Raw genomic sequence first — 57671 nt, 5'->3', positions numbered from 1 at the left:
TTAATCCTTATTTTTGACGGATTCGTCTTGTGCCTTGGTTCGTTTAATAAGATAAATCTGGAAGAGTATGCCGCATGCGCCAATCATTCCAGTTAGGATATAAACGGAGTTTTTTGAGCTTAGCCATAGAGCCAGATAAGTGACGCACCAAGCGACTAAAAATAACCAAGAGATATACATAATGACTGTGCGAATAGTTGTAGTTAATGACTTTTTCTTATGGCACATGCGAGGCACGTCCTTTTTGTGTAAGGGATTACAATTCGACTGCTTTTAGTATAACCTAAACTATAGGTGGCGTTCAAAGTTAAACGAACCACTAGAAAGTTGAGTTCCCGAATGAGATTGCGTACACTTTAACAAGATATAAGATTACGAATCTTTGAGTTTTGCTGCCGGGGGGAGCGATTTGATGAACCGTTTCATGCGACGAATACTACTCATTCTCATGGCACTGTTTCTTTTTGTTCCTGCGGGCACGACGTTCGCGGCTGGTGGTCCGTTTCTGATCAGCAACGAGTCCGCAAACGGCTACAAAACGGAAAACACGGGGAATTTCAGTATTAATAATAAAAGTTATGCGAAAACCCAAAAATTGAAAAGAGCTTCTTACCGGCTTGATTATGTACAGCCACTAAGACTGCGGGCAGAATACAGTCCGTTAAACCACTCAGTGAAAAAGCGAAAGAGCGTCAAGGTCGGTTCAGGCAAGAAGTTCTGGGTGTCCGATTTGTCGACGGATAAGCGGTATCAGATTACTGCTAAATTAATCTACGTAGGCAAGCACACCAAGGTGTGGGTGAACGGAAACCAGCTGTCAAAAAAGGATGCGGCGACGCTTGGCAAAACGTTTGATCAAACCATTTTTCCACTGGACAATCGTTATTTCGGTGCGCCGTCTGATGTGGATCATGATGGGAAAATCAATTTGCTTTGTTTTGATATTAAGGACGGCAGTGCAGAAAAAAATGGAGGTTTCGCATCGGGCTATTTTGACCCGAATGATTTGTATAAAGAGAAGAAATCAAATCATAGCGAAATTGTGTATGTTGATACGTATCCGTCGCTTGGTTCAAGCAAACATAAAAAAGTGTCACTCGCTTATTCGACACTGGTGCACGAATTTCAGCACCTTATTAATTATAATCAAAATGTGCTTGTTGAGAAAAGGGATGAGATGGACACTTGGCTTGATGAAGGACTGTCGCTTGCGGCAGAACAATTGCTGGCGGGAAAGCCGCTTGACGATCGAATTGATTACTATAATGAATCCCGCTCCATTGCGAACGGCAAGTCGCTGCTGTACTGGGATGATTTTGGCGACAATTTGGCGAACTATTCGCTTTCATATTTATTTATACAATATCTTTATATACAATGCGGGCAACCGGCGGATTTATTTAAGCGGATCATCCAAGACCCGCACAATGATTACCGGGCGGTTCAAGACGTGATTCATGATTATATCGGTCCGGACATGTCTTTTGGCCGTTTCATGAGTAATTTCCGCAAAGCCCTTTATCTGAATGAAAATACGGGTCCGTATGGGTTTCATGGAATTGCGGGATTTCAACAGTTGAAAAAGAAAGTCTACAGCAGCAAATCTAAGTCGCCGAAGCTTAGAGGCGGTGGAGCGGTTGTTGTCAACAATGCCTTGTCAATTCCGAATGACAAAGGTGTGCATATAACTTATTCGAGTCTGGCCGATCGTCAGGAAGATCGTGATGCGCCGAGGCAGCCGCATATCGCTTCATTTGGCGACAAAGATACGGAACTTCAAGGCGACACAGAACCCGGAGCAGTCATTGCAGTTGTCGGTCATGCCGGATTATTAACCAAGTGCACGGCGGACACTTCCGGGCATTTCCAAGTCGCGATTGGAAAGCAGCGAGCCGGAACCGTACTTGATGTATTTGCCGCTGATACCGGCGGGAATGCGGGTCAGACAAAGAAAGTAACGATTAAAGATCAGACACCGCCGGTGAAGCCGATTGTCCGGCGTTTTTATCATACACAGCTGAAGATTCAGGGAACAGCGGAACCCAGTGCGCGTGTCACGGTTCTGTATGGCAAAACATCGCTTGGCACTGCAACTGCGAATGCTCGTGGTATTTACAGCATTAAGCTGCACCAAAGGCAGAAAAAGGGAAAGAACTTGACGGTTTATGCACAAGATCGAGCGGGAAATCGAAGCTTGACCCGAACGTTTACTGTGTATTGATGAATCGAACGTGCTTAAAACTCTATCTTTAGCAGAGCCACCCGAAAATATGCGATTAAAAAATTCCGGCGTAGAATCCGGTACTTTTTCATATACTCGAAAAGTATGGACAAATTGCATCAGAAAATTTGATTGATTTGGTTGTGAGAATGAAAAAAGGGGTAAAGATAAAGGAATAGATTATGGCTGTTGTGGCGAGATAAGGATGGTGTAGCTATATTGAGTTGGTTTTCCAAAGACGTTGAACAGGTTTTAAATGAACTTCAGGTCAATCAAAGACAAGGTCTGACGGATGCGGAGGCACAGTCAAGGCTTGGAACGTATGGAGAAAATAAATTAAAAAGCAAACCGAAGAAAAGTATCGTTGCTCTGTTTTTCTCTCAGCTGAAGGATATGCTGATTTATGTCTTACTTGGCGCGGCAGTTATTACCCTCCTCATTGGTGAATACACCGATTCGGTCATTATTTTGCTCGTTGTCATTTTAAATGCGATCATCGGTGTATTTCAGGAATTCAAGGCGGAAAAAGCGATTGAGGCACTGCAGAAAATGACAACACCGCGCGCGCTTGTTCGCCGCGACGGTGATGTCGTTGAGATTGATTCAAAAGACCTTGTTCCGGGTGACATTGTCGTGTTGGATGCGGGGCGCTACATTCCTGCGGATCTTCGCTTGATCGAGAGTGTTAATCTGCAGATTGAAGAATCAGCGCTGACTGGTGAATCCGTACCTTCAGAGAAGGACGCTTCACATGTATTCGAAGATCCGAAAACGCCACTGGGCGATTTGGCCAACATGGCGTTCATGTCTACACTTGTGACTTATGGCCGCGCGGAAGGTGTCGTTGTCGGAACGGGTATGAATACGGAAATTGGCAAGATTGCGAAGGGACTCGATGAAACGCAGACGGAAATGACACCGCTACAAAAACGACTAGCTGAGCTCGGAAGAACATTGGGCTACATCGCGATTGGAATTTGCGCGCTTATTTTTGTCGTTGCCTTGATACAAAAACGCGACCTTTTTGAAATGTTCCTGACTGCAATCAGCCTTGCGGTTGCTGCAATTCCGGAAGGCTTGCCTGCCATTGTTGCCATTGTGCTTGCGCTTGGCGTGACAAGGATGTCGCGAATTAACGCGATTGTGAAACGGCTGCCGGCAGTTGAAACCTTGGGTTCGGTTAATATTATTTGTTCAGATAAAACCGGAACATTGACGCAAAACAAAATGACAGTTCTCCATTTATATACGCATCGTGAATTTTTTGATGTGCCCGATGAGGGAACAGCTACAGCAAGTAAACGGACACAGGAGAAATTGATTCAGACTTTTGTTCTGTGTACTGACGCCACTTTGGTCGATGGCGAAAGCACTGGTGATCCAACGGAGATTGCTCTGCTTGTGCTGGGGGAAAAATATCATATGCCAAAGCGAGAGCTTGAGGCAGGTCATGAACGTGTAGCAGAAAGACCATTCGATTCGGATCGCAAACTAATGTCCACGTTAAACAAAGAAGGCAGCCGTTACCGGGTACATACGAAAGGCGCCTTTGACAATATTTTAAAAATCGCGACGTATGCATTAGTTGACGGAGAAAAAGTTCCACTTTCAGAGCAGTTAAAAGCGGACTATCATCGAGCGGCGGAAGAAATGTCTGATCAAGCCTTGCGCGTTCTTGGCGCTGCGTACAAGGATACCGACGAAATCATTGAGCCTGAGGACATGGAAAAGGATCTTATCTTGCTCGGTTTAGTTGGTATGATTGATCCGCCCCGTCTGGAAGTCAAAGAAGCGATCCGTCAGGCGAAGCTGGCCGGAATTACTCCGGTTATGATTACCGGTGATCACCAGCACACTGCGGCAGCGATTGCGATGCAGCTCGGAATGGCGACATCGCTCGGACAAACAATTTCAGGAAGCGACATCGATGCGATGCCTGAAGAAGAATTCAAGCAGAAAATCGGAAATTACCGCGTGTTTTCCCGTGTTTCTCCGGAACATAAGGTTAAGATCGTCAAAGCTTTTCAGTCGCATGGCAACATCGTTTCAATGACAGGTGACGGAGTGAATGACGCACCTTCGCTAAAAAATGCGGATATCGGTGTTGCTATGGGAATAACGGGTACCGACGTTTCTAAAGGTGCCAGCGATATGATCTTGACTGACGACAATTTTACAACGATTGTCTCGGCGATCAAGGAAGGGCGCAACATCTATAACAACATTAAGAAGTCCGTCGTTTTCCTGCTCTCCTGTAACCTTGGGGAAATTGTCGCGATTCTCGCTTCGGTGCTCTTCTTTTGGCCGATGCCGCTTCTGCCAACGCAAATTTTATGGATCAATCTCATTACCGACACATTTCCGGCGATCGCACTTGGCGTCGATCCGGGAGATAAAGATGTGATGAAGAAAAAGCCTCGTGATCCTAAGGAAAGCTTCTTTGCCGGAGGAGCTGCATTGCGCGCTGTAATCGGAGGCTCATTAATCGGTATCCTGACTTTAGTAGCATTCTACTTCGGCTTAAATGAGCATGGCTACCAGCTATGGTCCGGATCAATTCCGGAAAAGGTGCTCACTTATGCTGAAACGATGGCATTTGTTGTGCTGGCGGTCTCGCAGCTGTTCTACTCACTGTCGATGCGAAGCGCGTCGCACTCCATCTTCCGGGTTGGCTTGTTCTCGAATAAATATTTGATCGGCGCAATCCTGCTGGGAATTGTCCTTCAATTTGCCGTGATCTCCGTTCCGTTCCTAGCGGCAGCGTTCCATGTCCAGATGCTTTCTCTGCAGGACTGGGTAATCGTGATCCTGTTTGCCTTGATCCCGCTCTTGGTGAACGAATTGATTAAGCTCGGAATGCGTGTGAGAAACAAACAATAAAAAGGAACAGTTAAAGGCAGGAAGTCCTTCTTGGAGCTTTCTGCCTTTTTTTCAAGTTAAGAAAGTAGAGTGTTTTGCCTTGCCGGTACGACGATAAGGTCATAAGATTCGGTTGGGCTGGGCGATCAGGTAAGCCGCCCAATCTGAGAAATAAACGGAAAAATTCCGCTTAATTCGAAAATAAACGAGAAAATAGCTTAAATAGACGGAAAAATTCCGCTTATCGAATCGAAAAACGTGAAAATGGAAGGTTTTTCTGTGCATAAGCGGAAAAATTACCCTTATGTACCTGTGAAACAAGCGCCAGGATGCATATAACCGGAAAATCTCCGCTTATTTTACTCGTTACTTGATTATGAAAAGGAGGATCAACGCACGAAAATTCAACTATAAAACGGATGATGCTCGATGACGACCGGATTCCCAGGTCAATAAAACAGCACCCTCTGCTTTTTTCATCAAACAAGCGGCTGCTGCGTCTATTTCGAACCATTTTATTCGATCTTCACTAGAAGTTTAACGTGCCCATTCGGCAATTTCGCGAATATTTTCCGGAGATGTGCGGCAGCAGCCGCCAATGAGCGATGCACCGGCTTTGAACCACGCTTTGGATGCTGATCCGTAGCTTTCTTGCATTTTAGACGCTTCCCATCGCTTAGTCATTGGATTGTACCGCTCTCCTGAATTTGGATAAACAACGACCGGCTTGTCCGTGACTTGACGGATCGTCTTGACCGCCGGCCCAACACGGTTCATTGCAACGCAGTTCACGCCAATTGCTGCAATCTGGTCAAAGGAGTTAAAATACGCCGCTGCATTGGCAAGCGGTGTCCCGTCACACAGATGCGCTTCGTCAGCGAGACTGAACGAGAGCCATGCTTCGTCGCCCGGAAACTCATTTTTCAAAAGGTCGGCCAACACTTTTGTTTCATTGAAATTAGGCATTGTCTCAAATGCAAATAGATCTGCACCGGCTTCCTTTAATAGGCTCATTCTTGAATGGTGGAACATTCGATAGCCGGCTTCATTTAAAGAGTAGTCCCCTGTATATTCCGAACCGTCGGCAAGATACGCGCCATAAGGACCAACACTGCCTGCAACGAGCGGGTAGGGACGTGCTTGTTTTTGCTTGGCGCTAAGCCCCTCCCAAAATTCAGAGCGAGCCTGAATCGCGATGCTTACGGCTTCCTTAATAAAACGCTTTGCTTCGAGTTCTGTATAGCCGCTTTGCTGGAATCCGGGAAGTGTCGCCTGATAGGTATTGGTTGTTGCAACATCGGCACCTGCCTTAAAATAATCCAGGTGTACTTTTTTAATACATTCAGGATGGTCATGAATGACGGTAGCCGACCACAGTTCACTGTCGATCGTAATCCCTTGCTTTTCAATTTCAGTCGCCATCGCGCCATCTAGAATGATTGGCTTGTATTGGTTAATCAGGTTGCGGATGCTGTCTTTTTGCATGAGACGCCTTCTTTCTGCTTGGCTTCTTGAGCCGGTCAGTATCCATTATACAGAAGTTAATCCTCATTCGAAAATAGCATGGTAGAGGCGTTCTACCCCTTCCTCAATTTTATCAACAGATAGATTTGCAAACCCTAAAATGAACGCTGGTTTTGAATAGAGGTAGTGATCCTCCAGACAATAGGGCTTGAGATTATAGAGCTCTATTTTGGCTGCGTGGGCACGTTCGGCAATCTCATCGATTGTGCGCGGTGTATCGAATTCAGCCGTAAAATGGAGACCGGCGTTTGCCCCATGCATCGTAATAGCCGAGTCAAAGCGTTTTTTCAATGTCTCAATCAGCTTTTTTTGCCGCTCAATATACACTTGTTTCATGTGTTTGATGTGCTTGCGGTATTCCCCCGAATCGATAAATTGCTGCAAGGTCAGTTGCCCCAAAGCATTACTCGTTGACATAATGAAACTGCATTTTTCTCTGTATCTTTTTAACAACTGTTGCGGGAGAATCATATAGCTGATCCGTAATCCGGGCAATAAAGATTTTGAAAAGGTGCCTAAGTAAATGACACGTTCATAGCTGTCAAGGCCTTGAAGCGACGGTATTGTATCACTCTCATATTTAAACTCGCTATCGTAATCGTCTTCAATGATGTACCGGTCGTCCTTTTCCGCGGCCCAATTCAACAGTTGAATGCGTCTTGAAATCGGCATCACAACACCTGAAGGAAATTGGTGCGACGGAGTCACATACACGACATTTGGATTCATTTGTTTTAGCAGATCAATGGAAATCCCTTTATTATCGAGTGGAATTGTCTTTAAGCGCAGACTTTCCATCTTAAGAGACTCGTACATACGCCGATAACCCGGATTTTCCATCGCGTACAAGCTGTTTTCTTGAAAAAGGTGGCGAAGCAAATAGAACAGGAATTGGGTGCCGCCGCCTAAAACAATTTGCTCCGGAAAACATTTTACGCCGCGAGCCACAGAAAGGAAGCGGGCAATTGTCTTTCGCACCGAGTAGATCCCTTGTGGAAAGCGTGACGAATCATCGTTAAGTTCCAATCTGCTTAATCTCAGTGCGCGATGCTCACAAGAAAACCAACTGTCAAATGGAAAGATTGATCGGTCAACAGACATATGTGAAAAGGAGATCCAATCTTTTTTTGATTCTTTTTCCTCAACAAGATCGGGATCTAGTGATTGCGGGATGCTCTGAGAAAGTGGGATCGTATCCAATTTTTCAACGTAAAAACCGCTTCGTTCAACTGCGTAGATATAGCCTTCCTCAAGAAGCTGTTGATAAGCCCCGTTAACTGAGTTGACACTGACATGTAATGTTTGTGCAAGCTCTCGCTTCGAAGGCAATTTTTCATTTGGAAGAAAATGGTGAAGAAGGATCTCTTTTTTCAGTTGTTTATAGATTTGGCGGTAAATATACTCATTTTTAGTATCAGATTGAATGGTTAGTGAGATCATAGGCACTCCTGACACCATAATTATTTGAATTTTGATACTATACATAATACCAAAAAATTAGCAAAATATCTATTAAGGGAGTGAGTCAATTGGGAAAAGAATTATTGGAAGGAAATCTCACAAAGGTTTGGCAGGATAAACGTGATCACTATGTCGCGTCTGCGGTAGGAAATGGAAATCGCCATATCGCGGCAAATGCGAAAGGTGCGTTGGTTACTGATATCGAAGGCAACGAGTTTATTGATTTTGCCGGAGCAATCGGCGTCCAGAATGTTGGTCACTGTCACCCAAAGGTGATTGATGCCGTGAAAGAGGAATTAGAGCGTTTTATTCATCCAGGCTTTAATGTCATCATGTATCCGGGATATATTGAACTTTGTCAGCGGTTATGCGAGATCGCTCCAGGAGACTTTGCCAAAAAGGCGCTCTTGCTCAATTCCGGTGCGGAAGCTGTTGAAAATGCGGTGAAGATTGCTCGTGCTTATACAGGCAGACAAGCGGTTGTGACGTTTGACCGCGCCTTTCATGGCAGAACCAACCTGACCATGGGTATGACAAGCAAGGTAAAGCCTTATAAAATGGGCTTCGGTCCGTTTGCGCCTGAAACCTATCAAGCGCCATATCCATATCCCTATCGGAAACCGGCAGGCATGACTGATGAGGCGTATGATGAGTATATCATTGATCAGTTTAATTATTTCTTTTTGAGTAGTGTTGCTCCTGAAATGGTTGCTTGCATCGTAATGGAACCTGTTCAGGGTGAAGGCGGGTTCATCATTCCATCAAAACGGTTTGTCACTTATGTTCGTGACTTCTGTACAGAGCATGGCATTGTTTTTATCGCTGATGAAATTCAAGCCGGTTTTGCAAGAACAGGAAAAATGTTTGCCATTGAAAATTTTGATGTGGCTCCGGATCTGATGACGGTATCCAAATCTATTGCCGCAGGATTTCCACTTAGCGGTGTTGTCGGAAAAGCTGAGCTGTTCGATGCTTGTGAACTTAAGGGCTCACTTGGCGGCACGTATTGCGGGAGCCCAATTGCCTGCGCCGCCGCGTTGGCCGTTCTTGACATTATTGAAGAAGAACATCTTATTGAGCGAGCGGAAAAAATAGGCGCGATTATCGAAGAGCGGGCGAAAGAGTGGGCGCAAACTTATTCGTTTATCGGTGATTTTAGAAGACTTGGCGCTATGGCCGCCATTGAATTTGTAAAAGACAAGGGTACAAAAGAACCTGATAAAGATCGGGTGAAAAAAATCGTTGCCTATGCCAATCAGCATGGTTTGCTCCTTCTTGATGCAGGACTGAAGGGCAATTGCATTCGCTTCTTGTCTCCTTTGACTATAACTGAACTACAGCTGAATCAAGGATTGGACATCATTGAAGAAGCACTGGAATTTGTAAAATAATAACAGTTATATAGATTTTTTTAGCGGATACTAGTAAAATTCAAATCATGAATTACTGAAAATTATATTTAATTTTATAACTTAAATAATTCGATAAATTGGAGGGATTTTTCATGAAACGTTGGTTTGTATCGGCTATTGCTCTTATATTGCTTATTGGTGTCCTTGCAGCCTGTGGATCAAGCAGTTCAAAATCAGACAGTTCTTCTTCAGGTAAAACGACAGATACGTTAGCGGCGGCTAAGAAAAAAGGTGTTCTCGTCGTTGGTTCATCAAATGACGCTCCGTTCGCTTATATTGATCAGAAAACGAAAAAATTTACCGGTATCGACGCTGAAATCATCAAAGAAGTTGCCAAACGCTTAGGAATTCCAAAGGTTGAAATGAAACAGACAAAGTTTGAGAACCTGCTCCTTGAACTGAACAATAAGAATATTGATCTCGTGACAGATGCGATGTATATTAACCCGCAGAGAGAAAAGATAGCGAAATTCACAACCATCTGGTATACCGAGGGCGAAGCGTTTGTCATTCCGAAGAATTCGCCAATTAAAAGTGTTGATGATTTGAAGGATAAAGTGGTTGGCGCTCAAAAAGGAACCGCATTTTATGACTTTGCGGACAAGCTGAAAAAAGAAGGCAAAATCAAACAAGTTAATGTGTTTGGTTCTCAATCCGATCTGCTTCTTGCAGCAAATACAGGAAAAATTGACGCATTGGTCACTGACGGCGCCGTAGCTGCCTACAGCCTGAAACAGGACCCATCCTTGAAATTGAAGATTCTTGATCCGTATACACCGCAAGCTTCCGGGAACATTGGCGCTGCCGCAAGAAAAGGGGACACGAAACTGGTAACTGCGGTCAACAAACAAATAAATATCTTGAAAGAGAACGGATTTATCAAGGATCTCTTGAAGAAATACGGAATGCCTGATAATTATTACGTACCGGTTCAAGAATAAAAATAAGAATTGATTGAATCAGAGTTATTCTTTCAACAAGACTAACTCTGATTTCTGCTATTGAATGGGTAATTCAAGCTAATGGTCAGATTGCAAAATGCAAGACAATTGATTGACGAATGAGGTGTAATGAATGGATATTCTGAGTCATCTGGATTTTGCCACGGCCATCAAAGAACTGACACCGGAATTATGGCAAGGACTTTTAATTGCCCTTGAAGCAACAGTAGGCGGATTCCTGCTCGCTGTTGTTCTAAGTGTACTCATTGCGGTGGGCCGTTTATCAGAATCAAAAGTACTAAAGGGCATACTGGTTGTTATTTTGGAAATTGTCAGGGGAACGCCGCTTCTTGTTCAGCTTGTCTATATGTTTTATGTTGTGCCGCTGCTTATTTCTTTGGTTGCTCAATTTTTCATACCTGATTATCAGTTTCAGCTCAATCCGCTGTTCGCCGGAATACTTGGATTAGGAATCAATTATGGCTGCTACTTATCTGAAGTGGTGCGTGCCGCGATCTTGTCGGTCGACAAAGGTCAGACGGAAGCGGCGCTTGCACTGGGCTATACGCAGCGTCAGGCGTTGTGGTCCATTGTGATTCCACAAGCAACGCGGCAAGCGATTCCTGTATTCGGCAACTATCTGATTATGATGATTAAAGATACATCGCTGCTCGCGTTTATCACGGTCAACGAATTATTACTGCGCACACAAGCCTATGCGTCACAGACTTTCTTAACCATTGAGTCTTACACAATACTGGCAATCGCTTATTTAATTCTCAGCTTGCCGTTATCCCAGGTTGTACGTCTGCTAGAAAAGGGGTTTTCAAAACATGCCTAAACCAATGATCGAAGTGACTCAGCTCCATAAATCGTTTGGCAGTCTTGAAATTTTAAAAGGGATTGACCTGGATGTACATCAAGGGGAAATTGTTGTCATTATCGGACCTTCGGGTTCAGGAAAATCGACACTGCTCCGCTGTTTGAATTGTTTAGAGCTCCCAACATCCGGTACTGTCAAAGTCGAAGGGGAAAATTTCGCGGATAGTTCCGGCCGTTATAATGAGAAGCGTGTTGCCAAGCTTCGCACAGAAATCGGCATGGTCTTTCAAAGCTTTAATCTTTTTCCAATGATGACTGCTGTTGAAAATGTGATGGCGGCGCAGGTAAAAATAAGAAAGAAATCAAAAGAAGAAGCTAGAAAAACAGCAGAGAAATACTTGAAGAAGGTCGGATTGGCAGAACGTATGGATCATTATCCGGATCAGCTCTCCGGAGGGCAGAAACAACGTGTCGCAATCGCTCGGGCGTTGGCGATGGAACCGCATATTATGCTGTTTGATGAAGCGACCTCTGCCTTGGACCCTGAATTAGTCGGTGAAGTGCTTAAAGTCATTCGTGAACTCGCAGATGAAGGCATGACCATGGTGCTTGTGACGCATGAAATGCGTTTTGCTGAAGAAATCGGCGACCGTATCATATTCATGGACAAAGGCATGATTGTTGAAGAAGGGAAACCAGACGAGTTATTTAACGCGCCGAAGCATCAGCGGACCAAGCTTTTCATCAATCAGGTTCTGCACCCTGAAGCGGAAAAAGTATGAGAGGGTGTTCGAAATGTCCGGAATGAGGTGCTTCTGCTAGCAAAAAGGATCTTCAACTAAAAACGTTGGATTCACCACACCTGCGGAAGTTCTGAGCAAGCATCATGTGAGGTGATTGAGACTGAGTGGGAATCTGATAAATAACGAGAACTCAAAAAAAATATATGAGCAATCTAAAAAATACTTAGTAAACGGAGTTGCCAGCAGTTTTCACAAAGCGGGTTTTCAAGACTTTCCGATTTGTTTTGATCATGGGAAAGGTGCTCATCTTTACGATGTTGACGGCAATGAATACATCGATTATGTGGCAGGTATGGGTCCTTTGATTCTAGGCTACAGTCCGGATGCGGTAAATCAGGCAGTGGCCGAGCAAATGACAAAAGGAACGCAGTTCTGCTCACCTTCTGCCGATCTGAACAAGCTCGCAGAAAAGCTGACTGAGATTATACCCTGTGCCGAACGTGTCGTTTTTCAAAACACGGGTACCGAAGCGAATATGTTTGCGTTCCGATTGGCAAGGGCATTCACCGGAAAATCAAAAATCATTAAGTTTGAAGGACAATACCATGGGTGGTCTGATGAGGAAATGATCAGTACGGATGCCCATTCCATTGCTGATTTGGGACCAAGAGAGCAGCCGAAGAAAAGTCGGGAAGTGTTGGGCCAGCTAGCCAATGCATCTGATCAAATCATCATCCTGCCATGGAATGATTTGTCTGCAATCAAGCATGTGATTGAAGAACAGCGTGATGAAATTGCCGCAATCATTACTGAACCTTATATGTGCGATTCCGGTCCGATTTTTCCAAATGAAGGCTATCTTGAAGAATTACGAACACTTGCGACGGAAAACAAAATTCTACTCATCTTTGATGAAGTGATCACCGGATTCAGACTCGCATTGGGCGGCGCACAAGAATATTTTGGCGTTACTCCAGATGTTGCTGTATTTGCTAAAGCGATCTCAGGCGGACTGCCATTATCTGTTGTCACGGGAAAACATTCGATTATGGATTGCGGGATTCGTACTTTTGGCACCTTTAACGGTAATGCACTCTCTGTTGCTGCGGCTTTGGCGACCATTGACGAATTGCAGCGTGACGGTGTTTACGCGCGATTCGATGTGCTAGGGCAACAGTTAACGGACGGGCTTAGAAAACTGGGCGATCGCTACCAAGTTCCACTATATTGTCGGCATGATGGAGCTATTTGCATGCTTTTGCTTGGTGTTGATCAGCCTGTGGATGATTTCAGAGATTATTTGAAATTCGCCGATATTGAACTCTATAACCATCTGGTTGCTCGTTCACTTGAGCTTGGCATTCGACTTACACCGAACCGTGGCCGAATCTATCTGTCAACCGAGCATACCGAGAGAGAAATTCGCAAAACGTTGCAAATTATTGAAACCATTTTTTCCGAGTTTTAATGGGATAGACAGGGGATGCAAAAGTAGCGGAGTGATGGGCTCCGCTTTTGTAATGCGAAAAAACAGGTTACGAACAGGAAAATGTACTGCATGACCACTTCCATTTTACGCGTTCAATTGATATTCGGATATTTTCCGGAACAGGGTGGCGCGTCCAATGCCGAGCAGGGCGGCGGCATCTTCTTTTTTCTTGCCCTCGTTTTTCATTTTAATCAGCGCCTTTTTTATTGTTTCTCGTTCGATCACATGCAAATTGAAAATCTCATTCGATTGCTTTGCGCGGTGCCGATATTTTTCGAGCAAATAATCAGGAAAATGGTCCACGCGAATAACTGGTTCATCAGAAACATTAAATGCGTATTCGACAGCGTTGGAGAGTTCTTGAATATTTCCCGGCCAATCATAGCTGGCGACGACATTTTGAATCTCGCGAGCAAAGGTTTTACGAAAGGATTCTGTTTTTAAATTCAATAGACTTAGGAAGTAGTCAGCGAGCATCATAATGTCATCCTTGCGTTGGCGGAGCGGCGGCATATAGAGCGGTACGACACCGATTTTATAATATAAATCTTGACGGAATCGCCCGCTTCCCACAAGTTCCATCAGATTTTTGTTTGTTGCGCTGATGAGACGGACATTGACCTTAAACGGCTGACCATCGCGATCAATCAGTTTGTCACTAAGAAATTTAGTTAAAAGAAGCTGGGTGGATTGCCCGATGCGGTCGATTTCATCCAGAACGAGTGTGCCGCCGTCCAATTTTTCCAGATAACCCGGCTGTGACGCATTTGCTTGATCACCGAATAATAGATGGTTCAAGTCGCTTTCCGAATAGTAGGATGCATTAACCTTTCGAAAGAGTTCATCCGGTTTGTTTGCCGAAACATGTACAAAATGTGCCGCAAAGGTTTTTCCTGTGCCATCCTCACCATTAAACAGGATCGGGATTGTTTCGTCTTTTATCTTGGAGAGTACTTGTTTTATATTTTGGATAGCCGGTGAAGAACCGATTAATCCACTCGTTTGATTTTGCTTATCAATAGTTATATGGGTGGCCATCTGAGTGATGTGCTCGGGATCTTCGATTAGAATAACTTCCGCCTCATCCTTTTCCTGAACATCGATTTGATGTACAGAGATGAAAAATTTCTTTCGATAGGATCCAAGGTTAATCCAGAGAATTGCTCCGTTTGTCCCGATTTTTTGATGACCTGAAAACTGGGAAATCAGGTCCTGGCTCGGTTCTTCTTCATCGCGCAGCTGCAGCATTTTACGTGCGGTACCGCTGATGAATTCACAGGTGCCTTTATTAAGCATTAAAAGCCCCATATCAATGCAGTTAACGAGTGTGGAAATCTTTTTTTCTGCGATCAGCTGCTGTCTGAAGATGATGTTTTCATTTACTTTGGTCGCGATCACATCGGACATCTTTTTGAGAAAATAGACATTAGCATCTTGATCGCCAAATAATTTTTCACGTTGTTCGGGGCTGAAAGCGATCAGTCCGATGACGCCGATGACCTGTTCATTAATTTTAATTGGGGTGCAAATTTCCCCATACTCTGCGCAATTGCCGACATGGGGACAAAGCGCGCAGATCTCGTTGAAGCCCGGGCGATCAATGATTATCGTCTGGCCGCTCTCGACACATTGCCGGTAAACCGCATCTTCTCCGCTCATTTCCTGCCATATTTTCTGTTTGATCAACCCGGTTCCCGCAATACGAAATAAATCCGCGTCAGCGACCTCGACTTCAATTTTCAAGACAGCTGAGATCGCCATGACAATTTGCTGAATGGTGGATTGAACGTCGCGTAATTCGACATACATGAAGATCACCTCGATAAAGTATCAAATTGATATTTGAGTATCATTTTGATACTGGTTTCCTCTTTGATCCTGAAAATGGTAGACCGTAAAGTAGTCAATCTTGTTACTTTTCTTATATTCCTGCTGTTATTACCATATCAAAGTCTTGGTTTTAAAACAATTATCATGTCATATATTGTGACACCATCTGTTGTGAAAACAAAATAGTAAGTATCAATTCGATACTTGAATAGACAGACAATTGAATTTATAGTCAAGTTAAGCTTAATAAAGCGCTCATGAGCAGACAACAGAGATTTGATTTACCAAACAAAAAAGTTGGTTAATTGTTGCGAGTGTTCCGGAGTGATCAGTGGAGGAGGAATTTTGTTCCTTGAGTAATGTGTTGAAGACAGAGAAAAACAAAGGATTATGGAGTCATGTGGATGCGGCAGATGTACAGGATTTCTCCGAGGCTGTCGTTGAGAAAGTGCTTGCTTTTCAAAAAACACACAAAAGCTACAGAGCAACGCCGCTAAGAAGTCTTGACGCACTTGCCGGTGAATTGGGCGTCTCTAAGATTTATGTGAAAGATGAATCTTATCGATTTGGACTGAATGCTTTTAAAGTAATGGGGGGGATTTATGCGATCGCTAATTGTCTTGCAGAAAAGCTGGGACTTCCTATTGAAGCGTTGTCTTTTGAGAAGCTGAAAACAAAGAAAGTGAGAGAGCAGATAGGTGATCTAACTTTCATTTCAGCAACTGATGGAAACCATGGGCGGGGCATTGCCTGGATTGCGCGCGAACTTGGATTAAAATCAGTGATTCGGATGCCGAAAGGATCTTCTCAAAGAAGGCTGGAATCAATACAAGCCGAAGGCGCGGATGTGGCGATAAGTGATGTAAATTACGATGACACGGTAAGAATCTGTGAACAAATGGCTCGTGAAAACGGTTATCTGATGATTCAGGATACGTCATGGCCGGGGTATGAGGAAATACCGCTTTGGATCATGCAGGGCTATGCCGCCATTGCCAAAGAAATATCCGATCAATTGCCTGAGGCACCAACGCATATTTTTCTACAGGCGGGTGTTGGATCGTATGCGGGCGGGATTTCAGGATATTTTCTTCACAAATATCCTGACGCGCCGCCAAAAATTATTCTTGTCGAACCGAATCAGGCAGATTGCTACTTTAAATCCTTTGAACAGAAAGATGGAGCCATGCAGTCGGTAGGCGGTGACATGGCGACAATCATGGCCGGGCTTGCTTGCGGAGAACCTAACCGCGCAGCGTATGCGTTTTTGAGTAAATATTCGTACGGCGCACTATCATGCTCCGATGATGTGACGGCACTCGGAATGAGAATCTACGGAAACCCGCTCCGAGGCGACGATCAGGTGATTTCCGGTGAATCAGGTGCAGTAACCATGGGCGCACTCTATTTGCTTTGCGCGGAAGCAGGGTTTGCCGCTGATAAAAATAAATTGGCGATCGATGACACTTCTCGCATTCTGCTGATCAGCACGGAAGGAGATACGGATAAGCAATCCTACCATGATATTGTATGGAAGGGCAGATATCCGAATCTAATTGGGAAATCGAGGGACGAGTTAAATGTTTAATTCGAGAGATCAAGTAATTCATTTATGTAAAGCGCTGATCGCCGCGCAGAGTTACTCAGGTGCTGAAGACCAGGCAGCAGGTGTCATCACAGAATTTGCTAAGAACTGTGGATTCGATGAAGTATCCGTAGACGCATTAGGAAATGTTGCGCTTATTATCAACGGCACGCTCAACGGTCCGACGTTGCTGCTTGACGGACACATTGATACCGTACCGGTAAATAAAGAGCATTGGGCAACAGATCCGTTTGAACCAGTGGAAAAGGATGGAAGATTGTATGGCCGAGGAAGCTCGGATATGAAGGGATCAGTCAGCGCAATGATTGTTGCCGCCGAGCAATTTGCGTGCGAAACCAAGCGACAATTTCCCGGACGTGTTGTTATTTCCTGCAGCGTTCATGAGGAGACCTTTGAAGGGGTTGCAACACGAACGGTCAGTAAGAAATTCAATCCGGATATTGTTGTGATTGGAGAAGCAACCGGATTGAATCTGAACCGTGGTCAACGCGGTCGTGCCGAAGTCGTTGTGGAAACAAAAGGTGTATCGGTACATTCTGCAAATCCTGAAAAAGGAGTAAATGCTGTTCTGCAAATGATGAAGCTGCTTGCAGAGATTGAAAAATTACCTGCCCCTGAAGATCCGCTCATGGGCAAAGGGATATTAGTGCTAACCGATATTGTATCGTCTCCGTATCCGGGAAAATCGGTGCTGCCATCATCATGCCGAGCGACATTTGACCGACGCACCCTTGTTAATGAAACAAAGGAATCTGTCTTGAAGCCGATTCAGAACGTTATCGAACGGCTGAAGGAAGACGATCCGACGTTTGACGCAAAGGTCTATTACTCAAAAGGAACCGATCGGTGTTACACAGGTGAAACGATCGAAGCCGTACGCTTCTTCCCGGCGTGGATGTATGATGAGAACACTGTTTTTGTTGAAAAGTCGCTACAGGCGTTACATGCTGCAGGCATACCGGCAAAACTGTCACATTATTCGTTTTGCACCAATGGAAGCCATTTTGCGGGTGAAGCGGGCATACCAACGATCGGCTTCGGTCCATCACAGGAGAACTTGGCACATACGGACAATGAATACATTGAGATCGACCAGCTGCTACAGGCAGTTGACGGCTTTGCGGCGATCATGCATGCGCTGCTAACTGAAAAATAACGAAAGAAGATGAATTTTATGCATGAGCTTTTAATCAAAAACGGACGTATTATCGATGGTACAGGTTCTCCTTGGTTTTACGGAGACATTGCAGTGGATAAAGGTAGGATTACAAAAATAGGCAAGCTGACGGAAGATAGAGGAACAACCGAACTTGATGCACATCATCAAGTTGTCTGTCCAGGATTCATTGACATGCATGTGCATACCGACCTATTTATTCTTGCCGATCCACTTGTTGAAGCCAAGGTACGTCAAGGGATTACAACGGAACTACTTGGACAAGACGGCATTGCTGCTGCACCGCTTCCAGATGCCTACAAGGAAGACTGGCGAGGTAATTTATCAGGGCTTGATGGAAATCCAGACATTTCATGGGACTGGAATACAATTGATGACTATTTGAAGAAGATCGAAGCTGTTCACCCAAGCTATAATCTGGCCGTTCTTGCCCCTCACGGTAATATTCGCATGGAGGTAATGGGACTGGAAGATCGTCCGGCAACGGATGAAGAAATTGCTCAAATGCAAAAGGTATTGCGTCGCTGTCTTGACGAGGGGGCGGTCGGTATGTCAACAGGATTGATTTATCCGCCATGTTGTTTTGCCGAAATGAAAGAGTTGGAAGCCCTGTGCATGGTACTCGGAGAATACGGCGTACCGCTTGTCATTCATCAGCGAAGTGAAGGTGATGAGATTCTTGAATCTATGGATGAACTCATTGATATGATGAAGCGCTGCAATGCGCATCTCCATTTTTCTCATTTGAAAAACTGTGGTCAATTCAATTGGTACAAGACACCGGAAGTGCTTGCAAAGATTGACAAAGCACGCGCGGACGGCCTTGAAGTGACATTTGATCAGTATCCTTATCCTGCAGGCAGCACGATGCTGAGCGCAACCCTGCCGCCATGGGCACATGACGGGGGAACCGAAATGATGTTGAAGCGGCTAGAGGATCCGGAACTTTCGAGACGAATGATTCACGAAATGGAAACCGCATTGAAGGGGTGGGATAGCATTTCTAAATGGGCCGGCTGGAACGGTATTATCGTGACTTCGGTTGAGAGTGAAAAAAATCAGAATTGTGTCGGAAAAACAATCGTTGAAATAGGGAAGATGAATGGTCGGACCGACTACGCACAGATCGCATTGGATTTGATCTATGAAGAAAAAAATGCTGTCGGCATGATTGATTTTGTGATCAATGAAGATGACATCAAAATGATCGTTAAGCACCCGGCTGGAACACTCGGAACAGACGGTCTGCTTGGCGGTGAACCGCATCCGCGCGCGTATGGATCATTTCCGCGTGTGCTCGGACGTTTCGTTCGTGACGAGAAGGTGCTTCCGCTCGAACAAATGATTCGTCGTTTTACCTCGCAACCGGCACGAATCATCGGTTTTCAGGATCGTGGTGTTCTACGTGAGGGACTTGCTGCAGACATTGTGATTTTTGATCCGGATACCATCATTGATCAGGCAACTTTTGAGAATCCACGCCAGTTTAATATCGGCATCGACAAGGTCATCGTCAATGGTGAGATAATTATTGACGAAGAAAAAGCATATCGGAAGCCATGTGGCACTGTGTTCCGCAGAAACTACAGTCGCTCGGTGCATGTCCGAGAAGAAGGCTGACCTATGCTGGATCTGATCATTAGAAATGGGAGCGTCTGTTCAGGAACAGGAATTCGAGCGGTGGATATTGGAGTAAGCGATGGGAAAATAGCCATTCTTGCTGACCGTTTGAGCGTTGAAGCAGCAGAAATAGTTGATGCGAAAGGATGTTACGTACTTCCCGGTATCATTGACGTACACACGCATATTGATCATTGGGGCGGAACGGCAAATACAGAAGATACTTTTTTTACTGGAAGCCGAGCGGCAGCGTTTGGCGGAACAACAACATTTATTGATTTTGCGGTGCAGCGACCAGACGAAAATGTGCGTACAGCAGTCACGCGCCGGATTTCACAGATTCAGGATGAGAGTTGTATCGATTATGGGATTCACGCCCATGTAACGGACAGTTCGGATACTACTGTGAACTTGATTCACGATTTAATACATGAAGGATTTACTTCGTTTAAAATGTTCACAACCTACAAAGCTGCCGGTTTTAAAATTGAAGATCCAGATATGCTGACGCTAATGAAGGAGATAACGAGGTATGGCGGTTTTTGTATGGTGCATGCGGAGAATGATTCCTTTTGTGAGGAATTGACCGGAAGGCTGCTTGCTAAAGATATGGCCAACGTCCGGCACTACGCCGGAAGTCGGCCGGCGATGGCAGAAATCGAATGCATCTCCCGCTTACTGCTGTTCGCGAAAATGACTGGTGCCAAGCTTTACATTGTTCACGTAACAACTGCTGAAAGTGTTGAATTGATCAGACAAGCAAAACGCGAAGGAGTTGATGTAACGGCAGAGACATGCACGCATTATCTAATACTGGACGAAAGTTGCTACACGCGGGATGACGGTTACAAATATGTGATGGCACCACCATTGCGCACAAAAAGAGACATCGAAGCGCTATGGAGTGGATTACTGGATGGAACACTGTCAATAGTGAGCAGTGATCATTGTGATTACAGCACTGATAAAAAAATAGATGCGAAAACCAATTTTACAAAAATTTCTCCCGGACTGCATGGAATCGAGTGGCTCGGACCGCTCATGTATGAACACGCCGTTGTCCGTCGCGGGATACGGATTGAAAAAGTGGTTGGATGGTTGTCGGAAAACCCTGCCAAGGTATTCGGAATCGCCGACCGAAAAGGGAAAATCGATATTGGTATGGATGCTGACATGATCGTGTTTGATCCAAAGTCCGAGCAAATAATGGGTGATCATGATCATCATATGTCGTCGGATTTCTGCCCCTACAAGGATGAAAAATTAACTGGAAAACCGATTAAGATCTATTCAAAAGGACAGTTGATTGTTGATGGGGATCAATTTTTAGGTGGAAAAGGTAAGGGAGCACTGCTCCTTGATGTGAAATAATGCTGTCTCAATTAAATTCACATTATAATTTCAGAAAAATCAAACAAATATATAGGAGGACTACTCATGAATATGAAAATGAACGCAAATGTTTGGAGCTTAAATGAAGGCGAATTGAGAACACCGCAAATGAACCACGTAATTATGATGGCCTTGTTTATTGGTGTTGGTGTCGTTGTTGGCACATTCGGTAGTCTCGCTGTTCCTCTTGGTTTTGTATCTGCATTCTGGCCTGGTCAGGCGATTCAAAGCGTTGGGTGTATCTGGTTCGGCATGTGGGGAGGAATCGCTAGTATTGTTTTTCCACTCATTTCTAATGCCATTGCTGGAAGTGCATCGATCGCTGTATCACTCGCTTACGCGCCGGGCAACTTTCTTCAAGGAATTTTGGCCGGTTGGGCGTTCCGCTTCTTTAAATGTGATCCACGGCTGAAAAGTGGCAAAGACTGGGCTGTTTATACCGTGTTTGGCGGCATTCTCTGTAATGCGATCGGCGCGGCTTGGGGTGTGATGGTACTAAGAATGTTCGGGCTGATCTCGCCATCGTCAACATTGACCGTATTTTTAGGCTGGTCGATTGGCAACACTGTACCATCGTTTATTCTTGGCGCGATTCTTTTGAAATTCGTGTCACCGTTGATTGTGAAATCAAAATCATTTTGCAAAAAGTATTGGGCCTAACTAGTCGATCGCTTTTCACCTGAAAAACAGAGGATTAATTCCTCAAGAGAGAATAATGGAGGTTATTATGGAAAGCGTCCAAACTAAAAAAATGATGAAGACTTTACTGGCTTTGATTCCAGTGGAGTCTCCACTTTATTCCTTTCATCCGGTGTCACGGCTGCTGCTGTTTGTCATCACCGGATTTATTCCTTTGTTTATTAACATGCCGGAATTAAATTTTATGTTCGCAGTAGTCGTGCTGCTTCTTTTTATCTATTCAAAAGTTGCACTCAGCAGTTTAAAAATGTATCTGCCGGTAATCCTTTGCGCCGGAATCTTTACCTTTCTCACCTTTATCTTTTTCCCGGGAAAGGATCCAGATTATAAAGTGATTGGTCATGTGTTCGGACTTGCGCTTTATGACCAGCCGATCATGAATGCTTTTATTGCCTACAGTAAGATTTTGGCATTGCTGCTCTCATCAATTTTTTATTTTTCAACGAATCGCGAACGAGATATTCTCGCTGCGTTGCGTACATTGAAAATGCCGTTTGTCGCGAGCTATGTGCTGGGTTTGTCACTGAGATCAGCGGGTATGTTTCTCGAGGATCTGCACACGGTACGAGAAGCAGAGCAGGCAAGAGGTCTGGACTACGCTGCCATGAAGTTCACGGATAAGGTGAAGCTCTACAGTATGTACATCATTCCTTTGATCTCACTGGCTTTAAGACGCAGTGACGAGATCAGTAATGCGCTTTTCGTTAAAGGGTACTCGTTGAAAAGCTCAGGAAAACGGGCGGACTATATTCTGACTAAGTATCGCTTTTCCGCTTCTGACGTTGCCACATGTGTTGTTCTGATCCTATTGCTCGTCCTAATTGTCTATTTTAAGTACCGTTATCAGTGGTTTGGGTCAGATCACTCGCTCTTTCAGTATGTCATAAAATAAGAATTTACAGGGGAATGAATGATGGGGAAAATTATTGAGATCAACCATTTAACTTGGCAATATACGGACACGGAAAAGCCTGCACTTGTCGATGTGAATCTAGATATTGAGGACAACATGTTCATTGGTGTGTGCGGTCCTAATGAATCGGGAAAAACAACGCTCGTTTCTTGTATTAAAGGATTGATTCCACATAATTTCATTGGTAGTTACACAGGTGAAGTACGCTTGTTTGGGAAAAACATTCGTGATTTGCGTGCGAAGGAATTGGCAGAGTATGTTGGTTTTGTTTTTGCTGATCCTGAGGCACAATTCACGTCGATGAGTGTTGAGGAAGAGCTAGCCTTCGGTATGGAAAACATCGGGCTGGGCAGTGATGAAATCCGAGAGCGCATTGATTGGGTTGCGAAGATCACTAATCTTGAAAATTTGCTTGATAAATCACCATATGATCTGTCCGGCGGCCAAAAACAACGTGTGGCCATAGCCTCAGTTCTCGCCATGCAACCTAAAATAGTTATTCTCGACGAACCTACGTCAATGCTTGATCCAATGGGCAAAGACAGTGTATTTAATATATGTGCGCGAATGAAGGAAGAATTGAATATGACGATCATTATGGTGGAGCACACCATGGATCGTCTTGCACGTCTGTCTGATCGACTGATTTTAGTTCATAACGGTAAAATTGAGCGCTATGCAGAACCGGAACATTTCTTTGAAAATGTTGACGAGCTTGTCGAAATGGGACTTAATCCGCCCGCATCCATTGTATTCCTTGATCAGTTAAAACGTGCCGGATTATATGAAGGGCCGATGACGACTTCGGTTGAAGAAACGATTGAGATTGCGCAATCGATTTGTGCAAGGAAGGAGTCAGTCCAATGACCAACGTTATTGAAGTTAAAGACATGCATTTTGCCTATCGCGATGGGACAGAAGCGCTTAAGGGCATCGACCTGAATATTAATAGCGGTGAATTTATTGCTTTGATTGGTCAGAATGGTGCCGGTAAAACAACCTTCGCCAAAACGCTCAATGGTCTTTTGAAACCTTCTCAAGGTTACGTAAAGTGCGGCGGAATTGATACAAATCAGAAAAGAGTGATTAAGAAACTGGTCAGAGAAGTCGGCTATGTTTTCCAAAATCCGGATCATCAACTATTCAATAACGAGGTTGGTAAAGAGATCGCCTATGCACCGAAAAATATTGGACTTTCTGATGAAGAGATCGAAGAACGCGTGAATGAGGCTGCCGCAGTCGCGGGCATTAAGCAGGACTATTTGTCCATGCATCCTTTTTTTCTGCCTAAGGGGCTAAGACAGCGTGTTTCGATTGCGTCTATACTAGCACTTCGGCCGAAAGTGATTATCGTCGATGAACCGACAACCGGACAGGATTACCGGCAATCGGTCGAGATCATGGAATTCTTAAAAAAGTTGAATGAAGAACGCGGTCATACCATTATCATTATCACCCACGAGATGGACATCGTCGCCCAATTTGCGAAACGTGTTGTTGTATTGTGTCAAGGAAAATTATTGCTCGATGGCGCGACAAAAGAGGTGTTCGCTCAACCGAAAATTTTGGAAGCGGCATATGTGAAGGTTCCGGAAGCGACGCGAATGGCTCAGGCGTTGACGGCAAATGGGGTCAGCAAAGATGTGCTGTCTGCCGATGAGCTGTGGATCCAGTTTCAGGAAGCGATTGGCAGATGAGGAATGCAAAAAAATGGCTCGTTGTGAATCCGAACACAAGCGCATCCATGACTGCATCCATTCGTGCCGCAGTTACAGTTCCCGGCACCCAAGACGAGGTGCGTGTCATTCATCCTGATACAGGTCCGGAGTCACTTGAATCATTTTATGATTATCAAATCGCCGCTTTTGAAACTATTAAGTGGGTTCAAAACGATCAGCAAACCTATGACGGTATCTTAGTCGCTTGTTTTGGCGATCCGGGACTGTATGCGCTCAAGGAAATCAGCACTTGCCCAGTAGTTGGCATTGCAGAGGCCTCCTTTTCAACAGCACTCTTGCTTGGAAAAACATTTTCTGTCATTGCTGCGCTTCAAAAGGCTGTCCCGATGATGAGTGATTTAATCGGGCAATACGGATTGGAAAAGCGCTGTGCATCAATTCGAGCACTTGATCGAAACGTTCTGGATATTGACCGGGATCAAGACAGCATCTATAAACTTTTTTTGACGGTTTGCGGTCACTGCGTTGATGATGGTGCTGAAGTGCTGATTCTCGGCTGCGCCAGTATGATCGGATTAAAGGAGAAATTGGAAGCATGCCTTCATGTGCCGGTCATTGATCCAGTTGGTGTTGGATTTGAGATGCTGAAAATGATTGCGGCATCAGGATTAAGCACATCGAGAGCGGGACTCTATCAAGCGCCGCCAAAAGGGTTGTTTCTACTACGTTGAAAAGAGATGCGTTATACGATGAAAATTTTGATTAAAAATGGAACACTAGTTACCTCTGAAAACGTGTTGAGGGAAGATTTATGCATTGATCGCGGTATTGTTCATTCGATTGGTAAAAGCGACATGTTTATACCTGATGAAATCATTGACGCGGACGGTCTCTACGTTTTTCCAGGCGGTGTTGATGTCCATACGCATCTTAACCTTCATCAAGGTCTTTATATTGCTGCAGACGATTTTTACAGCGGTACTGTTGCCGCCGCGTGCGGGGGAACAACGACCATTGTTGACCATATGGGATTCGGTCCGTCCGGATGCAGCTTAAAGCATCAGGTCGATGTCTATCATGATTATGCGGATGCTCAAGCTGTCATTGATTATAGTTTTCATGGGGTGATTCAGCATGTCGATGACAAGATACTGAGTGAGATGGCATCGATTGTTGAGGAAGAAGGAATTACAAGTTTTAAAATCTACTTGACCTATGACTATAAGCTAGATGATCATGCGGTGCTTCAGGTAATGAATCGTTTGCGCGAACTTGGGGCAGTGACGGCCATTCATTGCGAGAATGACGGAATTCTTAGTTACTTCAAAGATTATTATCTAAAACGAAATCAAACAGGGCCGATTTTTCACGCTCACAGCAGACCAGAGGAGGCAGAGGCTGAAGCAGTTGGGCGGATGATCATATTGTCTAAGCTCGCCGGCGATGCGCCAATCTATGTCGTTCATGTTTCAACAGCGAAAGCCGCCAAGTTAATTGCTGATGCCAAACGAATGGGATGTAATGTGCGCGGCGAAACATGTCCACAATACTTATTCCTAGATCAGGAACGTTACAACGATTCTAATCATGGAGGTTTGAAATATATAATGAGCCCGCCTTTGCGAGACAAGGCGAACCAAGAACTGCTCTGGACATACATCAAATCGGGAACAATTGATACGATCGGAACCGATCATTGCCCATTTAACTTTCATGGAGACAAGCAGGCGGGAAGGAATGACTTCAGTAAATGCCCGAACGGTGCACCGGGTATCGAAACTAGGCTTCCGCTGCTTTTCTCTGAAGGCGTTATGAAACAGAGAATCAGCTTACAGGAATTTGTCGCAATCACCAGCACTAACCCTGCGAAGCTGATGGGCCTATATCCGAAAAAGGGAGACATTAGAGTGGGGTCGGATGCTGATCTCACGTTGATTGATCCCCACAAAGAGATAACCTTAACTCATGACTTGCTTCATGAGCATGTGGATTATACATGTTATGAAGGCTTCAAGCTTCATGGATATCCGGTAATAACCTTATCCCGTGGTGAAATTATTTATAGAAACGGCGAATTTACCGGGCGTAAAGGGCATGGACAATTCATTAAGCGCAAAAAGGTGACTGATGGTGTGTGGGGTAAGTAGATGATTTCCAATAAATTAATAAAACATTAAAAAGAGAGTATTTCCACATGTGGCATAAAAAATGTGTAGAAATGCTCTCTTTCTGTTACGTTTAAAGATCAAAAGATTAATAAAGCCATTAAAAGCACTTTTATTCAAACGGATAGACAATGCCCCATTTTTTACGTATTTCACTCATCAGCTCCATCACATCCAATGTTAATTGAAGCGTGTTATCTTCTTTTTCTCCGTTTACAACAGAGTTCATATAGTCATATTCATAAACCATTGCCTCATCTGTATTTCCAGCTGTTATAACCTCTGTTGAAAAATCGGGATAAGTAATTGTCGCTGATTGTGCGCGTGGGAAGGTGTCTACCGTTATATAAGCTTTTTCGCCGGTAATGATTCCTCTTTTTGGAAGCTTTGCGAATAGAGTCAAAATGATAGAAGCCATTTCGTCTTCGGAATTCCGTAGGATAATTTCAGACTGTTCGTCGACGCCGGTTTTAAATCGTTTGACGGTTGTTAAGATTTCGTCGGGTTGTTTGTTAAGAAAAAATCGGGTAAAGGATAGAGCATAGACGCCAATATCGAGAAGAGCGCCACCCGCCAATTGTGCACTCAAAAAGCGACTGCTGGGATCAGGGACTCTGAGGCTGCCGAATGATACTTGGATCATTCTTAATTTGCCGATTTTTCCATCTGCGATCAGCTTGTTTAATTTCTGATAAAGAGGCATATGATAAATGGTCATTGCTTCAATAACACTAAGCTGTTTTTCTTTTGCAAGTTGAACTACTTGATTAAGCTGTTCACTATTTACGGTAATCGCTTTTTCACAGAGTATGTGTTTGCCGTTCTCAAGGCATTTAATCATGAGTTCATAATGATTGGAATGCGGCGTAGCAATGTAGGCAATATCGATGGCCGGGTTGCTTAAGAGTTCATCATAATTTCCATAGGCGTTCGTCACGTGATGTTTATTGGCAAATTCCTGGGCGCGATCAAGTTGTCTGGACGCGACCGCAAATACAGGACGTCCGAATTTATAGAGCGTATCAGCAAATTCAGATGCAATGGTACCTGTGCCTAAAATTGCCCAATTTAAAGTGCTCATCATTTTTTCCTCCTGAGTTATTTTTTTTGCAACAATCAAAAATGATAAAGGTGGCTGGAGAAGTCTCAAGCCACCATCAATCATAGAAAATTAATCAGCATTCTTTATGGAGTGGAACGATGCCCAGCTTGTCGAAAATCAAAGCCTTTTCCGCAATGTATGCGTTGTATTCGATTCTCTCAAGCATGTCATAGGCTTTGTGAAGTGTTTTATCAGTGATTAGAATCCCATGGCTGTTAAGAAGGCAGGCTTTTGGAACGACATCGTCTCCAAGAGATTTTATGTGTTCACGAACAAGGTCAGCAAGTTCAACAGTCGTTGCCGGACGGTAATCAAGAGTAGGGATCTTACCCAATTTTTGTGTTGCTTCCGTAAGGTTCGGCAGCTCAATTCCAAGGGTTGCGAAAAAGAGTGAATCTCTAGGATGTGCGTGGATGACACAACCGATTTTCTTGTTCTGTTTATAACAAGCCATGTGCATGTTGATTTCTCTCGTCAGTTTTCCATCGCCTTCCACGATTTCTTCATCCATAGTGACGACAAGGATGTCATAAGGGGTAAGGTCGCATAGCTTTTGCTGAGACATTAATGTTGGTGTCATGATGATATGGTCATCGTTTATTCTGACGCTAACATTTCCACCTGCAGCATTTGTTTCAAAACGATCAAACATGGTTTTAACAACGGTACATAAATCTTTTCTTTCAGACTCATATAACATAAGATCCCCTCCGAAAACATTATTTGATCTTCTCCAATGTTACTTGTTCTCTTAGTAGTCGCGCTTCTTCTGGAACAAATCCGGAACTTGTCGGCTGCATTGCTTTTGAAGCGCTTACGGAAGTTGCGAAAGTTAACATATCTTCGACAGAAAAATTTTTATATAGCGCGTAAACAATTCCGCCGACAAAAGCGTCACCGCATCCGGTATCATTTACTGTTTTTACTTTTGGCGGAATAACATGATCGATCGAACCGTTGTGAAACAGCAAGGAACCTTTCTTGCCGAGTGAAACAATGATATAATCTATTTTAGATAAGTTAGACTTTTCCATCACTTCAATTGTGTCCTCAATTGAGGTGATCTTTTTTTGGGTCAGTTCACCAAATTCATATTGGTTGGGTTTAATTAAAGTCGGCGAGATTTCAATGGCTTTTTTTAGATAGTCGCCTGACGCATCGACGATCAGTCGCACGCCGGTTTCTTTTACTTTTTTTAATAGCGAACCGTAGTCATTTGGACTCATTAATCGTGATGGATTTCCGGCAAATACTACAATATCATCCGGTTCCAGCTTGCCCGTGAAGTCAGTGGTAAATTGCCCAAGTTCATCTGGCGTTATGGATGGTCCTGTTTGAGTAATCATGAAGCTGCCTGAATGGGTTTCATCCATAATGACATAGTTCTGGCGGACGGCGCGATTCGGAAGAACAAAGAATTCCGGATTGACTTTTCGTTCCATCAGCAGTGAATACAACTCTTCCTTACCGTTTTCACCAATAAAGCCTGTTGCTATATTCGGTGTATCAAGACAAGAAAGTACGACCGAAACATGGGTCCCCTTACCGCCAATGTCATTATAGCTTTCAGATACATGATTATTTTTTCCGCGTGTTAATGCATCATGGACATGGATAATGCGATCAATGGCTGGGTTAAGTGTTACTGAATAGATCACTTTTTTTCACACTCCTTTCTTTGCGTGTACTTTTGACGAATCTCCGCAACTTTTTGATCGTACTTTTTGAAAAGTAAATCATAGGCACAATACCGAACAAGAAGACCAATAAGTAAAGCAACTACCCACATCATCAAATCACCGGTAAAAAAACCAAGTAGTAACAGGATGAATCCAAGAAAAACCATGAAAATCCAAAATGCTTTTACCGATTTCCCCGCGGTCATGATTCAAAGCCTTCAGTTTGTGCTTCTTCGTGATACCGCTTCGCATTTTCTTTCTTTCGACCAAAGTAGAAGTAGACGAACAGTGCGATCCAAACAACGGCTAAGAGCATTCCCCACCATTTTCCAGCCATCGCTTCAGAAAAAGCGAATTTGAATTCACCATTTTCCATCGTGCTCCAAGTAAGCATGCTGCCGGCAGGTACTTTAACAGCGTGAGTTTCTTGGGCCAATCGTGTCATATATGGCGCAAAAAAGGTTGCTAGGTATAAGAACACCGGCGTTGTAATGATTCCGTAGACGACCATACGAAGCAGATTTCCACGGGCTAGCAATACAACTGCTACGACGATCGACAGATTAATGATTCCGCCGAATGGGAGCACTTTATTACCCGGAAGAATGACGGCAAATAATAGTTCAACTGGGATGAGCAAAATAGCGGTTACCCAAAGTTCGTTTCGTCCTGCTAAGATTGGCCAATCGAGCCCAATTAGAATTTCTCGGTTATTGAAATGCTTTCGCATAAATTCTGAAATCGCTTCTGAAATTGGCGATAGCGCTTGCATAAAAAGCTTGGAAACCATAGGGAAAAGTGTTAGCGCTGTTGCAGCCTGAACCGCGAGAATTAAGGATTTGGATACCCCATATCCGGCAACAAGTCCTAGAAGGAAGCCAACAATTGCGCCCATGACATGATTTTCTGCAAAAACGCCTAACTTTTCCTTCAGCGCATCAGCATCCATTTTCTTATTGAACAGTGGAATCTTATCCATTAATTGATTAATCGGGTAGAGCAAGCTGGCAATGATTGTCATATGGTGTGGTACAGTAACACCAGGAATTCCAGTCAATTCTTCAATTTCTTTTCCCCAAATATCACCGATTTTTAGTTCAATAATGATCTGAATGACAACGACAACAAAACCGAGATAGACATTTCCGGAGATATACGAGACCATGATTGCTGTAAAGGCTTTCCCCCAAACGTTCCACATATCAACATTCAGCGTTTTCGTCCATTTTAAGGCTAACATGACAATGTTAACGCCAATCGTGATTGGAAAGATGAGAAAGGCAAGTGGCCATGCCCATGTGATTGATGCACCGGTGGTCCAGCCACCATCAACAGCAGTGAGCGCGATTCCCGTATTCTTAGCGAATGCTTGAGCCGCGGGACTAATCGAATCGAGCATGAATCCAACGACTAAATTCATTCCGGCAAAGGCGACACCGAAAATGATGGCTGCACTAATTGCATCTTTGAATTTCATTCGCGCACAGATACCAATGATCAGCATAATAATTGGTACAAATACTGACGCACCTAAATTGAGTACATATTGAACAATATTAGTTAGAACATCCATTCTGTTCACTTCCTTTTCATAGTTGGTAGTTGGTTGTTATTTTAATGCTGCGATCAGTTTTTCAACCTCTGCGTCCATTCCCATACCTGTAAGAAAAGCAATACCATTTAAGGTTGGAATTCCATATGCTTTCTTTGGCTTTGTGATGGCAACGTAGACATCACAGTGCTTAATCAAATGATCAAGCGATTTAATATCTACAGCCTCCACTTCTGCACTTATCTTTTTCTCAGACAAAATACGTTTTACCTTTGAAGCAACTGTTTGGCTTGTTGCGACACCGGAACCACACGCGACAATAACTCGTTTCATTTTGACTACCTCCCAAATTTATCTTTCAAGTAATTTTCCATTTGTTGCGAATCATTGATCGTTCTTACATGATCAATGAAAGACTGATCATTGAAGCAGGACATAATTTCCGAGAGTAATCCGACCTGACCTTTTGGATCTTTAATGCCGAGCATAAAGACGATTTCCGCATCAACTTGTCGATCCGACATGCCCATATGAGCAAAGCGGATCGGTTTTTTTAGTCGAACGACTTGGACAAAGGGGTGATTTACATGCGTCACATCAGTATGCGGTATAGCAAACTGAATCTTGTCATTCGCTAAGCCTGTCGGATAAAGCGATTCTCTTTCTGTTAGAGCAGCGCAATAAGATGCATTGACTAATCCTTTGTCGTGCAGACTTTTAAAATTTGAATTGAAGAGATCTTTTTGGTCTTGATAGTCAGCGTTGAGGACAATGAGATCCTTTTGAAATAGATTGCTGTAATTCACTATGTTCACCCCCCTTCAAGTAGATTTAGAATATCTTTCCTTGACTTGCAAGCGATTATTGCTTCAATACGCCCCCTTTCCAAGAAGACATCATTAAGCTTTAATAGCAAAGGCACATGGGCGTTTGTTTTTTCTGGTACAAGAGCAACCATAATCTTAAATGAATGACCGTCTGGATTTGTCACCGCTCGCTTGAAAATAGTGATCTGAATATCGGCGGATTCCTTTGACACAGCAGCATGCGGCAGGTAGACTTCCGGACCAATAAGCATTTGGCGGTAATTGGAATAAAATATAGACTTACATTTGTCAATGTAATCATTTTCGATACTTTTTCTATTAATAATGGGTTTAAAGGCTATGTCGACACAGTTCTCCCAGGAAACGGGGGAATCAATTACTGAAATATTTTCTTCGGTTAAGCTTATCCGTTCACGATAAATCGGGCGTTTTTCTTCCTCTTTATCAAAAAAGGATTTAAGTGCAAGCTCAGCAAGTTCTCGTTTATCCTCAGGAATGAGATCTTTTATGGCAAAAACAATACCTTTAGCCTTTCGCTTTGGGTCTTGACTAAGTAACTTGGAAACAACTTTTCTCAATTGTTTTCGGCTGTCCGGCTCGAGAAAAGGTGGAACAATAATGGTAGTAATACGACTTTTCATTGGAACTGTTGTGAAAATAAAGTCTGGCTCCAGATTCATTTGTTCAAATTGTCGAAAAGAAAATGCACCGATAAATTCAATATCAGGAAACATGTCTTTTAAGTTTTCGAGCAATAGCTTTGAAACCGATGTGCCATTAAAGCACAAGACAACGGCCTTATAGTAGGCTGAAGAATCTTCATCTGTTTGATACATCCACCCCAGTACAATCATTGAAAGGTAGACAATTTCTTCATCCGAAAAATCATGTTCAAGGATTGTTCCAAATGATTTTCTTGATGCATGTGTAACTGCTTTAAAGACATAATAATGTTCTTTTATGAACCGTTCAGTTAGCGGATTATTTACACGAAAGCCTAAAATATTTCTGAAAATTGCCGGCTGAATATGCAGCATAATCTTAGACTTAAAATCAGTCTCTTTTACAAAATCAATGGCTAACTTTTCCTTTAATAGTGTGATGAATTGATTTACCGAACTACTTATTTCTTCGCTATCAGCAAAATCAAGTGCTGATTCAATTCGATTCGATGAAAGAATGTGTAAGGACAGATACAATAGATCAACATCTTTAAGAAAGGGAAATTCTCTGAACTGTTTTTTGATGACTGGAAATTCTAAAGTGTTTCTAATATCATATCTCTCCACTTTAAAACTCCAAGCCCTAGGGAAGTTCTGAACGCGTTGCAATAAAATCGATAGAATAATTGGTAAATTTTCAATCTGCTCATCGGTAAGGCGAATCATTATTTCTTCTTCAATAGATTCTAATTTTTGTTTGATTCGGGATACCATTTCCTTATTAATATCGAATCGATCAATGAGGCAAGATCGTCCATAAGCTGTTTTTAATAACTCATTTATGAGTTGAACCAAATGATTTCGAATTAAATATTCCGGACCATTGATTTGATAACCATCTTTTCTCAAATAGGTTACATGAAGATTCAAATTTTTTAGTTCTTCTTTTAAATACTTCATATCTGAAAATACTGTATTTTTGCTTACATAAAACAAATCAGATAGTGTCTGCAATGTGTGATGATTGTTGCGGACGATTAATTCGAGTTTGATTAAATTTTTTCTTAGATCGACTTCATATTCATTTGAATTTGACGATAAATTGCCGACCAATGATGCATATAACTCATCGACACATTTTTCAGATACTTTCACTTCCCCGTTAACTACTTCAATGGATTCATGAGGAAGCTGTTCGCTGATTAAATGAATACGTTCAAGGACTCTGTCTTTTTCTGTGGATAAGTGGTTGGCAATTTCCTCTACGCTCAGGTGTTTCTGAACAAGTATAAGATTTGTAATCTCACGGTCTAAGATGATCAATCGTTTTCACCTCCTTTGCAAATTTAATTATATGGGTACAGCATCTGCATTTCATCACAATAAAATGTTAACGCTTTCACAAACGATGTGATGTACGAACAGCCATGCAACTATATACTCTATTTGAATGATAACAAGGGGGGTGATGGAGATGAAGAGGATTTACTTGGTTAGGCACGGAGAAACATTTTTCAACTTGCTTAATATTGCTCAGGGTTGTGCGGATTCGCCACTCACTATTAAAGGTGAAGAGGAAGCACGGTCATTAGGAAAAGCCTTGAAGCAAAATAACATAACGATTAACACTGTTTATACGAGTGACCTCACCAGAGCAAAGCACACTGCCAAGCTCATTTTAAAGGGCAGCGATTTATCCATGAGCATGCTAAGTGAGATCGAAGAACTGAGAGAAGTATCCTTTGGTTCATTTGAAGGAATGAATTCCCACCTGATGTGGAATAAATCGGGAACCGCCGTAAATCTACCCCAGTTTAATTCCGATTATCCAGACTGGCAGAAGATACTTGTATTGGAGGGTTTAAAAAAACGTGACACCTTTCATGCTGCTGAAAATTATAGTGATGTAAAAAAAAGGATACATCGTCTATTAGAGATATTCACATCCGCTCCTTCTAATGACATCTTGGCTGTTAGTCATGGATTATTTATCAGCTGCCTTGTTTTTTTTCTTTCAAACGAACAGATCAAAGTAGATGTTATCCCCAATGCAAGTCTAACTAAGATTGTCTATGACGGGAAAGATTTTAACATTGACTATGTTGGGAAAAGCTTTTAGGTAGAGAACTAAGTGAACGGTTCTATCGTGTGAAAACGGTTACAATATCGGCGATGATGTTATGAATAGATACTATTTTATTAATTAATGAGAGGAAGTATTAGCTATGACCATAGCATCGAAAAGCATAGTAGAGGCAAATTTTGTTAAAGAAATGACAGAGCTGGCATCAATAATGTGGTCGCACGGCTGGGATGAACGTAATGGAGGGAACATTAGTTACATTATTGATGAGGATGAGTTAAGGCCTTATCTTGATCCGGATCATGTTGCGAAGGAGATACCGTTCAACGGATTTGGAGAAGTACCTGAAAATTTGGTTGGAAAAGTATTCTTAGTCACTGCCACAGGTAGTTTCTTTAAAAATGTTGAAAAGCGTCCAAGTGAAGAATTAGGAATTGTTCGGTTGAAAGAGAGCGGCGATTCGATTGATGTGCTTTGGGGATTTGAGGCGGGAAGAGGTCCGACAAGCGAATTTCCAACCCATTTACTTTCACATAGTGTGCGCTTAGCACAGAACCCAAATCATAAGGTGATTTTGCATAATCACGCGACGAATATTTCTGCGATGACCTTTGTTCATTCACTTAATGAAAATGAACTGACACGTACACTCTGGGGAATTATCAGTGAATGCCTGATCGTGTTTCCGGATGGTGTCAGTGTTATCCCATGGATGGTATGCGGGAATCGCAATATCGCTGAAGCAACCGCTGAGAAAATGCGGCATTCACGAATTGTACTTTGGCCTCATCATGGCATATTGGCGTCTGGAGAGACTTTTGACGATGCCTATGGTCTCATTGAAACAGTTGAAAAAGCGGCGCAAATCTATATGCTAACCTACCGAAATGTTCGCGCTCAAATAACGGACAGTCAATTAAAAGATCTTGCACAGGCGTTCAATGTAGTACCCAAAGAAGGTATTCTCCATTAAACAAATGATTGATAAATCAAAAGACTGACTACTGTATGGGAAAGAAGGATTATGATGATTAATTCTCTGGGTGAAAAAGTGACATTGAATAACGGCGTTCAAATGCCGGGGGTAGGTTTTGGAACTTGGCATGTTCGCGGGAGGGACGTGATTACGTCTGTATCAACCGCTTTAAAGGCTGGGTACAGGATGATTGACACTGCCGAACATTACAAAAATGAAGATCTTGTTGGGGAGGCAATCAGGAAATCGGAAATGAACAGGCACAAGCTCTTTATCACAACGAAGCTTAGGAATGATGATCAGGGATATGAAGAGACGCTCAAGGCTTTTGACAAGAGCTTAAAGACCTTGGGACTTGATTATCTGGATCTTTATCTCATTCATTGGCCGGTTACCGGGAAGTTTAAAGATTCATGGCGAGCGATGGAGCACCTTTATCGGCAAGGCAAAGTACGAGCGATTGGCGTGAGTAATTTTAATCCGCATCATATTGAGGAATTGTTGGAGGATGCAAAGATTCGGCCGGCAATTAATCAAATTGAGTTTCACCCGCTTCTGTCTCAAGCCCCTTTACGAGTCTATTGCGCGGAGCAGAATATTCAGGTTGAAGGGTATTCACCGCTTGGAACAGGGACTGTGCTGAAGAATCCGTCGATAATGAATATCGCTGAAGCTCATGATAAAACTGCGGCACAGGTGATTTTGCGGTGGCATGTGCAGCACGGTATCATCACTATTCCTAGATCCACCAACCCGGAACATGCGATAAGCAATGTCGACATTTTTGACTTTAAGCTGTCTGCTGATGAAATGGAGAAGATCGACGCTCTGAATGAAAACAGACGAAACAATAATGATCCGGAAGGTTTCTAATTTCCAGCACAAAACAAGCCTGAACGCATCATTCTTCGCGTTCAGGCTTGTTATTTACCCCTTATATGCGACACAAGAAATTTCGAGCTTCGATTGCTTGGGCAGGGCAGCTACTTGGAACGCGCAACGTGCCGGGAGGATTTCTCCTGTGAAATAATTTGAGTAAATGCCGTTTACAGTTGCAAAGTCATTAATGTCCGCAAGGTAGACCGTGGCGCTTACGACATTTGAAAAGTCGAGGTCTGCCTCATTCAATACGGCCTGCAGATTTAGAAAAACGCGTTCGGCTTGTAACTCAATGCCGCCGTCGACGATTTCTCCAGTTGCCGGGTCGAGCGGAATCTGTCCGGATGCGAACAGAAAGTCGCCAGCTTGGACTCCTTGAGAGTAAGGGCCGACTGCTTTTGGTGCAGCGTTTGATGCGATTTGCTTCTTCATTGAATCAAACCTCCAGATGTGTGTGATGGCTACTCGCGATTGTCGGAGCAATCAATGACGAAAGCCGCGAATCAATAGTCTTTATTAGTTTACCATAGCGCTGCACGATGCGAATAACTAATTGTGGAACAAAAAGATTTGTCACTACACAGGTGCTCATCAGCGTCTTTTTTTCAGCAACCTCTTTCTATTTAAATAGTTAAAGAAACATCCGGACGCAAAGATGAGCAAGCCTATGAGAATGGGTGCGACAATATCGTTATAAACAAAGAGATTGATCAGAATAACGAGCGGGAGTACGATTGCCAAAACCAAGAGTACCCAATTACTTCTCTTCATTAGATATCTTCCAATCATTGATCGCACATCGACGACCTTTTCTTCTATTCTAATACGAAAAAGCGTAACACACCCCGCATTTGTGATGCGCGCATCCGTATTTATCATGCGTGGTCACGCACAGTTCCGCACAAGCAATCAGGAACGCGTGCGTATGGCGTAGGCATCCAGAATAATGCGCGCCATGACCTGCAGCGGGAGCCGCGAGCGCACTTCGTAATCCGGGAAATAGGATACCTTCGACTTGTAGCCGACGAGCGTGAGTTCGGACAAGGTGTAAAGCGGACTCTCACGATTGGCGGTCAGTGTGATTGTGCTGACTCCGTTTGCCTTGCAGTTCTTCGCTGCCTGTACCAATTCTTCGGTACGTCCATTGAGTGAGATGAAGATAACGAGATCTTTCTTATCTATTCGCTTGCTGATCGTCGTGATGATGTTCGGATCGTCATGCATTTCACAATACTTGCCGGTGAGCTGAAATTTAACGGTCATCTCTTTGGCGATCAGTTCAGAAAAGCCGCGGGCGAACAGCACAATTTTTCTTGAGTAAATGATTTTCTGCAATACATCTTCAATCGTACCGCGATCAAGCATTTGTATCGTTTTGGTGACTTCCTGTTCATTCTTAAGCATGGCTTCTTTAATTTTATTATCGACTTTTTCGACAACGGAAAACTCGGGAGCAAGCCGATGCTCGTCCTTCAGACGGATCTTGAAGGACGTAAAACCTTCATAGCCAAGCTTCTTCATTGTGCGGACAATCGTCGCTGTCGACACGTTGGCATTCTCGCTTAAACGGACGATTGAAATTTTCGGCATGTCATTCAAATGCTCCTGAATATAGCGGAGCAGAAACTTTTCGCTGTCACTGAGTGTTTCGAAATACTGATTGACGCGTTCGAAAAAAGTAAAGTCCATCTTGACCTCCAATTTGAAAACCTTTACATTGATTATATCCTTTTTCGAAAACATTTTCATAAACAATCATGGCATAATGAAAAAGTAGAGAAGATGCAAGTGAAAGTGAGGGATAATCCGTGATCTATACATGCACGATGAATCCGGCAATTGATCTGTTTACTGAGTTTAACAGTTTTGAACCTCATGTGGTTAATCGAAGTGTTTTCGAAGATTACCAGGCAAACGGGAAAACGATCAATATATCATTTATGCTGAAAAAAATGGGGATTGACAGTGTAGCTACCGGATTCTTAGGTGGGTTTACAGGTACGTATATTGATGATGAACTGAATCAGACCGGTATTGCGACCGACTTCGTCATAATCGATGGTATCACACGCATTAATACGTTTATAAAAGCAGGCGCCGCGGAATATAAAGCGGTGAATCGCGGACCGGCGATCAGTTTGGCCGCGCAAGCGCAATTGATTGATAAAATCAGTAAGCTTACCGGCAAGGATATGCTGTTCGTGTCAGGCAGTCTGCCGAGAGGCGTCGATGATTCGATTTTGAAAAGAATTTCTCAATTGTCAGTGCAAAAAGGATTTCAATTGATTCTTGACGTCAGCTCGAATGCGCTGCTGAGTTGCCTTGAAGATCATCCCTACCTAATCAAGCCGAGTGATGAGGAGTTGGCGGCATGGCTGGGTGTAAAGCCTGACTCTTTTAATAGTGAAGCGCAGCTGATTGAAGCGGCAGAAAAGTTACTGAAAAAAGGGGCACAGCGAATCTTGGTTTCTCGAGGGGAGAAGGGCACGATGTATGTGGATAAGGAACATATACTGTTCACCACAGCTCCTAAGGGCGAAGTAGTCAATACTGCCTGCGCCGGCGACACGCTGCTCGGTACCTTTATTGGTTCCAGGCTCAAAAACAAAAGCCTGGAAGACGCGCTGGTTTATGCGACGGCGGCGGGATCTTCAACGGCATTTACCGCAGGACTCAGCGATTTAACTGATGTTCCGGAATTAATGAAACAAATTAAACTTACGACACATTTGAAGGGGGCAGAAGAATCATGACAAAAATTATTGCGGCAACAGGTTGTCCGACAGGAATTGCGCATACGTTCATGGCTAAGAAAGCGCTTGAAGATGCGGCAAAGGCAAAAGGTATTGAGATAAAAGTGGAAACGCATGGACAAGCGGGTATTGAAAACGGCTTGACACCAAAGGAAATTGCAGAAGCGGACGGCGTGATTATCGCCGCTGATAAGGATGTTGACGAAGATCGCTTTGCGGGTAAACGTGTGATCAAGGTTTCGGTAACGAAAGGAATTAAAGAACCGGAAAAATTAATTGATGAAATTGTAAACGGTTCCGTACCTCTGTTCAAAAACGGGCATACTCCGAGCGGAAGCGGTGCGACCGTAAGTGTTGATAAAGAATCGGTTGCACACAAACTGTATGTTTACTTGATGAACGGCGTTTCTCACATGCTTCCCGTAGTTGTTGCCGGTGGTGTGCTGCTCGCCATTTCCTTCATGTTCGGAATCAATTCGGCAGACCCGAAAAGCAATGAATATAATGTGTTCGCAGCCAATCTGAACGCGATCGGCAAAGTAGGGCTGGGATTAATGGTACCGATTCTGTCGGCATACATCGCCCAAGCGATCGGAAAACGCTCCGGTCTTGTGATTGGATTTATCACCGGTATGATCGCGTTCACAAATGGAACCGGTTTCCTTGGCGGTATTGTCAGCGGCTTTTTGTCCGGTTATCTGATTCTGCTGCTTGAAAAAGGCTTGAAGGGATTGCCGAAACAACTAGATGGTCTGAAATCAATTTTTCTTCTTCCGGTGCTGGGCGGTCTCATTGGTGGGTACGCAATGATTTTACTGTCTTCGCCAATGACAGCAATAAATGAAGGTATGATGCAATTCCTAAGCAATATGCAGAATCAAAGTCCTCTTGTGCTCGGATTGATTGTCGGTATCATGTGCGCGTTTGATATGGGCGGTCCGGTAAACAAGGCAGCCTATGTAACTGGGGTCGCACTGCTTGGTCAAGGGAATTTCTATTTCATGGCCGGCGTCTCTGCCGCATGCATCGCGCCACCGATTGCGACTGGTTTTGCAGTTCTGTTTGCCGGTAAGTATTTTCAAAAAGAAGAACGTAACGCCGGCTATGTCAACTTTCTGCTTGGCTCCACACATATTACTGAAGGCGCGATTCCATTTGCGGCGAAGAGTCCGTTTACTGTCATCCCATCATTGATGGTCGGTTCATCGATCGCTGCGATTCTAACCTATTATATGAAGGTTCAGGTACCGGCACCTCACGGCGGATTTATCGTGCTGCCGATTGTGACCCATCCGCTGCTCTGGGTTTTGGCAATTCTCGCCGGAGCGTTAGTGTCAGGTTATCTGATCGCTATCGATCAGAAACATCGCTATACTAAAAATTTGAAAGCGGAAGAAACGAATACGGTTGTCCAGGCAACTGTAGGAACCGCCCAAGCTGCTCCGACCATCGCTCAAGATACACTTTTGGACAAAGGAAACATTTATTTTGAAAAGGGTATTCAAACGAAAGATGAGTTGTTCCGATTTATTGCTGAAAAAATGCAAGATAAAGGCATTGTGAGCGATCAGGAACGATTAGTCGAAGCATTTCGGAAACGCGAAGAACAGAGTTCAACGGGTATGGAAAACGGCTTTGCCATTCCACATGCACAGTCTGAGACAATTAAAAAAGCGGCGATGCTGGCAGTGAAACTTGAAGAACCCATCACGGATTGGCAAACCTTTGACAAAAAACCGGTAACCTTTGTCATCGCCTTTTTAATCCCGCCAAAAGGCAGTGAAGCGCATCTGCACTACCTATCGGACACGGCGCAGAAATTGGTCGATCAACGTGTGGTAACCGCGCTGAATACAGCGACAGATGCAGATCAAGTATATGCCTTGCTACATTAAATAGGTTCTTTAAATGCCATCCGGATTATCGGGTGGTTTTTTTTAGTTAAGAAAGCGGAGATGTACGGGCACCAGCGAACGAGCCCCCGTAGAAATTCGTTTGTTTGAGGAGACTCCCGGATCATTCGCAAGCGACCGAAGCGACGATTCAGCACTGAAAAGACACAAAACCATCACACATGGCTGGAGATTAAGGACCGGGCTGTGCCTTGCTATGCTGGTACGATGATAAGTCATAAGATTCCGTTGGGCGATCAGGTTAGCGCCAAATCTGAAAAATAGGCGGAAAAATTCCGCTTAATTAGAAAATGAACGAAAAAATTGCTTAAATAGACGGAGAAATTCCGCTTATCGAATTGAATAACGCAAAAATGGAGGGTTTTTCTGTGTATAACCGGAAAAATTACCCTTATTTACCGGTGAAACAAGCGCCATGATGCAAATAACCGGAAATTCTCCGCTTATTTACTCTCGCCAAATTTGATTAAGTAAGACGAACGGGCACTATTCTTTTATTCAAGAACGCACAGCCGGAGTATCTGTTCAAGCATAATAACCTGTTGAATAAATCGCTAATCTAAGGTTTGTGTTTCACAGATAAAAAGTTCGAAACCAAGCACGAAAGCGCGAGGACGCCTGTGAATATCCCAGTTGATCGCGAACTTCTCAAGTGCCGCTCTAGTTACAAGATTGATTAGAGCTCCAAACAGGTGACAGCTAATGACCGGGCTGTGACTGGCTTTTTTGAAAGATTCTGCTGGCACTGGAAAGTTTCTCACATGGCTAAATAGAGCAGCAGGCTTGAGTAACTTCATAAAGTCCGAGATTCAGTCATCTTTTTTCATTCATAGCCCAGGTTTTTCACTACATAGTGAGGACTCGGGCGCTCATATATTCATATCTTAATTTTAGGCTTTGGCGTCCCATAAGGTGTAAAATCCACGTATTAATCGAACGCTCGCTTCATAACCCATTGCTTTCATTCAGACTTGTTCGTACGGACTTCACCAAATTTTTCAGCAGGTTCCTACTTATTACATGTAGGAGGTGATCAAGATGGCAACCAGCACAATCACAGCATCGGTTTTTGTAATGAATCTGAACGGCGGTCTGGATGAAAAGGGCGAGCAAATTCTGCTTACCAAGTCGTTCAGAAACATCAAGCCGGCAGCTTCACAGGATGGTTTGCTGGCAATCGCGCAGAAACTTGCGCCATTGCAGCAGCACGCGCTCTCTTCCGTCGAGCGCAATGACACGTCTGAAATTATCGGATGATTGTCTAAGGGCGGCGAGTAAAAAGAAAGGAGGGACGAGGAGATGAAGAAACTGAATCTTGTTTTCTTAAACGCTGAGGGTAAAAGTGTGACGCTATCACTTAATGATCCGATCGAGCCTGCGGATCCTGTCGCGATTAAGGACGCGATGACGACCATTATTTCGGAAAATGTTTTCCATTCATTGGGCGGGGATTTAACAGCTGTTAAGTCCGCGCGAATTTCCGAAAATAACACGACAGCAATCGAACTGGGCGAATAAACGGATGAAACGAGGCCGGAGAGAATCAGCAATTCTTCTCTTCGGCCTTGATTTTATACCGAGAAAAGGAAGGAGGTTTGTTCATGGAGGTGTGGTTATCCATGGTTAAGGACGTTGGTTTTCCGGCTGTTGTCACCTTTTTTCTCTTGCATCGCATCGAAAGCAAGCTTGACGAGCTGATTCAGTCGGTACGTTTGCTTCCGGCAGATCAGGAAACCGGCCGAACTGGAGAAGTAATTAAGAAACAAGCCTAATTGAAAACGGCACAACGTTTGCTCACGCGGCGCTGTGTCGTTTTTTTGTTGTCGTTTTTTCTCTGGAGTGGTCTGTTCTTTTGATTGTTCCATGATAGAATAAGTTCATATATAGGACAATCAGCCATAGTGGGAGTTGGCAATAATGAATCGAAGCGTAAGAGAAACATTTGCTGCACGGTTACCCAAAACAAAGCTATCGCAGAAAACGGATCAAGTAGTCGCGGTGATCGCTAATGGGAATCGCGCAACGGTCATGCTTCTGGAAAAAGTCGATCACGATTGGAAGTTGCAATTATCGACGGAAGGATTTGTCGGTACAAACGGTGTAGGGCCGACGCATGAAGGATTGCAAACCACACCTCAAGGTGCTTACCCGCTTGGATTCGCTTTCGGTACGGGAAATCCGGGTTCAGAACTTCCATTTCGCATGATCACACCGCGCTCATGGTGGGTTGAAGATGGAGCAGACCCGCAATACAATACATGGCAAGAAGGCGAAACATTTAAAGCGCCAAGTGAACACATGGCCGATTTTCCGGAATTATACCGCTACGGAATTGTCATCAATTATAATATGGAACGTGTCCCCTATGCAGGTTCCGGCTTTTTTGTGCACTGCTCTGGGAATGGGCCGACCGCGGGCTGCGTTTCGCTACCGACCCGGCAAATGAAACGACTGATGCAGCTGCTGCGTCCGGGCGCTTATATCGTCACCATGAATGATATAGGAGAACTTGGCGATTACTGAACGGGGCAATGAGCCTTGCCCTTATGCCATTTGAATGCATTGAGCCAGTTTTGTCACAATGGGCTGGCAAAAATGGCTTTAGTATGTGTTGTTTTAGTGAACGACAACTCACTATAATAGAAGAGTAAGAGATAGCGGACAGGAGCTTTTAGAAAAATGTAAGCGTTTTATTTAATGATCTATCTTACCTGAAACTACCTGCCATGTTAAAAGCAACGTGACATAAACGATTGAAGGAGGAAGGAATCATGTCCGGAGGCTCAAGTATTAAAGTAAAAGTTCAAAAGTTTGGTAATTTCCTGAGTTCTATGATCTTGCCAAATATGCCTGCTTTTATTGCATGGGGATTGATTACGGCACTTTTTATCCCAACAGGTTGGTGGCCAAATAAAGAACTTGCCACAATGGTTGATCCACTTGTAAAGTATCTGCTCCCAATTATTATTGGTTACTCAGGCGGAAAAATTGTGTTTGGTCATCGAGGCGGAGTTGTTGGAGCAATCGCCACGGCCGGAGTTATTGTCGGAACCGATATTCCGATGTTTCTTGGCGCGATGATTATGGGACCGCTTGGCGGTTACACCATTAAAAAATTCGATAAATCAATTGAGGGCAAAGTAAAAACAGGTTTTGAAATGCTTGTTGATAATTTTTCAGCAGGAATCCTCGGCGCAGTGCTTGCCGTGATTGCATTTCTAGGAATTGGTCCGGTTGTTGATGCGGTCAGCGGCGTACTGGCCGCAGGTGTGGAATGGCTTGTTAATGCCGGTCTGCTGCCTCTTGCCAGTCTCTTTATCGAACCAGGTAAAGTTCTGTTTTTGAATAACGCGATCAACCATGGTGTGCTGACGCCAATTGCAGTTGAACAGGCGCGTGAATATGGAAAATCAATGCTCTTCTTTCTTGAAGCAAACCCTGGTCCCGGCTTGGGTGTGTTGCTTGCCTATAGCTTCTTTGGCAAAGGCAATGCGAAAAAGTCGGCACCTGGTGCGGCCATCATCCACTTCTTCGGTGGGATTCATGAAATCTATTTCCCTTACATTCTAATGAAACCGCTTTTAATTGTAGCGACTATTGCCGGCGGCATGAGTGGGATCTTTACCTTAGTTACGTTGAAAGGCGGACTTGTCGGACCGGCATCTCCTGGCAGCTTTATTGCGATGCTGGCCGTGACGCCAAAATCGTTTAGTAGCTTCGCAGCGAATATTGCTGATGTATTTGTGGCAACCGCGGTGTCCTTTGCTGTTTCAAGCTTGATTCTGAAAACTGACAAAGCAGGCAATGGAAATCTAGAAGAAGCAACGAAAAAGATGGAAGGTATGAAAGGCAAGAAGAGCAGTGTATCCGGCGTGCTCACCAATGCAGAGGGCTTTGATCCTCAAGCGGTTAAGAAAATTGTTTTTGCTTGTGACGCAGGTATGGGTTCCAGCGCGATGGGAGCCTCTCTGCTGAGAAAAAAAGTAAAAGCCGCGGGATTGGATGTTTATGTGACGAACGCCGCAGTAAGCTCCATTCCAAGTGATGCGCAGATCGTGGTTACCCAATCTGAATTGACTCCAAGAGCCAGAGACAAGGCGCCTAATGCTTATCATGTGTCCGTCGATAATTTTCTGAGCAGCCCGGAATACGATCTTCTGCTTAATCAATTGAGCAAGGAAGGAAAGATTGAACCTGCAGCACCGGAAAAAACGAAACCAACAGCATTTGTCAATGGGGATATCCTTCGAAAGGAAAATGTGTTCATTAATCAAACATTTAAGACTAAGGAAGAAGCTATTCGTTTTGCAGGGCAAAAACTCGTTGACAGCGGCTACGTAAAACCGTCCTATATCGAAGGGATGATTGCACGCGATAAGATGATGTCTACGTATATGGGTAATGAAATTGCCATTCCTCATGGTACAGAAGAAGTGAAGCAAGAAGTACTGAATTCAGGTATCGTGATTGTTCAAATTCCAAACAGCGTTGATTTTGACGGAAATAAGGTACGGCTTGTATTCGGTATTGCCGGAAAGAACAACAGTCATCTCGAGATTTTATCGAAAATTGCGGTAGCGTGCTCAGATGTGATCAACGTTGGCGAGATGGTTCGAGCACAATCTGTTGACAATTTGTTGGCTGTCATTAATGACGCTGTTGCGCAAAATTCGTAAGTGCAATTTTTGGATGATACGCTCGCTATTGTGGTAGGGTTGAGTAAAAAAGGCGGATGAATCACATGTTCATGACCAACAGAGAAAAAACCATTCTTGAGCTGCTCATTAAAACAAGCGGCAGGCATTCGTCTTTGTCCATGGCGACTTATCTGCAGGTCAGTGTACGTACAGTTCACCGTGATCTGAAAAATGTAGAGAAGATACTCAAGCCGCTTGGCTTACGATTGATTCAGAACGAAGATAAGAGTTTGCAGATTCAAGGACCTGATAAAGCTGTTTTTGGACTTGTGCAGGAATTATCGAAAATAAAACCTGTGGATCTCTCAGCCAAAGAACGGAAGCTGCTGCTGTTTTTAAAATTATTGCAGGCCAATGATCCTTTGAAGACCGGACCTTTGGCGAAAGATCTTAATAGTTCATCGACGACTTTAGGCGGTTATCTTGACGACTTGTCTGATTGGATTCAGGACTTCGATGTGACTATTGATCGCAAACGAGGCGTAGGTATTCAAATGATCGGATCTGAACGATCAAAACGAACGGCGCTTGCCCATTTCTACCTGTTCTACTTTAATGAAGATCTGATTGAGGCAATCTTTCAAATTAATCACCAGGAATTAGATCCCGGGCAGCGCATCCTGCACTATTTTAAAGCGAATTACTTAATGACAATTGACCAGGCAATGGAGCAGAATATTGGGACGCTCTATGCGGAACTTGCCGACAGCGACTATGTAAGCTTTCTTATCCAGGTATGCATCGCATTGCAGCGCTATGAAGCAGGATGTCCGCTCGAGGTTGCTGAGGATCAAAAATGGCAAAGCAGCAATGAAATGGAAGCGTCACCTTTTGCTGAGAAAATCAGTTCGGTTCTATCTGAACAGTTGTCGATTAATTTGCCCGAGCAGGAGAAGGCATTCATGGTTACGCTTCTCAAGGGATCACGACTGCAGAGTGCCGAATCCATCTATTTTGATCAGGTGATTACGGGTAAAGCGATTAAGAAATTGATTCAACATGTCTCGCAGCAACTAAAGATTGATTTGACTAGTGATTTCTCATTATTTCAGGGATTGCTTGCGCATCTTGAGCCGTCACTATTCCGAATCAGGCAAGATTTGACCTCAATTAATCCATTGACCGGTCAAATCAAAGATCAATTTCCGGTGTTGTTTGATGTTACCAAACAAGCGTTGAGTCAAGTGTTTAAACAGATTCGATTTCCTGATGATGAGATTGCGTATATTGTGCTGCATTTTGGATCCGCACTGGAGCAGCGACAGCAACGACGGAGTATTCGCGCACTGGTTGTCTGTCCAACCGGAATTGGTGCATCCAAAATGCTGGCGGCGCGGCTTAGAAAAGAAATGCCGGAACTGTATTCGGTAACGGTCGCCTCAATTCATGACATGGGGCAGATGGATTTGATGCCCTTTGATCTGATCTTGTCCACCGTCCATCTGCCGAAGCAGAAAATCCCGTGCCTGTTTGTCAATCCGCTGCTCAGCCAAGAAGACGTTGAGACGATCGAAAATGTGACCCGTCATCTCTCGGAACGCACACCGGCTCCGGCTCTTCTTCCAGAAAGAAGCAGTTTCCGCAGGGAAGCGGATGTGCAGCGATCACTGACTCATCTGATGGATGATGTGGATCAGGCGCAAACGGCGATTCGAGCGATCATGAAGAACTTTTCTGTAATTCAGGTTCATGAAGCGGAAAAAATGAATACAGTGCTTATTAATTTGCTGGGTACAGCATTTGAACAATCGATCATCATCGATGTCAATTCTGTATATCGCAGACTGATTGAACGGGAACAAATGGCGGGACTTGCCATACCGGGAACGACTATGGCGCTGTTTCATTGCCGCGATGAGTCGGTGCGTGACCTTTGCTTTAAAATTGCGTATTCTGATCATCATTTTGAACTGGATTCTATGGATGGCGGCAAATGTCAAGTCAGTAACTTTTTGCTAATGATCGCGCCTGATCCGTTGAATCCGATTGCTCAAGAGGTGATCAGCACGATCAGTTCGTCACTCGTGGAGGATCGTGAAAGCACCCTGATTTTCGCCTCTGCAAATGAAGCGATGATTCGAACGAAATTGGAAGCTATTTTCTATCGATTTCTAATTCAAAAATTTAAATAAAAGGACTGAGGATAATGAATGAAGTCGTACATTTTGGTGCAGGTAACATTGGAAGGGGTTTCATTGGAGCGCTGTTTGCGGAATCCGGATACCATGTCAGCTTTGTCGATATTGCTGAACAGATCATTGACGCGTTGAACGAGAAGCAGACCTATCAGGTTAGAACCGCGACGGAGAATCAGGAAACGATCACGATTCACAATGTGGCAGGCATTAACAGCAAGACAAATCCGGAAAAAGTCGTTGAAGCGATTGGCAAGGCCGTTTATCTGACGACGGCGATCGGACCAAAGGTGCTTCCTTTTATCGCGCCGCTGATCGCTAAAGGGTTAACCGAACGCTTGAATCATACGGATGAAAAAATCTATGTGATTGCCTGTGAAAATCAGATTAACGCTACAGATCTCTTGAAAAAGGAAGTTCTGAAAGCGCTTGACGAAAAAACAATAGAGAAGCTTGACGGCAAAGTCTATTTCTTGAACTCAGCAGTGGATCGCATTGTGCCGATTCAGCACAATGAAGAATTGCTTGATGTACTCGTTGAGGATTATCGTGAATGGATCGTCGCTACCGATCAATCTCTGCCTGAAGTGAAGGGCATGCAGATCGTTCCGGATCTTGCTCCATACATTGAACGTAAGCTTTTTACCGTCAACACAGGTCATGCGACGACCGCGTATCTCGGTTATCAAGCGGGAAAAGAAAAGATCCATGAAGCGCTTCGTGATCCCGACATCTATCAGGATGTGAAAGCGACAATCGAGGAGACCGGAGCGTACCTAATCAAGCAATACGGATTTAAACCGGAGGTACATGAACAGTACATTGAAAAGATTCTGCATCGTTTTCAGAATCCGAAGCTGAACGATGACGTGACTCGAGTCGGACGTTCGCCACTGCGCAAACTCGGACCGGAAGATCGACTGGTGAAACCTGCGCGCGAAGCTGAAAAGCTCGGCTTGTCCTTCACGCATCTCGCCAAAGTGATTGCGGCGGCCCTTCGATTTGATGTAGCCGAAGATGCTGAGGCAGCGAACCTGCAGCAGCAGTTAAAGGAAAAGGGCGTGGTCGCCGTTCTGGAAGAAGTGAGCGGACTTGGGGCTGATGACCCGATTGCGAAGGAAGCCGTCCGCCAATATGAACAAAATAATCAGTTGAAATAAAAAAAGTAGTAAAAAGGGTGTCCCATAAGTCCAACTGGGCTTTGAGGCACCCCTTTTTTACAGGTTAAGAAAGTTTATCGTTTTGCCTTGCTGGTACGACGATAAGGTCACAAGATTCGGTTGGGCGATCAGGTAAGCGCCCAATCTGAGAAATAGACGGAAAAATTCCGCTTATCGCATCGAAAAACGTGAAAATGGAGGTTATTTCTGTGCATAGGCGGAATAATTACCCTTATTTACCTGTGAAACAAGCGCCATGATGCAGATAACTGGAAAATCTCCGCTTATTTTATTCCGGCCGCGTTACTTAATTAAAGATCCAAATGATTTATTAGAAAACTTGGCTTCGCCAAGCCCCTGGCGAAGGCGAAGACTTAGTTGCGACGGCCATGGACGGCCTAGTGTCCGGTGAGCCGCAGGACGCGGCGTTTTTCCGGACCGCTTACACTCGTTTCCTTTAAATGTTTTCTTATACTTTCCTACCAGTGTGAACTAGAAATGTCTGTCCAAGACAAGGTTGATGCTTCAAAACCGCATTTGGAGCAAAGGAGCTTAAGTATGTAAGGAACTTTCGCTAATTAGGCATATGTCCTGTATGCAATGCGAAAGTCATCACATCCTGTGAAAGTACGTCCTGTATGCAACGCGAAAGTCATCACATCCGGTGGAAGTAAGGACTGGGCGTTCTTTGCCTAGGCAAAAGGATGTGAATCAACGTTGCAGATGTGTGACTCTCATGGAGCGTTCCAGTTGATTGTCAGAAGACGTTCGCAGATAGAGTGATTTAGGCAGCTCCTCGGTTGCCTATGACCGTTTTGAGCCAGTGGAGGTATAAGATTTAGCTACGAGAGAAATCACTCCTGTGACGCCCATTATGTGAGAAATCAAAATTGGAAATAGGTTATTATTTTCTATAAAATACGAATAATGGATATATAAGTTTTTCTTGACATAATATGTATTAAGAGGATAATATAGAAATGTGGAAGCGCTTTAATAGGATTAAATGAAATCGTTTTCATACGTTGGTGGGAAGTTCACCAAACGGGTTATATTATCAATTAAAAAGTGAAATAGTTCACAAGGGAGAGGGTCAATCATGAAATTCACAGATGAAATTGCAATTGTTACCGGAGGAGCGCAAGGGATTGGCAAGGAAGTTGTTAAAGGAATTATTAGTGGAGGCGGTCAGGCAATAATTGTCGATATCAATGAAGCTGTCGCAAAACAAACCGTTGCCGAGTTGGGCGATCAAGTGTCTTTCTACAAAATGGACTTAAGCAACCCTGAAAATATTCGAGAAGTCATTAGTGCCATTCTAAAAAATCACAAGAAAATTGACATCCTCGTTAACTGTGCGGGTATCGTCAGTACGAAAAAATTTGAAGATTTAGGCGATGCGGAGTGGCAAAAAGTAATTCAAATTAATTTAACTGGAACTTTTACTACGATTCATGCACTTTTCCCTCATTTTAAAGAAAATCAAGGCGGAAAAATTGTTAATGTTTCGTCTGTTGCCGGCAAAATCGGCGGTGGATTGTTAGGAACCGCGGCCTACGCATCGAGTAAGGCAGGTGTCAATGGCTTAACTAAGGCGGTTGCCAAGGAAGGCGGAAAATACAACATCCATTGCAATGCGGTATGCCCTTCTTATACCAATACGACAATGACGACTGCTTTGTCGGAAGATGCTGACAAGAAGAAGAAAGTAATTTCGATGATCCCACTCGGAAGAAGAGCGGAACCGGTTGAGATCGCGCAAATGATCCTATTCTTTGCATCAAATCTAGCAAGCTTTGTTAACGGTGAAATTGGAGATGTGGATGGAGGAATCGTGCTAGACGGTTAATCCATTTTGACAGCGGGGAGGGACAGAAATGCAGATACTTGAATCAATTAAAAAGATTAAAATTCCTGGTGATACTATTGTAATTCCAATGTTTATTGGCTGTACCATTAATTCTATCGTTCCTCAGGTATTAGATATTGGAGGATTCACCACTGCAATTATTAATGGAACAGCACCGCTTGTCGGAGTATTCATGTTTTTCATTGGCGCAACGTTATCCTTTGGCAAAGCTCCTAGGGCGTTATATCGTGGTGGAGTTATCATCTCTGTGAAAATTGCTATTTCCGTATTATTGGGCCTTGCGGTCGCTTCATTTTTTGATAATAATTTTCTAGGGTTATCGTCCATTGCGATTATCGGCGCCATGTCCGTTGCCAATAATGCGCTCTACTCTGGAATCACTGCTACATTTGGCGATGAAGTTGACCGTGGCGCGGTGGCTATGACTACCATATCAGTAGGACCGACCGTCACAATGATCGCATTGAATGCAAATGGGCAAGCCTCCATTCCTTTTTGGGCAATCATAGGATCAATTCTTCCGCTATTCTTGGGAATGATTCTGGCGAACTCAAGTACTTTTTTGAAAAAACACTTATCAGCCGGAGTGACACCCATTATTATCATTTTAGGTTTTGTGCTTGGCGCCAATATGAATTTCTCACAGTTGGTTGAAGGCGGATTATCTGGTATCCTTTTAGGTCTCATTGTTGTATTCATAGGCGGGATCTTTGGAATATTCTCAGATAAACTTACCGGAGGAAGCGGGGTTGCGGGTGCTGCGATTAACAGCACAGCGGCGAGCGCAGTAGCTACTCCCGCTGCGATGGTCAATGTAGATCCTAACTTAGCGAGCATAGCTGCGATCGCGACACCGCAGATTGCAGCATCCGTGATCATCAGTGCCATATTAACACCCGTGGTCACCAATTGGGTATACAAGAGAAATAAAGCTAAGGTCAAAAGATTAGAAAAAGTTATCGTAGAGTGATGCCGGATTTATCCAATTGTTTCCGTTTTTGAAAACGATTACATCGATAGAAAAAATCCTCTTTACGATCACGAATGAAAAAGTGCATAAAAGCAAAAAAAATATTAATCGACTGATGCGCATCATTTAGTCAATCGAATAACAGGATAAAGAACGAGTAAAGGACAGCCAGCTCAAGAAAAAGACGACTCAAGAATTCAGAAAATGAATTCGAGTCGTCTTTTTTATCACGTTATTCTGTTCTTCCAAAAAATTTTTTGGGGTCATGGTCATACTAACGATTTCACATTCACCTGTTTCTTCCCATCAGGAAGATTTCGAAAGAGTGAACGGGTCGTTAACTTAATCAGCAGACAGCGCGTCAATTGGATTCAGTCGTGAAGCGCGTCTTGCCGGCAACAGTGCGGCGATAAACGAGATCACCAGAGCGATGATGATTGTTGAAATAATGTTCGCTACTGTAATCTGAACCATGTTGAATTTAACGATACCGTAGAGCAGGTGATTAAGCAGTGCACTGAATCCGTAAGCAAAGATTAGGGCGAGAACTGCCGAGAATAAGCCGATCAGGATTGATTCGGCGGTAAACAGTCGGCGAATGTCCTTCCTGCGTTGACCGAGTGCGCGCAGGATGCCGATTTCTTTCGTCCGCTCAGATACCGACATATACATAGTCACGATGATCATGAGGGCGGAAACCACAAGCGAAATGCCGGCAATCGCCGCGAGAACGATTGAGGCGATCTGGACGTATTGATTGACCGTGTCTAATATATCGCCGACGGTAATGGCTCCATAAACGTATTTATCGTTATCCTTTAACCCTTGGATCTTCTTGGCAACTTGTTTTACATAGGTTGGTTCGGTAACGTTAACGGAAATAAAGTTTGCCTTTGTCTCACCGTTCTTCTTCTCGATCAGTTCACGCATGGTGTGGTAGTTTGTTACCGCCGGAATGCTGGCCTGTCCACCGTTTGTGAACCCGACAACCTTTAGTTTGCCCGTGATCTGAATCGGCTGGTTTTTCGTATTGATCCATTGCAAAGTAAGTTTGATTGTTTTCCCCTGAAGCTGTTTGTAAGTTTTGGCACTGGTAAGGGAAATCGCCTGGTTCTTACTGATCACGATCTCGTTGTTCCCAGGTGCATGCCCCGTTTTAACCGTATCGTCGGCGAATGCCTTCGTCCACGTCTGAATCCCTGAGCTGCTCGAGTTCTTTTTGTTGTAGGATAAAGTGTACGTGCTGAGCTGATAGCCCGGTTCAACCTTGTCCACATGCTTTAAATCGCGCAGACGCTCAACCTGAGTGTCTTTAAACAGCAGTTTAGAAGGGTCATTCGCAAATTGCTGCATCGACTGCTGCAGTTCAGCGCTACCCATTTTCTTTCCGGTCGGGTTTTTCATCACAGTAATCGAATTGGGATTGATCATTGAATTAATTTGATCCTGGATGAAAGCGTTGACCCCGTTTCCTAGACCGCTAAAGAGCAGAACGGCGAACAGACCGATCGCTGTACCCAGCATGATGAGTGAATTACGCCAAAAATTAAAGGTGAGGTGTTTAAACGCATTCTTATAACTTGCTCCTGAGGAGAGCGGCTTTGCCTGAAAATCGTTATGAGCATCCGTTGGCATTTCATAGGCTGGTTTGAGTCGCGTGTCGCCATCAATTTTTCCATCGGTAAGATGGACGATCCGTGTTCCGTGATTGGCCACCTCTTGGGAATGCGTGACGGCGATAACCAGTTTCCCTTCCTCCGCAATCTGCTCCAAAAGCTTGAGAACCTCTGCGGTGTTCTTGGAGTCCAAAGCGCCTGTCGGTTCGTCCGCAATGATAATTTCAGGATCGCTTGCCAACGCACGCGCAATAGCCACACGCTGTTTCTGACCACCGGAAAGTTGACTCGGGCGTTTCTTTAAATGTTGACCTAGACCAACCTTTTTAAGTAACGTGATAGCCCGTTCTCTTCTCTGACTGCTGTTCAGCGTCGTCATATCTAAAGAAACCAAAACATTTTCAACGATGTTGAGATGACTAATGAGATTGTACGATTGGTAAATGTAACCAATCGTGCGGCGGCGGTAGTTGTCCAGTTGTTTCTCCTTGGTATGATCCAATTCTTTTCCGTCAACAGTTACTTGACCGGTGAATTTACGATCCAATCCGCCGATAATATTCATCAGGGTTGATTTACCGCCCCCGGATTCTCCTAAAATCGAAACGAATTCGCCTCGTTCCAGTTGGAGGTCAATGCCCTTCAATACGGGAAACTTCTCTTTACCTAAAAAGTATGCTTTGTGAATATCATGTAATTCGAGAAAGGCCATGTGTTTCCTCCTTTATTTTTAATACACAGTTAAATATAAAAAAACTAAAACAAAAAGTCAACATCGTTTTAGTTTTTTGACAAAATTAACATTTTTTCTTAAAATGAATAATGAAAAAACGAGCATGAAAGTGTGGATGTACAATGAAACGAAGTGAGCGAAAGGACATGATGCGCGAGCGTATTCTCGAGGCAGCCGCTAAAATGCATTTAAAAGCGGATCCGGAAGAGATAAAAATGCGTGATTTAGCGCAAATGATTGGCATTTCATCAGCAACCCTCTATAGCTATTTTTCAAGCAAGGATGAACTGTCACAGGCAGTTGTTATGCGGATCCTGACTAAGTTTCACGATACACTCATGGGTTATTTGAACGACCCGACGCTGTCATTTCCGGAGATCTTGCAACAGATGCAGCTGCTTTCTCAGCATGCGCATCGTAGTGTAAATGCGGAGATGGCGGAACTCATTTTCCAAATCTTTCAAGACAATAATGAGTTTGAGCTATTTTTTGACAGCCAGAGCGATTTTTGGCAGCAATTCGTTGCACGTGGGCGTAAGGACGGCTACATTGCCGATGATTTGAGCGATACAGCAGTTTTTATCTACATCGATATGTTCTTTCAGTACTTCCGCAATCGGCAGCATATGGAAAAATTCAATATGACCCCGCAGTCGTTGCAAAAAATTGACCATGAACTTGACATCATGTTTTACCGAGGCCTGTTTGGTAGTAAAGGTGCCTGCCCCGATCCTAACATGAAGCCTAATAAATACGTCTAATTTTTTTGAAGCAGGAAGGGCAGCAGCTTGTCTGCCTTTCTTTACAAGTTAAGAAAATATAGCGTTTTGTCTTACCGGTACGACGATAAGATCATAAGATTCGATTGGGGTGATCAGGTTAGCGCCCAATCTGAGAAATAAACGGAAAAATTCCGCTTATCGCATCGAAAAACGTGAAAATGGAGGGCTTTTCTGTGCATAAGCGGAAAAATTACCCTTATGTACCTGTAAAACAAGCGCCAGGATGCAAATAGCCGGAAAATCTCCGCTTATTTTATTCCGGCCGCGTTACTTAATTAAGGATCAAAATGATTTATTAGAAAACTTGGCTTCGCCAAGCCTCTGGCGAAGACGAAGACTTAGTTGCACTTATACTATGATCCTTAAAATTATATACTTTCTTATAGTATAAAAAAGCCCGAAATCCTTTGTAAAAAAGATTTCGGGCTCTTGTGTGATTACCCCATCAGGATTCGAACCTGAGCATCACGGAATCAGAATCCGTTGCCTTACCGCTTGGCCATGGGGTAATGAATCAGAACAAGAAATATTATAACCAGTAGAAAATAAAAATGCAAGGGTTTGTTCAAAAAAATTAATAGCGGATGAAGATGCGCTAGCAATAGGAGGAAGCGAATTAAGGAGACAAACCTATAATGGATGTAGAAATAATTGTGCGGATTGTATGGAGGAGTGATTGGGAAATTCAATGCCTGTCACATGGCGAACAGCATAACTGGTAAGTATCTGGCAAAGCGGATCCACAGATCAACAAAAATAGGCGAATTGGCCAATGCGTATTGATCGTTATTTCCTTTTAGTGGCATAATAGAGTTAAGATTTTATACCCTCCATGAGATAAAAAGGAGACATTCCCTAAAGAGAATAGAACGATTTTTCTTACATAGGCTTTGGTAATCGCCACTATCTATGTGAACGAAAGATCATGAGGAGAGATTACTATGCGTTTAGTTTTACTATCAGGCGGCTCAGGTAAAAGATTGTGGCCGTTGTCTAATGATGCACGATCCAAACAATTCCTGAGAGTGCTTGAAGATCATGATAAAAAGCTGTCATCAATGGTACAGCGCGTGTTTGGGCAACTTAATGAAGTAGGGCTCGGTCAGTCCACGGTGATCGCGACCGGTAAAGGCCAGGTTGAAATGCTTGAGAACCAGCTTGGAAAAGATGTGCCTTTAATTGTTGAACCGGAGCGTCGCGACACATTCCCGGCGATCGCGCTTGCGGCGGCTTATCTGTATACGATGACGGACAGCTCGCTGGATGATGCGGTCGCTGTTCTGCCTGTGGATCCATACGTCGACACCGCATTTTTCGAACGAATTCTCGATTTGGAGAATCTGCTCAACGAAACGAAAGCAGATTTGGCACTGATGGGTGTCAAACCGACCTATCCATCGGAAAAGTACGGCTATATGGTGCCGACTAAGGGCGAAAATAAAGACTATATCAAAGTCGACCATTTTACTGAAAAGCCGGACACAGAGTTGGCAAAGACGCTGATTAAAGACTCGGCGCTTTGGAACTGCGGGGTGTTCGCGTTCCGTCTAAAGTATGTGATTTCGATTCTTGAATCGCTTGGATTGCCGCTCAACTATGAGGAACTTTCGCAGCAGTTCAACAAGTTGCCAAAAATCAGCTTTGATTACGCGGTTGTGGAGAAGGCGAAAAACATTGTCGCGCTTCCATATGACGGATTCTGGAAAGATCTTGGTACGTGGAACACGTTGACAGAGGAAATGGCGACTAAACAAATTGGCAAAGGGATCATCAGTGATGATTCGGCAAACACGAATTTGATTAACGAACTTGATCTGCCGGTGACTGTACTCGGCGTCTCCAACGCGATTGTCGCAGTCAGCCCGGATGGTATTCTCGTATCAGATAAGGAACAAAGTCCACGCATCAAAGAAGTGATGAAGGGCTTTGATCAGCGGCCGATGTATGAAGAACGCAAATGGGGATCGTACCGCGTTTTGGATTATTCCCGCTACTCAGCCAACAACGAAGAAGTGCTGACAAAAAAGATCGTGATCAAAGCCGGTGCCAATCTCAGCTATCACTGCCACCACATGCGCAAGGAAGTGTGGACAATCGTCAAGGGCAGCGGGTGCTATGCGGAAAACGGCGTGATCCGTTCGATCAAACCCGGTGATGTAGTGATCGTGACGGCTGAAACGTTGCATGCCATTAAAGCGGATGAAGCACTCGAATTGATCGAAGTACAGATCGGCAGCCAGCTGATTGAAGAAGATATCGACCGCAAGCTGATGACCTGGAAAGAAATCGAAATGAATTGTTCGCAGGTACGCGGATAAAAAGTAAATTGCTGAAAAAAGGATGGGTAAAAGCCCATCCTTTTTTTCATACGATGAAACAGCGATCACTTAATCATTCAGATCTCTAAAGACAGTTGCCCATTGATAGGAATTTCCATATGACTACGTAGTATTAAGCTCCTCCGCAGTTGACGGAAGAAGCGCAGTAAACCTATAAGAGAAGGATTTGACCGAATATTGAAGTTCAACCTAACGAGGGAAAAGTCGAACCGAACCCGATCAAAGTCGAACCCAAGAGAGGAGAAGTCGAACCGAACCCGATCAAAGTCGAACCCAAGAGAGGAAAAGTCGAACCGAAGACCCGAAGTTGAACCGAACCATCGAAAAGTTGAACCGAACCCGATCAAAGTCAAACCCAAGAGAGGAGAAGTCGAACCGAAGACCCGAAGT

At 43.8% G+C, this 57671-nt stretch carries 50 protein-coding genes and 1 tRNA gene (1 of these 51 cut by a window edge); 35 read left to right on the top strand and 16 right to left on the bottom strand.

All coding sequences use genetic code 11. The features are described 5' to 3' along the window. From BM003_RS06800 to BM003_RS06785, 3 genes are all read left to right on the top strand, one after another. On the top strand, positions 1 to 17 hold the final stretch of the coding sequence (locus BM003_RS06800; RefSeq protein WP_093671408.1) for a DUF2785 domain-containing protein. Its footprint begins 835 nt before the window's first position; the window shows 17 of its 852 coding nt (coding positions 836-852); its start codon lies off the left edge, out of view; the stop codon is at positions 15 to 17. Positions 18 to 412: 395 nt separating this feature from the next. Further along, positions 413 to 2221 carry an Ig-like domain-containing protein gene (locus BM003_RS06790; protein ID WP_093671404.1) on the top strand — a complete coding sequence of 603 codons (1809 nt, stop codon included), beginning with the start codon at positions 413 to 415 and terminating at the stop codon, positions 2219 to 2221. A 216-nt stretch (positions 2222 to 2437) separates the two neighbouring features. After that, a complete protein-coding gene (locus tag BM003_RS06785; protein WP_218143230.1) occupies positions 2438 to 5101 on the top strand; it encodes a calcium-translocating P-type ATPase, PMCA-type in 2664 nt (887 codons plus the stop codon). Positions 5102 to 5617: 516 nt separating this feature from the next. Here BM003_RS06785 and mmuM read toward each other — a convergent pair. Together mmuM and gabR are read right to left on the bottom strand one after the other, a co-directional pair. Continuing rightward, positions 5618 to 6565, bottom strand: coding sequence for a homocysteine S-methyltransferase (gene mmuM, locus BM003_RS06780; protein ID WP_093671400.1), 948 nt, complete (start codon positions 6563 to 6565; stop codon positions 5618 to 5620). Between the two features lie 63 nt (positions 6566 to 6628). Then, positions 6629 to 8044 carry a MocR-like transcriptional regulator GabR gene (gene gabR, locus BM003_RS06775; RefSeq protein ID WP_093671398.1) on the bottom strand — a complete coding sequence of 472 codons (1416 nt, stop codon included), beginning with the start codon at positions 8042 to 8044 and terminating at the stop codon, positions 6629 to 6631. A gap of 80 nt (positions 8045 to 8124) precedes the next feature. On the opposite strand from gabR, the gene gabT reads away from it, so the two are divergent. From gabT to BM003_RS06750, 5 genes are all read left to right on the top strand, one after another. Next, positions 8125 to 9456: a 4-aminobutyrate--2-oxoglutarate transaminase gene (gabT, locus tag BM003_RS06770; RefSeq protein WP_425441041.1), complete on the top strand. Its 1332-nt coding sequence runs from the start codon at positions 8125 to 8127 to the stop codon at positions 9454 to 9456. A gap of 113 nt (positions 9457 to 9569) precedes the next feature. Then, positions 9570 to 10418 (top strand): substrate-binding periplasmic protein, encoded by an 849-nt coding sequence (locus BM003_RS06765; protein ID WP_093671394.1) that lies wholly within the window; start codon positions 9570 to 9572, stop codon positions 10416 to 10418. A gap of 133 nt (positions 10419 to 10551) precedes the next feature. Next, positions 10552 to 11259, top strand: a complete 708-nt coding sequence (locus BM003_RS06760; RefSeq protein ID WP_093671392.1) for an amino acid ABC transporter permease — start codon at positions 10552 to 10554, stop codon at positions 11257 to 11259. Positions 11260 to 11263: 4 nt separating this feature from the next. Beyond that, positions 11264 to 12022, top strand: coding sequence for an amino acid ABC transporter ATP-binding protein (locus tag BM003_RS06755; RefSeq protein WP_093671529.1), 759 nt, complete (start codon positions 11264 to 11266; stop codon positions 12020 to 12022). Between the two features lie 115 nt (positions 12023 to 12137). Beyond that, positions 12138 to 13451 carry an aspartate aminotransferase family protein gene (locus tag BM003_RS06750; protein WP_218143227.1) on the top strand — a complete coding sequence of 438 codons (1314 nt, stop codon included), beginning with the start codon at positions 12138 to 12140 and terminating at the stop codon, positions 13449 to 13451. 105 nt (positions 13452 to 13556) lie between these two features. Here BM003_RS06750 and BM003_RS06745 read toward each other — a convergent pair whose 3' ends face one another. Next, a complete protein-coding gene (locus BM003_RS06745; protein ID WP_093671390.1) occupies positions 13557 to 15281 on the bottom strand; it encodes a sigma 54-interacting transcriptional regulator in 1725 nt (574 codons plus the stop codon). A gap of 382 nt (positions 15282 to 15663) precedes the next feature. Here BM003_RS06745 and dpaL point away from each other — a divergent pair, with 382 nt between their 5' ends. The 10 genes from dpaL to hydA (BM003_RS06695) all read left to right on the top strand — a co-directional run bounded on the left by dpaL (position 15664) and on the right by hydA (BM003_RS06695) (position 26535). Further along, a complete protein-coding gene (dpaL, locus tag BM003_RS06740) occupies positions 15664 to 16890 on the top strand; it encodes a diaminopropionate ammonia-lyase (RefSeq protein WP_245734127.1) in 1227 nt (408 codons plus the stop codon). Then, positions 16883 to 18064, top strand: coding sequence for a YgeY family selenium metabolism-linked hydrolase (locus BM003_RS06735; RefSeq protein WP_093671386.1), 1182 nt, complete (start codon positions 16883 to 16885; stop codon positions 18062 to 18064). The genes dpaL and BM003_RS06735 overlap by 8 nt, the downstream gene beginning before the upstream one ends. An 18-nt stretch (positions 18065 to 18082) precedes the next feature. Next, positions 18083 to 19705, top strand: coding sequence for an N-acyl-D-amino-acid deacylase family protein (locus BM003_RS06730; protein ID WP_093671384.1), 1623 nt, complete (start codon positions 18083 to 18085; stop codon positions 19703 to 19705). A 3-nt stretch (positions 19706 to 19708) separates the two neighbouring features. After that, positions 19709 to 21076, top strand: a complete 1368-nt coding sequence (hydA, locus tag BM003_RS06725; RefSeq protein ID WP_093671382.1) for a dihydropyrimidinase — start codon at positions 19709 to 19711, stop codon at positions 21074 to 21076. Between the two features lie 66 nt (positions 21077 to 21142). Next, positions 21143 to 21757 carry a hypothetical protein gene (locus tag BM003_RS06720; RefSeq protein ID WP_093671380.1) on the top strand — a complete coding sequence of 205 codons (615 nt, stop codon included), beginning with the start codon at positions 21143 to 21145 and terminating at the stop codon, positions 21755 to 21757. A gap of 67 nt (positions 21758 to 21824) precedes the next feature. Then, on the top strand, positions 21825 to 22688 hold the full coding sequence (locus BM003_RS06715) for an energy-coupling factor transporter transmembrane component T family protein (protein ID WP_177184680.1): 864 nt from the start codon (positions 21825 to 21827) through the stop codon (positions 22686 to 22688). A gap of 21 nt (positions 22689 to 22709) precedes the next feature. Then, positions 22710 to 23576, top strand: coding sequence for an energy-coupling factor ABC transporter ATP-binding protein (locus BM003_RS06710; protein WP_177184679.1), 867 nt, complete (start codon positions 22710 to 22712; stop codon positions 23574 to 23576). Continuing rightward, on the top strand, positions 23573 to 24406 hold the full coding sequence (locus BM003_RS06705) for an energy-coupling factor ABC transporter ATP-binding protein (protein WP_093671374.1): 834 nt from the start codon (positions 23573 to 23575) through the stop codon (positions 24404 to 24406). Before BM003_RS06710 ends, BM003_RS06705 begins: the two co-directional genes overlap by 4 nt. After that, on the top strand, positions 24403 to 25119 hold the full coding sequence (locus BM003_RS06700; protein WP_093671372.1) for an aspartate/glutamate racemase family protein: 717 nt from the start codon (positions 24403 to 24405) through the stop codon (positions 25117 to 25119). Before BM003_RS06705 ends, BM003_RS06700 begins: the two co-directional genes overlap by 4 nt. Positions 25120 to 25137: 18 nt before the next feature. Then, on the top strand, positions 25138 to 26535 hold the full coding sequence (gene hydA / locus BM003_RS06695) for a dihydropyrimidinase (RefSeq protein WP_093671370.1): 1398 nt from the start codon (positions 25138 to 25140) through the stop codon (positions 26533 to 26535). A 130-nt stretch (positions 26536 to 26665) separates the two neighbouring features. Here hydA (BM003_RS06695) and BM003_RS06690 read toward each other — a convergent pair whose 3' ends face one another. The 8 genes from BM003_RS06690 to BM003_RS06655 all read right to left on the bottom strand — a co-directional run bounded on the left by BM003_RS06690 (position 26666) and on the right by BM003_RS06655 (position 33698). Beyond that, positions 26666 to 27634, bottom strand: coding sequence for a Gfo/Idh/MocA family protein (locus BM003_RS06690; RefSeq protein WP_093671368.1), 969 nt, complete (start codon positions 27632 to 27634; stop codon positions 26666 to 26668). Between the two features lie 94 nt (positions 27635 to 27728). After that, entirely contained in the window at positions 27729 to 28355 is a 627-nt protein-coding gene (locus BM003_RS06685; RefSeq protein ID WP_093671366.1) for a class II aldolase/adducin family protein, read from the bottom strand. Positions 28356 to 28374: 19 nt separating this feature from the next. After that, positions 28375 to 29313: a 1-phosphofructokinase family hexose kinase gene (locus BM003_RS06680; protein ID WP_093671364.1), complete on the bottom strand. Its 939-nt coding sequence runs from the start codon at positions 29311 to 29313 to the stop codon at positions 28375 to 28377. Next, positions 29310 to 29540 carry a hypothetical protein gene (locus tag BM003_RS06675; RefSeq protein WP_093671362.1) on the bottom strand — a complete coding sequence of 77 codons (231 nt, stop codon included), beginning with the start codon at positions 29538 to 29540 and terminating at the stop codon, positions 29310 to 29312. The genes BM003_RS06680 and BM003_RS06675 overlap by 4 nt, the downstream gene beginning before the upstream one ends. Continuing rightward, complete coding sequence (locus BM003_RS06670) at positions 29537 to 30907, bottom strand: PTS galactitol transporter subunit IIC (protein WP_093671360.1); 1371 nt, start codon at positions 30905 to 30907, stop codon at positions 29537 to 29539. The genes BM003_RS06675 and BM003_RS06670 overlap by 4 nt, the downstream gene beginning before the upstream one ends. 36 nt (positions 30908 to 30943) lie before the next feature. Beyond that, on the bottom strand, positions 30944 to 31219 hold the full coding sequence (locus BM003_RS06665; RefSeq protein ID WP_093671359.1) for a PTS sugar transporter subunit IIB: 276 nt from the start codon (positions 31217 to 31219) through the stop codon (positions 30944 to 30946). 5 nt (positions 31220 to 31224) lie between these two features. Then, positions 31225 to 31692: a PTS sugar transporter subunit IIA gene (locus BM003_RS06660; RefSeq protein ID WP_177184678.1), complete on the bottom strand. Its 468-nt coding sequence runs from the start codon at positions 31690 to 31692 to the stop codon at positions 31225 to 31227. 5 nt (positions 31693 to 31697) lie between these two features. After that, the gene (locus BM003_RS06655; RefSeq protein WP_093671355.1) at positions 31698 to 33698 is read right to left on the bottom strand and encodes a BglG family transcription antiterminator; all 2001 of its coding nucleotides are present in this window, start codon (positions 33696 to 33698) and stop codon (positions 31698 to 31700) included. Positions 33699 to 33849: 151 nt separating this feature from the next. Here BM003_RS06655 and BM003_RS06650 point away from each other — a divergent pair, with 151 nt between their 5' ends. The 3 genes from BM003_RS06650 (at position 33850) to BM003_RS06640 (ending at position 36307) form a co-directional block, all read left to right on the top strand. Beyond that, a complete protein-coding gene (locus tag BM003_RS06650) occupies positions 33850 to 34494 on the top strand; it encodes a histidine phosphatase family protein (protein WP_177184677.1) in 645 nt (214 codons plus the stop codon). A gap of 106 nt (positions 34495 to 34600) precedes the next feature. Continuing rightward, positions 34601 to 35431: a rhamnulose-1-phosphate aldolase gene (gene rhaD, locus BM003_RS06645; protein ID WP_093671351.1), complete on the top strand. Its 831-nt coding sequence runs from the start codon at positions 34601 to 34603 to the stop codon at positions 35429 to 35431. Positions 35432 to 35485: 54 nt separating this feature from the next. Continuing rightward, positions 35486 to 36307 (top strand): aldo/keto reductase, encoded by an 822-nt coding sequence (locus BM003_RS06640; RefSeq protein ID WP_093671349.1) that lies wholly within the window; start codon positions 35486 to 35488, stop codon positions 36305 to 36307. 54 nt (positions 36308 to 36361) lie between these two features. On the opposite strand, the gene BM003_RS06635 is transcribed toward BM003_RS06640, so the two are convergent. The 3 genes from BM003_RS06635 to BM003_RS06630 form a co-directional block, all read right to left on the bottom strand. Next, a complete protein-coding gene (locus BM003_RS06635; protein WP_093671347.1) occupies positions 36362 to 36745 on the bottom strand; it encodes a RidA family protein in 384 nt (127 codons plus the stop codon). Between the two features lie 159 nt (positions 36746 to 36904). Continuing rightward, positions 36905 to 37084, bottom strand: a complete 180-nt coding sequence (locus tag BM003_RS17365; RefSeq protein ID WP_143128437.1) for a hypothetical protein — start codon at positions 37082 to 37084, stop codon at positions 36905 to 36907. 138 nt (positions 37085 to 37222) lie between these two features. Next, positions 37223 to 38002, bottom strand: a complete 780-nt coding sequence (locus tag BM003_RS06630) for a MurR/RpiR family transcriptional regulator (RefSeq protein ID WP_093671345.1) — start codon at positions 38000 to 38002, stop codon at positions 37223 to 37225. Between the two features lie 119 nt (positions 38003 to 38121). On the opposite strand from BM003_RS06630, the gene pfkB reads away from it, so the two are divergent. The 11 genes from pfkB (at position 38122) to BM003_RS06575 (ending at position 51811) form a co-directional block, all read left to right on the top strand. Continuing rightward, positions 38122 to 39066, top strand: coding sequence for a 1-phosphofructokinase (pfkB, locus tag BM003_RS06625; protein ID WP_093671343.1), 945 nt, complete (start codon positions 38122 to 38124; stop codon positions 39064 to 39066). Then, positions 39063 to 40961, top strand: a complete 1899-nt coding sequence (locus tag BM003_RS06620) for a fructose-specific PTS transporter subunit EIIC (protein ID WP_093671341.1) — start codon at positions 39063 to 39065, stop codon at positions 40959 to 40961. The genes pfkB and BM003_RS06620 overlap by 4 nt, the downstream gene beginning before the upstream one ends. Positions 40962 to 42017: 1056 nt before the next feature. Further along, on the top strand, positions 42018 to 42236 hold the full coding sequence (locus BM003_RS06615) for a DUF1659 domain-containing protein (RefSeq protein WP_093671339.1): 219 nt from the start codon (positions 42018 to 42020) through the stop codon (positions 42234 to 42236). Between the two features lie 42 nt (positions 42237 to 42278). Further along, positions 42279 to 42497, top strand: coding sequence for a DUF2922 domain-containing protein (locus BM003_RS06610; protein WP_093671337.1), 219 nt, complete (start codon positions 42279 to 42281; stop codon positions 42495 to 42497). Positions 42498 to 42580: 83 nt separating this feature from the next. Next, positions 42581 to 42751 carry a YvrJ family protein gene (locus tag BM003_RS06605; protein ID WP_093671335.1) on the top strand — a complete coding sequence of 57 codons (171 nt, stop codon included), beginning with the start codon at positions 42581 to 42583 and terminating at the stop codon, positions 42749 to 42751. 145 nt (positions 42752 to 42896) lie between these two features. Continuing rightward, a complete protein-coding gene (locus BM003_RS06600) occupies positions 42897 to 43502 on the top strand; it encodes a L,D-transpeptidase family protein (protein WP_093671333.1) in 606 nt (201 codons plus the stop codon). Positions 43503 to 43750: 248 nt separating this feature from the next. After that, positions 43751 to 45655 carry a PTS mannitol transporter subunit IICBA gene (locus BM003_RS06595; protein ID WP_093671331.1) on the top strand — a complete coding sequence of 635 codons (1905 nt, stop codon included), beginning with the start codon at positions 43751 to 43753 and terminating at the stop codon, positions 45653 to 45655. 65 nt (positions 45656 to 45720) lie between these two features. Next, complete coding sequence (locus BM003_RS06590; protein WP_093671329.1) at positions 45721 to 47808, top strand: BglG family transcription antiterminator; 2088 nt, start codon at positions 45721 to 45723, stop codon at positions 47806 to 47808. A gap of 14 nt (positions 47809 to 47822) precedes the next feature. Beyond that, positions 47823 to 48971, top strand: coding sequence for a mannitol-1-phosphate 5-dehydrogenase (locus BM003_RS06585; protein WP_093671327.1), 1149 nt, complete (start codon positions 47823 to 47825; stop codon positions 48969 to 48971). 1099 nt (positions 48972 to 50070) lie between these two features. After that, positions 50071 to 50820 carry an SDR family NAD(P)-dependent oxidoreductase gene (locus BM003_RS06580; protein ID WP_093671325.1) on the top strand — a complete coding sequence of 250 codons (750 nt, stop codon included), beginning with the start codon at positions 50071 to 50073 and terminating at the stop codon, positions 50818 to 50820. A 28-nt stretch (positions 50821 to 50848) separates the two neighbouring features. After that, on the top strand, positions 50849 to 51811 hold the full coding sequence (locus BM003_RS06575; RefSeq protein ID WP_093671323.1) for a 2-keto-3-deoxygluconate permease: 963 nt from the start codon (positions 50849 to 50851) through the stop codon (positions 51809 to 51811). A gap of 342 nt (positions 51812 to 52153) precedes the next feature. Here BM003_RS06575 and BM003_RS06570 read toward each other — a convergent pair whose 3' ends face one another. Beyond that, on the bottom strand, positions 52154 to 54139 hold the full coding sequence (locus BM003_RS06570; RefSeq protein WP_093671321.1) for an ABC transporter ATP-binding protein/permease: 1986 nt from the start codon (positions 54137 to 54139) through the stop codon (positions 52154 to 52156). A gap of 143 nt (positions 54140 to 54282) precedes the next feature. On the opposite strand from BM003_RS06570, the gene BM003_RS06565 reads away from it, so the two are divergent. Further along, positions 54283 to 54921 carry a TetR/AcrR family transcriptional regulator gene (locus BM003_RS06565; RefSeq protein WP_245734112.1) on the top strand — a complete coding sequence of 213 codons (639 nt, stop codon included), beginning with the start codon at positions 54283 to 54285 and terminating at the stop codon, positions 54919 to 54921. Positions 54922 to 55379: 458 nt separating this feature from the next. On the opposite strand, the gene BM003_RS06560 is transcribed toward BM003_RS06565, so the two are convergent. Next, positions 55380 to 55451, bottom strand: a tRNA-Gln gene (locus BM003_RS06560). A gap of 432 nt (positions 55452 to 55883) precedes the next feature. Between BM003_RS06560 and BM003_RS06555 the strand changes: the two genes are divergently transcribed. Together BM003_RS06555 and BM003_RS17820 are read left to right on the top strand one after the other, a co-directional pair. Next, positions 55884 to 57260, top strand: coding sequence for a sugar phosphate nucleotidyltransferase (locus BM003_RS06555; RefSeq protein WP_093671319.1), 1377 nt, complete (start codon positions 55884 to 55886; stop codon positions 57258 to 57260). Positions 57261 to 57458: 198 nt separating this feature from the next. Next, the coding region (locus BM003_RS17820) for a hypothetical protein (RefSeq protein WP_218143226.1) at positions 57459 to 57671 on the top strand (213 nt) is incomplete at its 3' end.

This window comes from Sporolactobacillus nakayamae, from assembly GCF_900113325.1.
GTDB lineage: Bacteria > Bacillota > Bacilli > Bacillales > Sporolactobacillaceae > Sporolactobacillus > Sporolactobacillus nakayamae.
Note: the sequence above shows the minus strand (reverse complement) of the source record. Positions and strands in the feature narration are given on the sequence as shown.

Excerpts from the sequence above, each read along its gene's own strand:
- BM003_RS06790 (WP_093671404.1), top strand. The coding sequence starts at position 413 with ATGAACCGTTTCATGCGACGAATACTACTCATTCTCATGGCACTGTTT.
- mmuM (WP_093671400.1), bottom strand. The coding sequence starts at position 6,565 with ATGCAAAAAGACAGCATCCGCAACCTGATTAACCAATACAAGCCAATC.
- gabR (WP_093671398.1), bottom strand. The coding sequence starts at position 8,044 with ATGATCTCACTAACCATTCAATCTGATACTAAAAATGAGTATATTTAC.
- BM003_RS06765 (WP_093671394.1), top strand. The coding sequence starts at position 9,570 with ATGAAACGTTGGTTTGTATCGGCTATTGCTCTTATATTGCTTATTGGT.
- BM003_RS06760 (WP_093671392.1), top strand. The coding sequence starts at position 10,552 with ATGGATATTCTGAGTCATCTGGATTTTGCCACGGCCATCAAAGAACTG.
- BM003_RS06755 (WP_093671529.1), top strand. The coding sequence starts at position 11,264 with ATGATCGAAGTGACTCAGCTCCATAAATCGTTTGGCAGTCTTGAAATT.
- BM003_RS06745 (WP_093671390.1), bottom strand. The coding sequence starts at position 15,281 with ATGTATGTCGAATTACGCGACGTTCAATCCACCATTCAGCAAATTGTC.
- BM003_RS06735 (WP_093671386.1), top strand. The coding sequence starts at position 16,883 with ATGTTTAATTCGAGAGATCAAGTAATTCATTTATGTAAAGCGCTGATC.
- BM003_RS06730 (WP_093671384.1), top strand. The coding sequence starts at position 18,083 with ATGCATGAGCTTTTAATCAAAAACGGACGTATTATCGATGGTACAGGT.
- hydA (WP_093671382.1), top strand. The coding sequence starts at position 19,709 with ATGCTGGATCTGATCATTAGAAATGGGAGCGTCTGTTCAGGAACAGGA.
- BM003_RS06720 (WP_093671380.1), top strand. The coding sequence starts at position 21,143 with ATGAATATGAAAATGAACGCAAATGTTTGGAGCTTAAATGAAGGCGAA.
- BM003_RS06715 (WP_177184680.1), top strand. The coding sequence starts at position 21,825 with ATGGAAAGCGTCCAAACTAAAAAAATGATGAAGACTTTACTGGCTTTG.
- BM003_RS06710 (WP_177184679.1), top strand. The coding sequence starts at position 22,710 with ATGGGGAAAATTATTGAGATCAACCATTTAACTTGGCAATATACGGAC.
- BM003_RS06705 (WP_093671374.1), top strand. The coding sequence starts at position 23,573 with ATGACCAACGTTATTGAAGTTAAAGACATGCATTTTGCCTATCGCGAT.
- BM003_RS06700 (WP_093671372.1), top strand. The coding sequence starts at position 24,403 with ATGAGGAATGCAAAAAAATGGCTCGTTGTGAATCCGAACACAAGCGCA.
- hydA (WP_093671370.1), top strand. The coding sequence starts at position 25,138 with ATGAAAATTTTGATTAAAAATGGAACACTAGTTACCTCTGAAAACGTG.
- BM003_RS06690 (WP_093671368.1), bottom strand. The coding sequence starts at position 27,634 with ATGAGCACTTTAAATTGGGCAATTTTAGGCACAGGTACCATTGCATCT.
- BM003_RS06685 (WP_093671366.1), bottom strand. The coding sequence starts at position 28,355 with ATGTTATATGAGTCTGAAAGAAAAGATTTATGTACCGTTGTTAAAACC.
- BM003_RS06675 (WP_093671362.1), bottom strand. The coding sequence starts at position 29,540 with ATGACCGCGGGGAAATCGGTAAAAGCATTTTGGATTTTCATGGTTTTT.
- BM003_RS06670 (WP_093671360.1), bottom strand. The coding sequence starts at position 30,907 with ATGGATGTTCTAACTAATATTGTTCAATATGTACTCAATTTAGGTGCG.
- BM003_RS06665 (WP_093671359.1), bottom strand. The coding sequence starts at position 31,219 with ATGAAACGAGTTATTGTCGCGTGTGGTTCCGGTGTCGCAACAAGCCAA.
- BM003_RS06650 (WP_177184677.1), top strand. The coding sequence starts at position 33,850 with ATGAAGAGGATTTACTTGGTTAGGCACGGAGAAACATTTTTCAACTTG.
- rhaD (WP_093671351.1), top strand. The coding sequence starts at position 34,601 with ATGACCATAGCATCGAAAAGCATAGTAGAGGCAAATTTTGTTAAAGAA.
- BM003_RS06640 (WP_093671349.1), top strand. The coding sequence starts at position 35,486 with ATGATTAATTCTCTGGGTGAAAAAGTGACATTGAATAACGGCGTTCAA.
- BM003_RS06635 (WP_093671347.1), bottom strand. The coding sequence starts at position 36,745 with ATGAAGAAGCAAATCGCATCAAACGCTGCACCAAAAGCAGTCGGCCCT.
- BM003_RS17365 (WP_143128437.1), bottom strand. The coding sequence starts at position 37,084 with ATGAAGAGAAGTAATTGGGTACTCTTGGTTTTGGCAATCGTACTCCCG.
- BM003_RS06630 (WP_093671345.1), bottom strand. The coding sequence starts at position 38,002 with ATGGACTTTACTTTTTTCGAACGCGTCAATCAGTATTTCGAAACACTC.
- BM003_RS06620 (WP_093671341.1), top strand. The coding sequence starts at position 39,063 with ATGACAAAAATTATTGCGGCAACAGGTTGTCCGACAGGAATTGCGCAT.
- BM003_RS06615 (WP_093671339.1), top strand. The coding sequence starts at position 42,018 with ATGGCAACCAGCACAATCACAGCATCGGTTTTTGTAATGAATCTGAAC.
- BM003_RS06610 (WP_093671337.1), top strand. The coding sequence starts at position 42,279 with ATGAAGAAACTGAATCTTGTTTTCTTAAACGCTGAGGGTAAAAGTGTG.
- BM003_RS06605 (WP_093671335.1), top strand. The coding sequence starts at position 42,581 with ATGGAGGTGTGGTTATCCATGGTTAAGGACGTTGGTTTTCCGGCTGTT.
- BM003_RS06600 (WP_093671333.1), top strand. The coding sequence starts at position 42,897 with ATGAATCGAAGCGTAAGAGAAACATTTGCTGCACGGTTACCCAAAACA.
- BM003_RS06595 (WP_093671331.1), top strand. The coding sequence starts at position 43,751 with ATGTCCGGAGGCTCAAGTATTAAAGTAAAAGTTCAAAAGTTTGGTAAT.
- BM003_RS06590 (WP_093671329.1), top strand. The coding sequence starts at position 45,721 with ATGTTCATGACCAACAGAGAAAAAACCATTCTTGAGCTGCTCATTAAA.
- BM003_RS06585 (WP_093671327.1), top strand. The coding sequence starts at position 47,823 with ATGAATGAAGTCGTACATTTTGGTGCAGGTAACATTGGAAGGGGTTTC.
- BM003_RS06580 (WP_093671325.1), top strand. The coding sequence starts at position 50,071 with ATGAAATTCACAGATGAAATTGCAATTGTTACCGGAGGAGCGCAAGGG.
- BM003_RS06575 (WP_093671323.1), top strand. The coding sequence starts at position 50,849 with ATGCAGATACTTGAATCAATTAAAAAGATTAAAATTCCTGGTGATACT.
- BM003_RS06570 (WP_093671321.1), bottom strand. The coding sequence starts at position 54,139 with ATGGCCTTTCTCGAATTACATGATATTCACAAAGCATACTTTTTAGGT.
- BM003_RS06565 (WP_245734112.1), top strand. The coding sequence starts at position 54,283 with ATGAAACGAAGTGAGCGAAAGGACATGATGCGCGAGCGTATTCTCGAG.
- BM003_RS06555 (WP_093671319.1), top strand. The coding sequence starts at position 55,884 with ATGCGTTTAGTTTTACTATCAGGCGGCTCAGGTAAAAGATTGTGGCCG.